Origin of the sequence: Nostoc sp. DedQUE12b, from assembly GCF_034530835.1 — a bacterium.
In the GTDB taxonomy this organism is placed as follows: domain Bacteria; phylum Cyanobacteriota; class Cyanobacteriia; order Cyanobacteriales; family Nostocaceae; genus Nostoc.
In genome coordinates this window covers 57,672-115,342 of record NZ_JAVRCI010000005.1, presented here as the reverse complement: position 1 = coordinate 115,342, position 57,671 = coordinate 57,672, and the positions used below count along the sequence as shown (strand labels likewise).

The window sequence follows — 57,671 nt, the reverse complement described above, 5'->3', positions numbered from 1 at the left end:
CAAAGAAACTGGTCATGCAGCTTGCGGCGGTCAAATCAGCGCCATGTTCGGCTTATTCTTTACCGCTGGCCCAGTTCATAACTACGAAGATGCGAAAAAGTCTGATACAGCCAAATTCGGACGCTTCCATCGCGGGATGTTAGAGCGCGGTGTTTACTTAGCACCCTCTCAATTTGAAGCTGGGTTTACGTCTTTTGCTCACACTGAAGAAGACATTGAGCAGACTTTAGCAGTTGCACGGGATGTAATGTCTAGTCTGTAATCCGAACCTAATCCAGGTAGTGGAGTTAGGAGCAGAAACTTCCTCCATTCAGAAACTGGCATTGTGTTAGCTGAAAGTACGGCATTATTAGATTAGACCTCTTGCAAAAATATATTTTTGCACTCTTAGGGAAAAGGAAAAAGGTTAAAGGGAAAGGATTTTGAGTTTCTTTACCCTTTTCCCCTGCCCCTTATCCCCAGAGGGGGCCCCACCTTCCCCTTTACCCCGACAAATGCCAAGAAGTCTATTGTTGATGGGCGGTACTTTCCGCGCTAACCCACCTGACATTTAAATTTCTAAAAAATTTAAAACATTGCTTATGACAAAAAAACCGTCCAAAATTATCATCTGAACGGGATTTTTCCTATTAATACTTGATACAAACCTGGCCTACTACAGGCTATACGGTATCTAAAAACTACAAGTCAGGAGGCAAAATTACCTGATCGATTGCATGGATTACACCGTTGCTACCTGTGATATCTGCCTGTGTCACTTTAGCATCATTGACAGTTACACCGGTAGCCGGATCAACTTTAACGTTGATTGCGCCACCTTCAAGGCTTTTAACTTCGCCAGACTTTAAATCAGTGGACAGTACCTTACCAGTCACTACATGGTAAGTTAAAATCTTGAGCAATACTTCTTTGTTATCTGGCTTTAACAATTCTTGCAAAGCATCTGCTGGCAACTTAGCAAAAGCTGCATCAGTGGGTGCGAAAATAGTTAAGTTATCTTTGCCTTGTAAAGCTCCGGTCAATCCTGCTGCTTTCAAAGCCTTGGTCAAGGTGGTAAAGGAAGCGTTTGACTCTGCCAAAGCTAACAAGTTTTTGCCTTGATTGCTGCTTGCCCCTGGTGCTGGTGGAGTTGTGGTCGGTGTCTCAGTGGGTGGAGTACCTGGGGTGACGGGTGTAGGTTCAGTAGGTGTAACACTACCACCACCACGGTTATAGGGAGGCTCGTTGAAAATACTTGGTTTGGGATTTAACGTTGCACCACTTCTCTGTGCTACTGGTTTGCGTTTGGCATTGCCCTTTTCTATTTGGGAAACGGCTTCAGCAGGTGTGTATTGATTGTTTGCTTGAAGGCGTTGACCTTGGTTATAAGGAGCTTCGTTGAAAATACTGGGGTTAGGATTTAGTACCTCTTTCGCATCAGATGGTAAAGTAATGAGGACGCTGAAACTAGTAAATCCTGCTATGCCTGCCAACGTGGTCAGCAATTTGCTGTAATTTGTCTTCATAAATTTTGTTTTTCTTTTTGTCCACACATTACATAAAGATTTATAACATTTTGCTATGCACAAAATCTAACTCAAGAGGGAAGTAAGATTTTTCTATAGAAGAGTTTGTGCTAGTAAGGTAAAATATTTAACCTCGATTCACGCTGTTAAGTATGCAATATATCTACCATATATTTCATGTAAATTGAGCAAATTTTCTCTATCACATGAAAATTTAAAAATCCCACTCGTGTAGCGAAAATTCTCAGAAAGTGTGAAAATCTTACCTCTACAAGTTATGAGTTACAATGAGCTTCAGAAAAAATTATACTTAAAAAGACAATTTAGATACAGAGTTGTACGGGAAATAATAGTTGATTCATAAATCCTGAATTACATAGAGAAGAAGGCTATATTTTAGAATTAACCATTAATTATTCAGCAAAAACACAGAAATTAATTACCGAAATATTTTAACGTAGGCTAACCCTGACAAAAATTGAAGTAAGTGTTGAAGGGCCACGAATGAGGAGTTAGCTTTATTTATTTATATATACTGAATTAAATTACTTAGTTATTTATATTTTAATCAATCAGAAAACAATATTTTTTTAATCAATAAATTTTGCCAAAAATCAGGCATCGGTTAAACCCTAATGTCAATTAAATAGACAGCTAACCAACTAATACCAATCAAAATTACTTAAACTAAAGATACAATTGTAAAGTTAATAAGTTGACCAGTTACAAGAGATAGAACACATGCTGGAATTATACCAATGGGAACTCTCTCAATACTCAGAGAAAGTGCGCCTAATTCTAGATTTTAAAGGACTAGATTACCGCAAAATAGAGGTTACGCCTGGAATTGGACAAGTGGAACTGTTCCGGCTGACTGGTCAAAGACAAGTGCCTGTATTAAAGGATCGTAATAAATATATTGCGGATTCTACGGAAATAGCTAAGTATTTAGACTTAGAGTATCCCGATCGCCCCATAATACCGCGAGATCCTAAACAACGGGGTTTAACTTTATTAATAGAAGAATGGGCGGATGAGTCCATAGGCATCAAAGGTCGCAAAGCACTATTTGCAGCCGTAAGTCAAGATCAAAATTTCCGTAAGTCATTATTACCCACCTCAACACCCGATATATTTAAAAGTCTGGTTCAAGGAGTACCTAGTGACTTACTGTCAGTGTTGGGTTTTGGCGTAGGTTACAGCCCAGATGTGATACAGTCAGCGATCGCATCCCTAAAACAAGACTTGGAAGCCTTGACGTTATTATTGGCAGATAGTCCTTATTTAACAGGAGATGAGCCGACTTTAGCTGACTTAGCGGTGGCTGGATTATCCATATTGCTCAAGTTCCCCTCTGGGCCTTATCTGGATTTACCAGCTTCTATCAGAGGTAAAGGATTGCCAATCTTTGCCGAGAATATAGATTATGAACCATTCTTCACTTGGCGCGATCGCCTTTACGCCCAATTCCGCAAACCGTTAATTAGTACCACTCCATCAACAGGAAGTGCGCCAACCTCGATTCAGATTGATTAGATAATTGGACATGGGGAATTGGGCATAGGGGATGGAGAAAAAACAAATGACCAATACTTCGACTCCTTTCGACTTCGCTGGGCACAAGTCAAGGCAAGTCGCTCAGTACAAGTGACCAATGACAAATGACAAATGACAAATGACTAATCAGATGAATTCGGCACAGCCATTAGGTTCGGTCATTCAAGGTTCTCTAACTGAAGGTTTAGAAGTACGATTGCATCCTGACATTTCTGTGGAAGATATGCGAGTGGGCAAGTTTCTTGTTGTGCAAGGGATGCGATCGCGTTTTTTTTGTATGCTGACAGATGTAGCATTAGGAGCTGCTAATGCCCGAATTATTGCTAATCCCCCGAGTTGGGAAGACACTTTTTTACGAGATGTTTTAGCCGGAAGTGGTACTTACGGTACTATCAACCTCGCGCCGATGTTGATGTTCACTCCCGAAACTGAAGAATCTTTCTCCCCAACAAATGGCAAATCAGCAAATCCTTTCCTCCCATCGGTGACGGGTTTGGCTTCATTTATGCCACAAACCAGCACGACGATAGAATTGTTGCCTGTTAAAACTATTCCTAGCCACTTTAGTCAAGTTTACGAAGCAAGTGTTGACGATTTTCGCCGGGTATTTGGTTGGGAAGATGACCCCCAAAGGCGCAACTTTTCCATTGGGAAACCTTTGGATATGGATGTGCCCGTTTGCATCGATTTAAACCGCTTTGTAGAACGGAGTAATGGGGTTTTTGGTAAATCTGGTACTGGGAAATCCTTTCTAACGCGGCTGCTTTTAGCTGGCGTTATCCGTAAAAATGCGGCAGTAAACTTGATTTTTGATATGCACTCTGAGTATGGGTGGGAAGCCGTTGCAGAAGGTAAGAACGTCAATACAGTTAAAGGTTTAAAGCAACTTTTTCCTAGTAAAGTGGAAGTTTATACCCTCGACCCGGAATCAACAAAGCGTCGTGGTGTGCGTGATGCTCAAGAACTTTATTTGAGTTACGAGCAAATAGAAGTTGAAGATATTAAGTTATGTAGCCGAGATTTAGGACTCTCTGACGCAGCCTTAGATAACGCCAATATTCTGTATAGCGAATTTGGCAAGTCTTGGATTGTCCAGTTGTTGAATATGACTAACGAAGAAATCGAGGTGTTTTGCGACGAGAAGCGCGGACACAAAGGCTCGATTATGGCATTGCAGCGCAAACTCTTGCGGATGGATAGCTTGAAGTATATGCGAGCAGTTTGCCCCCAGAATTACATTAGTAAAATTGTCCAGTGCCTGGAATCTGGGAAGAATGTTGTGATAGAATTTGGTTCCCAGTCTAATATGCTCTCTTATATGTTGGTGACAAATATGATCACCCGACGTATTCACGAGCATTACGTCAAGAAAGCAGATAAATTCCTGCAAAGCAAAAACCCTAGCGATCGCCCAACGCCATTGATGATTACCATTGAAGAGGCGCACCGTTTCCTTGACCCGGCTATCGTCCAAAGTACTATCTTTGGGACTATTGCCCGCGAACTGCGGAAGTATTTTGTCACACTTTTGGTAGTTGATCAACGTCCATCAGGCATAGATAATGAAGTTATGTCGCAAATTGGGACTCGCATTACCGCTTTGCTGAATGATGAAAAAGACATTGACGCGATTTTTACAGGTGTATCTGGTGGTAGCGGACTGCGATCGGTATTGGCAAAGCTAGACTCGAAACAACAAGCTTTAATATTGGGTCATGCTGTTCCTATGCCAGTAGTAGTACGTACCCGACCTTACGACGCAACTTTTTACGCAGAAATTGGTGAGCCTGCCTGGGAAGAAAAACCTGACGCAGAAGTATTCGCCGCTGCGGAACTAGCCAAAGCCGACCTGGGATTTTAGATTGTCATTTGTCAGTTGTCCCTTGTCCTTTGCAAATGACCAATACAACTTTTGGAGAGGCTGCGCCAGGGCTTACCTCGGCTCCGGCTCCATCGAGCGAAGTTGAGATGCTCGGTACAAGTGACTAATGACAAATACAACTCTTGGAGAGGCTGCGCCAACGACTACGCTCAGTACAAGTGACCGATGACCAATGACAAATGACGAATTCGTGACATCCCTCCATTGTGAGAGCAAATAAAGTTCGGTTATCCGGCTAGTTTTTGGCAACAGAAGAGGGGTTTTTGGCGTCACTATAGATATAGTCAGTAATTTCAAGGAAATTTAAAATTTTTTCTATAACGACTGCTTTTGAATTATAATGATAGGTTTTATCTTAAGATAGTTTACTATTTGCCTGATTTATCGTATCATAAGTTAAGTAGAACTCATACCGACTTCAGATTTACCAGTCGGTGTTACTAACTGTCCAAGAGAATAATTCTCAAAAATAACCAGCGTGCTTATAAAAGATTGAAAATTTAGGGAAGGTAGGGGAACCTATCATTGGGGGCTGACCGTCTTAACAACGGCTGTATCAATTAATTTCTTTTGGTAGCTCCCTACATCTCGTGATAAATGTACTACTTTTCCCCCTCCATTTTAGTAATAAAACATACATTATCTTTACGAAGTAGAGGACATCGCACCAATGCCTACTGTCAATACCCAAACGGAAAACCTCAACACCAAATTCACGGCTGATATGGTGCGAACCTATCTGCGAGAAATTGGTCGTGTACCACTGCTAACCCGCGAACAAGAAATTGTCTTTGGAAAGCAAGTGCAACAAATGATGACGCTGATCGACGCCAAGGAAGCTTTGGCGAAGAAGTTGCAACGCGAACCGGATATTTCAGAGTGGGCCGATCACGTTAAACAATCGGAAACCGATGTGCAACAAACGGTGGCACAAGGTAAGCGGGCAAAGCAAAAGATGATCGAAGCGAATTTGCGCTTGGTTGTTGCTATTGCTAAAAAGTATCAAAAGCGAAATATGGAGTTTCTGGATTTAATCCAGGAAGGAACACTAGGATTAGAGCGGGGCGTGGAGAAATTTGACCCGATGAGGGGTTATAAGTTCTCGACTTACGCTTACTGGTGGATTCGCCAAGCAATTACTCGGGCGATCGCTCAACAAGGTCGGACTATTCGCTTACCGATCCACATTACCGAGAAACTGAACAAAATCAAAAAAGTGCAGCGCGAGTTAGCTCAAAGCTTGGGGCGATCGCCGACTCCAGCCGAAATTGCCAAAGCACTGGAACTAGAACCTGCTCAGATTCGCGAGTACCTGAATATGGCTCGTCAACCAGTGTCTTTGGATGTGCGAGTTGGTGAGAACCAGGATACTGAGTTGCAAGAAATGCTCGAAGATGATGGCCCATCACCAGAGTATTACACCAATCAGGAATTCTTACGCCAAGACTTGAACAACCTGCTAGCAGAACTAACCCCGCAACAGCGAGAAGTTGTAGCTTTACGCTTTGGTTTAGAAGATGGTAATGAAATGTCATTGGCGAAAGTTGGTGAGAGATTGAATCTCAGCCGCGAACGCGTTCGTCAGTTAGAACATCAAGCTTTGGCTCATCTGCGTCGCCGTCGTGCCAATGTCAAAGAATACGTTGCTAGTTAAAACGAGAGACGCGGAATTTCGCGTCTCTACACCACCTTGGTGATCCGCCTCCTGAATTCAGGGGGCGATTTTTTTTGCTAAAAAATTGCGCTTACTTAATATTAATATATATATAATTACTGCGGTTGAATAAATAACATCCTAACAGTGGTTTCAAACTCAGTCGTTCCAGATGATGTACCTGCTGAGTAAGTTACTTCCATTCCTGTTGATTGAGTACTTTGCTCTGTTTGAGAATAATTATGCCGATGTTTTATTTTTGCTTTAAGTTGTAAGTTTGATAAAGAAAATTCCACATTTTCACTTTGACAATTCAGTTTGAATTTAAGTAGCTCCACAGGAATCTTCATTCCATATTCTCTAGATTTTTGAATATATCCTTGAGAATCTAATAATGAAAAATTTTTTAGTGCAGGTAAGTCACATGAAATATTCATGTGGTCATAATTGAAAGTTAAATTAAAATCAGATAGTTCTGAAATATCAATGACATCATCATGATTCTTTGGAATTGTAAAACTTCCTGATAGTAAGATTGGTGAACCTCCCAATATATCTGGAGCGTAACCATTAATCAAATAAGTTTCAGTTTTTGAGGATGGCGAGCTTGCAGGCGTTTCTGAGAAACGTTTTTGCAATTGCGCTTTGTATTCTTGTAGCTGTGGGGCTTCTGTTGGCGACTGTGCAATTAGTTTGTCTACGATTTCAATGGCGCGGCTCCAATCTTTGGCATTAAGAGCTTGTTGTAGGTCAGCACGAAGGTTTTGAGCAAGAATAGGGGAAGTTTGAAGTATCAGAAAACCAGTCGATAGAAAGGCAATGAGGCGATAACGCATAACCATAATTATTTAATTTTATGAAGGTTAATAGTATTGAATATTGGGAGAGGGAGTAACCTTATCCAGAATCAAGTTGATTTTCATTCCAGAGATATAGGTTGCTTTGGAACGGGTGATCCTATTTAATCTCAATGTCATGCTGAACAGGTTGCCTTGCTTGCAGCCAAGAATCGAAGTGATCGCCTAAAATTGAATTACTAAGTTATTAGTTTGAGAAAGCGATCGCTCTCACCTATTTCACCTCAACTCAAAATCATCGCGATCGCAACGAGAACACCGCAGGCATCGCACAAAATCATCGTGGCGTAGAAAGTTGGAGACTAGATCCCTGACCTCTTGAATAAGTCGGGAATCTCAATGACAAGGATCTAACTCTATGGCTTTACAACTAGCAATCAGGGCTTTTGGAATTTTACCTTCACGTCTAAGTAAGCTAGAAAGATTTCTGTAGGCCTAACTTGCTTTAGCTTTTAATTGATTGGACTTTGGACAAAAAAGCTTTGGCTTCGGAAAATTTGCTCTAAAGTGTTAGCAATTGTCCATTTATAATTGCAGGTTGCTACAACTAATAGGCGATTTTCAAGTTAGTGTCTTCGCTAGATCCGTGCCAGTTTGAGGGAATTCCTCATTTAGCAAAGGTAGCACGAATCTTCCTAACAAGATCGGCATAATCACTCCAAGAACCATCGGCATAATCACTCCAAGAACCATTGCCATACCGATACATGTCACACTCTCCTAATTCACCGTATCCTTGAGGACTTCTTTTAGCAACTTGGCTAACTGCCCCAGTAATCCAAGGGTCTCGGCATACTCCAGGTGCGTAGGATGCAAAAGCTTTCTTTACTTTATTGAGCAAATCTGGGAAGTTACTCCAGCGACCATTGCCATATAATCGAATGTTGCATTCACCTCTATTGCCTTGACCTAGAGGACTTCTTTTAGCAACTTGGCTAACTGCCCCAGTGACCCAAGGATCATTACATACACCATTAAATGGTTCGGCTTTAACCTCCTGAATATTAAAACCAGTAACCAGTAAATTTAATACTAGAAAATATGAAGCAGTTGTCAAAGGTTTCATCGCAGTTTTTATTCCTTTTAGCATAAAATAATTGCGTCAATGCTGTCACTAAATTTTCTCAAGAATCCATTGTTGACTGTGGCCTCTATGTTCATCAACCAAAAGCACAGGCTCACGATTATTATCGTTATTTCTAAAATCAAGAACACGCCCAGTAAGTTTAGATTTAATCAAATATCTGCCGTTTGATAATTGTTTAAGTTCCCATTGCTGATTATCTTTACCGTGTTCGTTTGCAATAACTAAAGGTTCTTTATTGTTCTGAGCATTTCTAAAATCTAACACTCTCTCATTAACTATCGATTTGATAATGTAATATCCATTTTCTAAACGAATTAATTGCCACTGTTGGCTTTCTCCACGATGCTTGTTAACCAAAAGTACTGGTTCTCCCTGCTTTGCGCTGTTACTAAAATCAAGAACCCGTCCATTTAGGTATGTCTTGAGCACGTAAGTTCCAAGAGCCTGAGTTTGTATCGTTTGTAATTTTGGAAAAGCATAAACAGCAGATGATGGTACTTCAACAATACTACTCAAAAAGCCAGTAGATATGGCAGAAATAGCTCCAATAGAGAAAAGAGTTTTTAACAATTTCATAGGGTTGTTTTTCCAAAAATACTGTGAATTACCAAGTTATTAGTTTGGCAAAGCGATCGCTTCTCTATGAGAGGCTACGGAATAGCACCAAACAATCATGTAATGGAAAGTGCGATCACCTAAAATTATCGTGTAAGGGAAAGTGCGATCGCACTTTCAATAACAGAATTATTTGGTGCGACCGCATTGATCTATGGTTGATGATTTTTTATAATCATCAATACTGGACTGTCCACTTTTGGTCTGTACGTGAACGGTTATCAGCATTACGTCCAGATAGTTCACAATCCCAAAGTTGTAATTGTGCGCCGTTCTCTCTACCTGGAGCGCCAGCTACATCAATACATTTTCCAGAAAGTCTATTCCTGATAAATCCATTGCTTGTAAATGTCCACCTTTGATCTGTACGTGGATTGCCAAACTCACAGTCATAAATAATCAACTTTGAACCGTTAGAACGTCCAGGATATCCAGCTACATCAAGACATTTTCCGGAAAGTTCATTTACGATAAATCCATCATTTCTTAGTATCCATCTATGGTCTGTAGGTGAACCGTTATCAGCATTAAGATTAGATAATTCGCAATCCCAAAGCACTAATGGTGCTCCATTATCTGTACCCGGAGCGCCACCTACATCAATGCATTTTCCGCTTAGTAAGTTATTGATAAAAACACCAGTTGCCTGCGCGTTACTAGGCTTAGAGTCAACAGAAAATGACAATAATAGGTTAGAGATAATAAACACTATACCAGGTAAAAATTTGGTTTTAAGTTTCATAGATAGTTCCTCATGTCTGCTTATCTAAATACTCTAATGCTTGGTATAAAGTTTGACGGTCGGAAAAAGTCGGAAAAAGTCGGATCTTTTTAGCATCAGGACTAAAGCTGTTTGTCACACTTAAATCACCTTATGGGGTGCGTGAGACGAAGTTATAAATAGGAGGAGTATGAGGAGTATTTATACTTTTTATGCACCCGATTCTATGTACCATCTGCATAGATTCTGCGTATATTCACTTAATATATTTGAAGAAATAAAGCTTATAGTGCGAATATCAGAGTTAATTTAGTATTCTCACGAAAAGAAATGACGGTTGAAGAAGCGATGTCTAACGACAAGCCGCTACGCGTCTACGCACTAGTTGACTAATTATTAGAAGGGGATGATCGCTCTCAGCTATTTCATCCCAAGTCGAAATTATGGCGATCGCACAAAATCAGCGTATATTTGCAAGTGCGATCGCATAAACTTATCGTGTAGTGAGAGAATTTACTGTTGGGTTTCGCTTTAATCCACCCAACCAGCAAATAACTTAACGCACAAATCAAAGCGCATAAAACTGTTTGAGTTGCTTTTTGGATCAGATAAAAAAGGTGCGTTATATTCCGTTAAAGCACACTAGAGGCTCGGCGATTATATTACAATATTCTTTCGCAAATATTGCTAGCTTCACGTCTCCTTAATTCTCGTCTTGATACACTCCTTAATTCTTGAACACAATCAGAGATCCTTTCATATCTTATTAAAGATTCACAAACATTATCAGCCTCTCTCCTACCAACAACTTCTTCACGCCGCAATATTCTTATACATCTAATTAAACGTTTACGTCCAGGTATTTGATCGTCACTAGCGCTAATCGGTTGTGGTGATTGTGGACAGCCAAAAGGCGTACAGGCTTGGCCTAATGGTCCATTAGGACAGCCGAAAGGATTACATTCAGCAACACTAGATGGTGAACAGCCAAAGGGATTACAATCGGCAAATGCAGGTTTGATATCAACACCAGTAAGAATTGCGCCAATTGGAACTGTTAAGAATAATGCAGCAGTCACAAGCTCTCGTCGGATGATTTTTAACATAGTATTAGATTCTCAAATTAAGCTGGATAACGGTAACAGAAATTCTCATTAAGGAATGGGTTCATTTGGACATGAGCATTTTTGTGTTTGCAAACAATTAATAAGCTATAATCATTCCAAAACTTCATGCAGCCAAAGTCAAACCAATTCCTTATTGTTTGTTCATTCCTATTGCTTACTTTGTTTGGCTTCTCCTATATCCCCTGTAAGAAGTTGGGGATATGAATACTGCTTATCCAAATACTCTACTGCCTGGTGTAAAATTCGATAGTCAGAAAAAGTCGGAAAAAAGTCGGATCTTCTTGGTAGATTTACGCAAACTTTTTTAATAAATAAAGCTTATGGTGCGAATATCGTAGTTAACTTAGTATTGTTACGAAAATAAATGACGGTTGAAGAGGCGATCGCACTAGTCGAGCAATTATTAGAACGGGGACGCTTAACAAAAGTTCAAGAGATTGTATTTCGTCAATCTTGGGCAGGACAGACGTACTTAGACATGGCTGTAGAGTCCGATTACGATTGTGGTTACATCAAAGATATTGGTTCGGAATTATGGCGATCGCTCTCCCAAGCTTTAGGAGAAAAAGTTGCCAAAAATAACCTACAAGGAGTACTGAAACGAACTGTACAGCGACAAAAGGGCATAAACATAAATGCCTCCTCAGCCTTAAACTTTCAACCCTTCACGAACTACACAAATTGGGGGGAAGCAATCGACGTTTCCCAATTCTATGGACGTACTACAGAATTAGAAACCCTCAGCCAATGGATTGTAAGAGATGCCTGCGGCGGTAAACAACGCGCTCGTGTAGTCACACTGTTAGGTATGGGTGGTATCGGTAAAACCGCGCTATCGGTGAAGTTAGCAGAACAATTGCAGGGAGAATTTGAATATGTGATTTGGCGATCGCTCAGGCACGCACCCTTTTTCTATAACAAGGTGACAGACTACATCAAAATCCTTTCTCATCAGCAAGTTACCACATTGCCTGCTTCCCCCCATGAGCAAATTACTTGTTTAATCGAGTATCTCCGCAAATCTCGATGCTTGCTGATTCTGGATAATTTCGACACATTATTGCAGCAAGGTACAGGGACTGGCTGTTACCGTGAGGGCTACGAATCCTACGGTGAACTCCTATGGCGATTGGGAGAGACTGGGCATCAAAGCTGTGTCCTGCTCACCAGCCGAGAAAAACCTAATGAAATCGCCGCCTTGGAAGGTGATGCTTTGCCAGTTCGTACCCTTGCTTTATTAGGATTAGAAGTTGCAGCCGGACAAACAATTTTGACACTCAAAGGTCTATCAGGTTCCGAAGAAGAAACCCGCCAACTAGTTGAGTGTTACCGTGGTAATCCCCTAGCTTTGAAAATTGCCGCTACCTCCATTCAGGACTTATATGAAGGCAATATCGCCAATTTCTTTTCTGAAGGCACAACTGTATTTAAGGGCATTGCCAATCTCTTAGAGCAGCAAGTCAAAAGACTCTCCGCCTTGGAGCAGCAAGTGATGTACTGGCTAGCAATTAATCGGGAGAAACTTTCCTCGACAGAATTGGAAACAGTCTTCACACCAACAATGCCTAAGTCTAAGTTAATGTCAGTCCTCGAATCTTTACGCTGGTGTAGCTTGATAGAAAGCAATACTGGAGGATTCACACAGCAACCTGTCGTTATGGAATACGTGACAGAGTGCTTGATTGAACAAGTCTGCCAGGAAATAGTCACAGAATCACCGCAATATCTGCTGACTCATGCTTTGATGCAAGCCCAGGCAAAAGACTACATCCGCGATAGTCAAATTCACCTGATTGTGCGGCCTATCCTAAATCAGCTACAAATAACCCTTGGCTCTGCTCATCAGCTTGAGCATAAACTTGGCAGACTAGTTAGAAAGCTCCAAAATGAAGCTATAGATCCAGTTGGGTATGGTGGCGGCAATCTGCTGAATTTACTGGCACAATTAGAAACTGATTTGACAGGGTATGATTTTTCGCATCTCACTATCCGTAACTGCGATTTGCGCTCGCTCAACTTACATCGGGTGAACTTTAGCCAAACCAACTTTCAAGATTGTGTTTTTGCTGCGACCTTTGGCGGCATTACTAGCGTTGCCTTTAGTTCAGATGGGCGCTGCCTTGCTACCAGTGATACAAATGGTGAAATTAATGTTTGGGATGTTACCAATAGTAAACAACTATTTAGCTGTAAAGAACACAACAGTTGGGTCTGGAATATTGCTTTTAGCCCTGTGCATTCAGTTTTAGCTAGTTGCGGTCAGGATCATACAATTAAACTTTGGGACATTACCACAGGAGAATGTTTTAAAACGCTATGTGGTCACACTAGCATTGTCACAGCGATCGCATGGAGTCCTGACGGTGAATTCCTTGCTAGTACTAGCTATGACTACACAGTTAAAGTCTGGCATCTAGCTACAAGCAAATGTGTGCAAACTCTAGAAGGACATCATGCTTGTGTGTGGAGTGTAGCTTTTCATCCCGCAGCTCAAATTTTAGCAACGGCTGGTGAAGATAACACAATCAAGCTGTGGGATTTAGTAACTGGATGCTGTGTGCAAAACTTAGAAGGGCATCAGCACTGGATAAAAGCGATCGCTTTCAGTCCAGAAGGGCAAATATTAGCAAGCGGCAGTTTCGATCAAACCGTGAAAGTGTGGGATTTACATAGCGGGATGTGTTTGCTGACCTTGCAGGGACACGCAGGGGTTGTAACCTCGGTAGCGTATAGCCCCAAGGGTGAACAGCTTTTAAGTGGCAGCTATGACCAAACTGTGAAGATTTGGGATATAAACACAGGGAAATGTCTGGATACACTGGAAAAGCATACAAATCGAATTTGGTCAGTTGCTTTTCACCCTCAAGGACACTTAATTGCTAGTGGTGGAGATGACCACGCAGCTAGAGTCTGGGAACTTCAGACAGGACAGTGTACTAAAACCTTCCAAGGACACAGTAATGCTGTTTATGGGATCGCATACAGTTGGCAGCAAAACTTACTTGCTAGTGGACACGAAGACCAGACAATCAAACTCTGGGATGTCAATGCCCCGCAACACTTAAAGCTTGACCTCCAGCCGTTTCGTGTATTACATGGACATAGCAATCGAATTTTCTCTGTCGCCTTCAGTCCCAATGGAGAGTTGCTGGCCAGCGCCAGTGCAGATCGGACTATTAAGCTTTGGAGTCCCCATACAGGGCAATGCTTTAAAACTTTGCATGGTCACGATAGTTGGGTCTGGGCAGTTGCTTTTAGTCCAGACAGTAATTTTCTTGCTAGTGCTAGCTACGACCATACAATCAAGATATGGGATGTGCGTTCTGGTGAATGTTGGCAAACATTGCAAGGTCATCCTGGTTCTGTGTTGGCGATCGCCTTTAGCCCTGATGGAAAAACTCTCTTCAGCAGTGGCTATGAAAAGATAGTTAAACGCTGGGATATGGAAACAAGAACCTGTCTTCATAGTTGGGAGGCAGACTCAAACCGTGTTTGGGCAGTTGCAGTGAGTCCAGATAGTCAATATGTTGCTACTGGTGGTGATGACTCCTTGGTACGACTGTGGGACATTGACACAGGGGTTTGTCTGCGTACATTTTCTGGGCATACCAGCCAGATACTTTGTATTCTGTTCGTCGATAATGGCGATCGCATGATTAGCAGTAGTGGCGATCGCACGATCAAAATTTGGAATACACTTACTGGAGACTGCCTTGCTACACTACAGAATCATTTCAATTGGGTGTGGTCGCTTAGTCTAGTCCCAGATGCTCAAACTCTTCTCAGTAGTAGTTGGGATGAAACAATCAACTGTTGGGATATTACTACGGGGCAATGTCGGCAAACGTTAAGACCAGCCCGCCCGTATGAAGGCATGATTATTACTGGGGTGAAAGGGTTGACTGAGGCAGAGGTAGCAACTTTAAAAGCTTTGGGTGCATTAGAAGTGAATTGATACAGCAGAATTCTGAATTCAGGAGTAAACGCTTTATATCTCAATACAGTTCAGAATGAGCAACAAAACCCTCATGTAGAGATGTGATTTATCGCGTTTTGAAAGACCAATTATCCTTAAATGAACCGTATTGCTTTGTATTCAAAAGCCTTTGAATTTGAAACCCCCATTCACTAGTAAGGAATGGGGGCTAGGGGGGTAGATTTTTGAGGTTCAGATGTAAGCAATAATGCTTTTCAAATAACCTCTTAAAAGACTGGGTTAGAGAATGAGAGTTATCAAATTTCCGCAATTTAAATGCTCCTCTCACAAGTGGAGTTTTAACTTCCTTGGTTGTAAATACAAGAGTGTAAATTCAGATAAATAAAGCTGAGGAGCGAGCTGAAATTGCGTTGCTCTAAAGTCATCAAAGATTTGAAACTGTAGAGTTATTTCCCAACTGTAGTAGGACTAAACAAAGCTGACATAATAGCTGGTTAACTGTATATCAGTCCGATCTTGAACTACTGCTAACAAGTCACCATCATTCTGATATATGAGTGTATCAAGGTCACTAGTTCCTTCATAATTTGCAGTACCAAGATAAAAAGAACTTGCACTTCCTTTCAGTTGGATATAGTCATTCGTAGGATTGTAGTCTTGTATCGTAGCGTAGCCACCTCCCTGATAATAGTTTCCATCATAGGATGTACCTAAAACAAACCTATCGTAGCCATCGCCACCATTTAAGACATCATATTCATAACCGTCGTAGGCAGTTGAGCTAGAACCGTATAAAGTATCGTTACCAGCTCCACCATATAAGTTGTCACTACCAGAGTCTCCGTATAAGACATCGTTACCTGTCCAACCATATAGGTAGTCATTGCCGCTATATCCATAGAGGTAATCGTCGTTAGTATTGCCATAGATAGTATCATTTCCCTCATAAGCATAGGCAAAAACACTGTCTGAACCAGTGTAGTTTAGATAATCATTTCCGCTTGTGCCGTAATAGTAATAAGCCATGTCTTTGACCTCAATAAATAATTTAGTTAGATTCTCGATCGCTTTGATCTTACATAGATTCTAAAGGGCTAGTATCAAGCTTGTCGGTCGGAAAAGGTCGGGAAAAGGTCGGGTTCTTTTTCGTAGATTTACGTAAACTTTTTACAAAAAATCAAGTTTATGGTGTGAATATTGTAGTGAGCCTGTATTACTACCGAAATAAATGACGGTTGAAGAAGCGATCGCGATAGTTGAGCAATTATTGGAACGAGGACGCTTAACGAGAGCGCAAGAGATTGTATTTCGCTACGCTTGGGAAGGAAAAACTTATCTCGAAATGGCGCGAGCAGTCACTTATGACCCCGGTCACATCAAAGATGTTGGCTCGGAATTATGGCGATCGCTCTCTCAAGCTTTGGGCGAAAAAGTTACCAAAAATAACCTGCAAGGAGTGCTGAAGCGAACTGCACAGCGACAACAGGACATAAACACCTCCTCAACCTTAAACTTTCAACCCTTTACGAACTATACAAATTGGGGAGAAGCAATCGACGTTTCCCAGTTCTATGGACGTACTACAGAATTAGAAACCCTCAGCCAATGGATTGTGAGAGATGCCTGCGGCGGTAAACAACGCGCTCGTGTAGTCACACTGTTAGGTATGGGTGGTATCGGTAAAACCGCGCTATCGGTGAAGTTAGCAGAACAATTGCAGGGAGAATTTGAATATGTGATTTGGCGATCGCTCAGGCACGCACCCTTTTTCTATAACAAGGTGACAGACTACATCAAAATCCTTTCTCATCAGCAAGTTACCACATTGCCTGCTTCCCCCCATGAGCAAATTACTTGTTTAATCGAGTATCTCCGCAAATCTCGATGCTTGCTGATTCTGGATAATTTCGACACATTATTGCAGCAAGGTACAGGGACTGGCTGTTACCGTGAGGGCTACGAATCCTACGGTGAACTCCTATGGCGATTGGGAGAGACTGGGCATCAAAGCTGTGTCCTGCTCACCAGCCGAGAAAAACCTAATGAAATCGCCGCCTTGGAAGGTGATGCTTTGCCAGTCCGTACCCTTGCTTTATCAGGATTAGAAGTCGCAGCTGGGCAAACAATTCTGAAACTCAAAGGGCTATCAGGCTCCGAGGACGAAACCCGCCAACTGGTTGAATGTTACGGTGGTAATCCCCTAGCTTTGAAAATTGCCGCCACTTCCATTCGGGACTTACATGAAGGTAACATCGCCTGCTTCTTTGCTGAAGGCACAACCGTATTTCAGGGCATTGGCAATCTTCTAGAACAACAATTCAAAAGACTCTCTACGTCTGAGCAGCAAGTGATGTACTGGCTGGCAATTAATCGGGGCAAGCTTTCCTCGACAGAATTGCAAACAGCTTTTACACCAATATTGCCTAAGCCTAAGTTAATCTCAGTCCTCGAATCTTTACGCTGGCGTAGCTTGATAGAAAGCAATACTGGAGGATTCACACAGCAACCTATGGTAATGGAATATGTGATAAAGTGCTTGATTGAGCAAGTCTGCGAGGAAATCGTCACAGAATCACCGCAATATCTGCTGACCTATGCTTCGATGCAAGCCCAGGCAAAAGACTACATCCACGATAGTCAAATTCATCTGATTGTAAGACCTATTCTAAATCAACTCCGAATAACCCTTGGCTCTGCTGATCGGCTTGAGGATAAACTTGGCAGACTAGTTAGAAAGCTCCAAAATGAAAAACCCTATCCACAAGAGGATGAAGTTTTTAGGCATAGGGAATGGGATAAGCAGATAAGAGGGCGCAGGAACAAGGCAGGCTCAAACAGTCAGAAGCAATCCCATCCCATTCTGGCTTCGCCCAGATAATATCATGTCCGGTTAAAGACTTATCATTAAGACCGCAGAGGGGCAGAGGGGCAGAGGTGCAGAGGGGAGGGGTTTTTGGGCTTTCTGCATAGAGAAAGGGAATTATAACTAATTAGCCGGACATCATAATTATTTAGTTGAAAAACGTTTTAAATCTTGTAAAACTGCGGTGGCTGATTGATAGCGATCGCTAAAATGATAGCAAACCATTTTATCTAAAATTGCCGCTAATTCTTCACTCACTTGCACGGTTTGCCGCCACATCACATTACCCGTTTCTGGATCTGGATGAAGTTCTTGCGGTGGTATCCCAGTGATGGCTTGAATAGCAATCATTCCTAAAGCATAAATATCACTGCATAAGCGGGGATGACCGGCAAATTGTTCTGGAGGTGCATAACCCCGTGTCCCAATGGCTACTGTCGCTAATTCTGTTTGCTCACTACTCGGCGGTTGCATCAATTTGACAGCACCAAAGTCAATCAATACCAAGCGATTATTTTGAGCGCATCTAATAATATTAGTCGGTTTAAGATCCCGATGAATCACTCGATGTTGATGAACAAATTCTAGAACTTCTAAAACTTGTTTGAGCATTTCCATCACAAATGATTCGTTTTGGACATTTTGTACGGGTGGTAATTCTTCGCTTAGGGTATGTCCCTCAATATATTGTTGGATTAAATAAAATTCTTGGTTATCTTCAAAATAAGCAAGTAGTTCAGGAATCTGATGATGTTTACCCAAAATTTCTAAAATTTCAGCTTCACTATGAAACAATCTGCGGGCGACTTGCAAAAATCGTGCATCTTGGCGAGCTGGCATTAACTTTTTAACTACACAAGTAGGATTACCCGGTCGTTGAGTATCCTGTGCTAAATAAGTGCGACCAAATCCACCTGCACCAAGAGTTTTAGAGATTTTGTAGCGTCCACTCAAAAGCAAATCACCTGATTTTGTTTCTGGTGAATCAATTGGGGGAAGAAAGTCAACAGACGAGTCGGGAATTGCTGTTTTATCTTCTAAGAGTACATTTAATTGAGCGATCGCTTCTTGTTGTTTTTCAACTTGCAGAACAATCACCTGAGTTTGCCGCTGATTTTGGTAGCTAGTATAAGCAATCACACAGATACTACTAATTACCAAAGCAAGAGCAGGAGGGATTAATGGCACCCATCCAGCTTGTAAAAATAAAGCAACGCAGATTACTACTAAGCCAAATAGAGTTATCGTTCCCACCACTAGCAAAAGCAGCGGATTTTGCCACCGCCATGCTAAAACACCACCTAATAGCGACCAGCCCCATACCCAAATAAATTCCGCCCAGTCGGGCCAATACCAAATCAAGGGTCGCCCATCCAACACTGTACTGATGAGTTGACTTGCCATCTGTGCATGAATAAACAGAGCAGGCATTCTAGCTGGTTGATCTGGCAAAGTGCTGTAGGGTGTATAAAAGCCACCTGGAGGGATATTAGCCGCTGTGGTACCAATAATTACCAGACGGTCTTTGAATAAACTGGGGTTAACTTGGTCACTAAGAACATCTGTAAGGGTTACTTGGTCGGCGAGGCTATTGGGGTGACGATAATTTAATAATATTTGATAGCCAGCAGCATCCAAATGTTGATAGCCAGCAGAATTAGGTTGTAAAGGCACAAATAAGGTTTTACCTAACAGAAAATCTCCTTTTTTAGTGAAATCGTATTTAATGCCTTGTTTTTCTAGATAATTAATTGCAATTAATGCACCAAATGCAAATGATGTTGTACATTTCTTGTCTGTAGAGTTGGCAAATAATAAGGTACGGCGGAGAATTTGGTCGTTTTCATGATCAGCAACTACATCGCTAAACCCAACATTATCTATAGGGACATTCGGCGGCGGGGGAATTTCATCTCTATCCAAGCTGCTGAACAAACAGGTAGTGACAATGTTATCTTGATTTTGGAGATTAGCCGCCAAATTATTGTCTTCTGGGCGGAAAAGATATAAACCAACAATTCGCGGTTGATAAGACTCTATTTTCTTTAATAGCTGATTGATTCTCCGATCTGATAGAGGCCATTTCTCACGTTTGATATCTTTATCAGTAATTTTAACTAGCAAAATCCGTCGATCGGGTGCTTCTGCCGGACGCGATCGCAACATCTGGTCATAAACTCTTAACTCCCAAGGCTGTAACCATTTGAGTTCCCGAACTCCCCAGATAAAGGCGGTCACTCCTACACTGGTAACAAAAATAATTTGCAGCCAGCTTTTGCTCTTAGAAGTTTCACGGGAATCCTGAACTTTCACAAAAGGTATACGGAGTTTTTCTAATAGTCCACTAATCACGGCGTTGAGGCGGTAGCCTGAATTGGGTAGATGTTGCAGGCGCAGAAGTCAATTTTTGGAATCTAGGTTAAAAGCTAGTTAACCTGAAGCTCCTATTAATGTAGCAATTGACTTGCTATTTAAATGCTTTGACGTATTCCTACTTTGAAAGCAAGCTTACGCCCAGCGTCAACCATAGAATCAGACAAGTACTAATCATCTGTTTGAGATGTTTGAACATCTTCAACAGAACTGGTAACTGGGAAAGAAATCGGATTAGTAGATGGAGTTAGTGAATCTAACTGAGGTTGTTCAAGTGATGCTTCAATGCTGGAATCGGCAAAATAGGAGCCGACAATCTTATCATAGTTAGAAGCAACAGCTAAAAAAGCGCCACCCAAAATATAGATAGGTAATGGCAGATTAAATTCTTGCAACCAATCAAACAGTTCCGCTAAGGCAAACAGCACTAAAAAACAGGCAAGCCAAACCTTCATATTCTTATCCCCTGAATTAAAACAATTCTATTACTAGCTTAAATAGCTTGCATGATAGTTGATGTAGTACATAATCACCAACTTACAAAGTCTATAGCCGTAGACAGATGGAGTCAAAGTTATAGCATCTGCTATATCTAATCAAACAGCCAAGGATTGCACAGTTGGTTCGTGAGACTCGGTAGTGCCTCAAACTATCACAAGTAAAACTGGTAACGATGTTAGGGGTTTCGTTCCAAACTATAAACCGATGGTAAAACGGACGGACACCACCTTCGGCACTGGTTATGAAACAAATTGAAAAGCTACTATACCAAATGAGAGAACCAGGTAAGGTGCTTTTAGCCAAATACTTTCAAAATGAGGAGCAGAAACTGTGACTGCTGAAGTTCCAGCAACTATCACCCAAGACGTTGAACAGGTCTTAGCTAAGATCAGCGATGCTTTTGTCATATTGGATCGTGAATGGCGCTACACCTACGTTAATGGCAAGCTAGCTGAATTAGCTAACATAAATAAGGAAGATTTTTTAGGCAAGAGTATTTGGGAGTTTCCTGACACAGTTAATAATTTACTTTACACTCAACTGCACCGGGCTGTTACTGAACAAGTTACAGTAAATTTTGAGTATTTCTATCCAAAATGGCATCGCTGGTTGGAAAACCGCGTTTATCCCTCAGAAAGTGGTGTATCAATCTTAATTACAGATATTACTGAGCGCAAACGCAGCCAACAGCTTCTAAGTGCACAGTATGCGATCGCTCACGTCCTCTCTGAGGCAACTACGCTTGTGAATGCGGTTCCAGCTATTCTACAATCCTTGTGCGAAAGTTTAGGATGGCAAGCTGGAATAATCTGGAGTGTAGACGATGAAGCTAATGTTCTACACCGCATGAGTACTTGGTATTCATCTGATTTGGAGAAAGAACCATTTAACCAGCAGACAATTGCTTTTAGTGAAGGTTTAGCCGATCGGATTTGGGCAAGTGGTCAACCTGTTTGGATTTCAGAACCCGCCCAAAACGAGAATTTTTTTGCCGCCGCCATCGGATTTCCGATTTGCCTGGGTAATAAAATCTTAGGCGCGATCGAATTTTTCAGCGCTCAACTTTTAGAACCTGACACCAATTTACTCCAAATGATGAGTGCGATCGCCACTCAAATTGGTCAGTTCATCGAGCAGCAGCGAAGTTCATCATTACTGCAAGAAAGTGAGAAAAAATATCGTCAGATTTTTGAAATTCCAGGTGTCTCGATTGGAGAGGAAAATTCTACCATTGTTAAAGATTTAATTGATAATCTTCAAGCTCGAGAGGTTACAGATTTGCGGCAATATTTAGATGGACAGCAGCAAGTAGAAGAAAATCTTCGTCATAGTGAAGCACGCTACCGCTCACTGGCAGAAGCAAGCGCATCCATCGTTTGGAGAGCGGGGCCTTGGGGCAACGTTGTTGACGAGATCCCGACTTGGAAGGCGTTCACTGGGCAAAGTCTTGAAGAATACAAAGGATGGGGTTGGGTTGAGGCACTACACCCAGATGACCGGACATCTGTAGCTGCTATTTGGAGACAAGCCTTTTTTGGACGTAGCGTTGCAGTTGCCGAATATCGCGTTCTGCGGCATGACGGGGAATACCGTGACATGGCTATACGCGGTGTGCCTATACTTGACGAAATAGGCGAAATTCAAGAATGGGTAGGAATGTGCATGGATATCAGCGAACGCAAGCAAGCTGAGGCGGAACGCGAACAATTGCTGGCGCTACTGAAAACAGAACAGACTCGCTTGGTTGAAGCTAACGTTCTGCTTGATACCCTCTTTAATAACGCCCCTGTAGGTATTGGTCTATGGGATGAGAAATTGAGATACGTTCGGTTGAATGATGCTTTAGCTGAGATTAACGGTCTTCCCCAAGCAGCGCATATCGGTAAGACCGTTGCTCAAGTGCTACCTGGGGTAGATCGTGCGGTGATGGAAGCTTTACACCATGCGATCGACACGGGAGAATCTATTGCCCAAGAGGCCAGTGGAGAGACACCCGCCGCACCTGGAAAGCAGCGGTACTGGTCAGTAAATTATTATCCGATTGAACTACCAAGTGATATTACTTGGGTGGGTGCAATCTGCCAAGAAATCACAGAGCGCAAGCAAGCAGAAGCCGAGCGCGAACAGTTATTTGAGCGGGAGCAAGCGGCTCGTGTTGAGGCTGAAACTGCCAAAGAGCAAGTTACCAAGATTTTAGAGAGCATAACTGACGGCTTTGTTGCCTTTGATAGTGAGTGGCGCTTTACCTATCTCAATCATGAGGGAAGCAGAACTTTGGGGCGTTCCTGCGAGGATCTGCTCGGAAAAAATTTGTGGTCAGAGTTTCCAGAACTGGCTAATACTAGCTTTGGTCAACTTTATAAAAGCGCAGTTGCTCTAGGAATGCCGCTGGAGCTTGAAGATTATTACCCACCCTTTGATGCATGGTTTGCAGTTCGCGCCTATCCTTTAGCCACAGGGTTATCACTTTATTTCCGTAACATTAATGTACGCAAGCAGGCAGAGGCAAAACTGCGCGAGAGTGAGGCGTGTTTTCGGCTGCTGGCTGAGAATTCAACTGATATCATTTCCCGCCACACAGTAGATGGAACTCTTCTGTACATTTCACCAGCTTGTTACACAGTACTGGGATATCAACCAGAGCAACTAGTAGGTCATCATAGCCAGGAGTTAGTTCACCCAGACGATTTGGCAGAAATTGCCAAGAATTACCCAGTCAATGCCGATTTACCAGATATTTATACCGTTACTCACCGTGCTCGTCACAAAGACGGACATTATATCTGGTTGGAAGCAACTATTCGAGCTATTCGCGATCGCCAAACTCAAGAAATTTTAGAGATGCAAGCGTCTTCGCGAGATATCACTAAGCGTAAACAAGTGGAAGAGGAGCAGCGTTTCTTGGCTGAAGCTAGTGGGATTTTGGCTGCATCATTAGACTACGAAATAACCCTAGCAGGTTTGGCGCGTTTGGCAGTGCCGGAAATCGCTGATTGGTGCTTAGTTGATATTATTTGTGACAATCAATTAGTCCGTCGGCTTGCAACAGCCCATGCCAATCCAGAGAAACAAGAATTGGTAGAACAGTTACAAAATTATCCGCCTGATTTGGCACAAACAGCAGGTGTTGCGAAGGTAATACGGACAGGCAAATCACAAATTACTCATTTTATTTCTGATGAACAGATGCAAGGGTTAACCCACAACGCCAGTCACTTCAAAGTCCTGCAAGAACTAAATCCAACATCTGCTATGAGCGTACCGCTAATCGTTCGGGGACGGGTGTTGGGAGCGATGACTTTGGTATCTTCTTCAGGTCGTTTCTACGATACCAAAAGCCTGATGTTAGCTGAAGAGTTAGCTAGCCGAGCGGCGATCGCAGTTGATAATGCCCGACTCTACAGAGAAGCACAGCAATCTCAACAGGCGGCTTTACACGCAGCATCTCGCACTACCCGTCTGCAAGCAATTACCGCTGCCCTTTCTGAATCTTTAACTGCGACACAAGTTGTTGAAGTAATTGTAGAGCAAGGTATAGCAGCTTTGGGAGCTAGTTCTGTTTTTGTCGCACTACTGACTCAAAGCGGCACTGAATTAGAACTTGTCCGAACTGTTGGCGGGCAACAAGAAATAGTAGATTCATGGCGTCGATTCTCGATTAATGCATCCGCGCCACTGGCAGAAGTTGTAAGAACTAAACAGCCTATTTGGCAAGAGCCAACCGAAACAAGGATTGCTCGTTACTCAAATCTTGCCAAGGAATATGCTCAGTCCAACTACGGCGCTTGGATTTCGATTCCATTGCTCATCGAGGGACGAGCTATAGGTGGAATGTCTCTAGCTTTTACCGAAATTCAGCAGTTTAATCAAGATGACCAAGCCTTTATGCTGGCGCTAGCACAGCAGTGCGCTCAAGCTATGGAACGTGCCCGTTTATATGAGGCAGAGCAAACCGCCCGGAAAGCAGCAGAAAACGCCAACCGGATTAAAGACGAGTTTCTGGCAGTACTTTCTCATGAATTGCGATCGCCACTCAACCCAATTTTAGGTTGGTCAAAGCTACTCCAAACCAAAAAGCTTGATGAAAAGACAATTCCTCAAGCGCTGAAGACTATTGAGCGAAATGCGAAATTACAGGCTCAACTGATTGAAGACTTACTGGATATTTCCCGAATTTTACAAGGTAAAATCAGCTTGAATATCTACCCAGTCGATCTGACATCTGTGATTTCCGCAGCAATGGAGACTGTGCGGCTATCAGCAGAAGCTAAATCAATAGAGATGCACATCAGCCTGGAACCAAATTTGGGACAAGTTTTGGGAGACTCCAACCGATTGCAGCAAATCGTTTGGAACCTGCTCTCAAATGCTGTTAAATTTACACCTGCGGGTGGACGGGTTGATATTCGACTATCATCATGTCCTAAATCAAATTCCAACTCAGCACTAATTCAAGTCAGCGACACAGGCAAAGGTATCGACCCCAATTTTCTGCCTTACGTGTTTGAATATTTTCGCCAAGAGAACAGTAGCACCACCAGAAAATTTGGTGGGTTGGGGTTAGGATTAGCGATCGTCCGTCACTTAGTCGAACTGCATGGTGGGACAGTGCAAGTAGAAAGTGAGGGCGAAGATCGGGGGGCAACTTTTACTGTAAGATTACCGTTAATTCAAAATCAATTAGAGATTAAACAAGATAGTAGCAATTCTGAGCCATCTTCAAATTTGAATGGGGTCAAAATTTTAGTAGTGGATGATGATACAGATACGCGAGAATTTATTGTCTTCTTACTAGAGCAGTATGGGGCAAATGTGACAGCAGTAACATCAGCCAATGAAGCCTTAGCCACTTTAGCCCAATCCTTGCCAGATATACTTTTAAGTGATATTGGAATGCCAGAAGTTGATGGATGTATGTTCATGCGACAGTTGAGAACACTGCCAGCAGAACAGGGAGGAAAAATTCGCGCGATCGCACTTACCGCCTATGCTGGAGAAATGAACGCCCAACAGGTACTAAGAGCCGGATTTAACAAGCATATTGCCAAACCAGTAGAGCCAAGCGAGTTAGTAGATGCGATCGCTAACTTAATCGCTGAATAAACCTGCCTCTATCTGTTCACCATTACTTGATACAGTTAAAACTAATTGTCAGTTTTAAATCATATCTGTAAGAATATTTGCGATCGCTTGTTTCTTCTTGGGTTTTTACTTAATCAGACAATAGGCTTAACAAGTTAGTTGAGCAACTTGTTAAGCCCCTTGTTGAAGTTAGGCAAACTTCCGCTACAGTGTAATAGCTAGCTAAGTTAATAGCTGAATAAACCTGCCTCTACCTGTTTACCGTTACTTGATATTATCAGGTATGCTCGCTTTATATTGTAGCTCAGAAAGAATCCCTTGTTTGATATCAATCTTACGCGAGATGACTTTTTCATCAAAATAAAAATCAGCAACGCGCTGCTGTTCGGCAATGATCGCAGGTGTAATTTTTCTCAATTTATAAGTACGACGCTTTGCCACCTTTAGTGCAACTGCTGGAGTTAATTTCTGTTCATCAACTAAAATTTTGGCGTAATCGCTTGGGTTTTTTTCAGCCTGTTCTCCTACTTTCTGTGCTTCTTCTAAAAATACTCGCACCAATTGTGGATTTTGGGTGACAAATGCACGCCTGCCAATATAAAATCCACCAAGAGTGTTAATTCCTGCTGCATTTCTCAGATTCCGAATCGGGGTAGTACTTTCCACAGTAGCTAAAAGGGGATCGCCACCCACCCATGCGTCAGCATTGCCTTGAATAAAGGCGTCTCGGGCTTCAGGTGGAGTCAAAGCAACGATTTGAATATCGCTAATTTTTAACCCTACCTCTTTCAAAGCTTTTGCTAGTAAATACTGTGCATTAGAACCTACTTGAAAAGCAATTTTCTTCCCTTTAAGATCCGCTACTTTCTTAATGGGAGAATTAGCTTTCACCACAATACCTTGGTTCGTACCATCGCTGGGCGTGCGTCCAGTAAGATAGACAACTTCAGGGATGATACCTGGGCGTGCAGCTTGGTCAAATATTGGAGGTGTCTCTCCCACATTACCGATATCCACCTTACCTTCATTCAACGCTTTTATCAATTGCGGCCCTGCTGCAAATGGCCCAACCCAATTCACAGTTACACCCAATGTTTTTAAACGTGGCTCAACAGCTTTTTTGGACTTGACAAGATCGCCAGAACTTTGATAAGCCAAGTTAATTACTTTAGCTGGCACCGCTTGAGTGGTTTGCATAAGGCTACCAGCCAAGGGAGATAATAAAGTAAACAGTCCCAATGCAGAATATTGGACAACACGCTTTAAGACTGTACGGCGTTGTGGTTGAAATGACTTGTTCATTAGTTGTGATTTTCCTTGTAAATTTTAACTTTTACGTTGTAGGTCAGGTGCATCCACTTTTGGTAAGAACATAATTGTTTGATAGCAGAAACCCTGCTATATAGGTTGTCTAAAAAAGTCTATTTGCCAAAACTGGATGCTCCCTGTAGGTCTTACTTTCAAAAGCAAGTAAGCTCATCGGAAGTTATAATTTAAACCTCCTAAAACACCAATTCATAATGAAAATTTGAGATTATGCTAATTTAACAAATCTCCTTTTTCATCTAATAAATTGGTATTTCAGTTTGTTTAAAAAAACAAACTTCATATCTGAATTATTCTCTACTTTTCACTTATCAGTGTTGGCGGAGTAATAGCTGCATATTCTTGAGGCGTGAGTAATGCTTCTTTAACATCAATTTTTTTTGGTAATATTTTTTCGTTATAGAACAAATCAGCAACACTTTGCTGTGCTTGCATTAGTTCGGGAGTAATTCCTCTTAAGCGATAAGTAGCACGGCTAGAAATTACTTCCTGAATGGGTAAATCGATTTTGAGTACAGGCGCTATGAGTTTAGCTACTTCTTTACGATTCGCTTCTGCCCATTGACCATTTTTATCAATTTCTTCTAAAATGATCCGAACTAATTCGGGATTTTCCTTAGCAAATTCTCGTGTTCCTACATAGTATCCGCCTGGAGTACCGATATTTGTTGCATCTCTCAACACACGCGCACCGTGGAGTTTTTCTACCAAAGCTAAATGAGGATCGCCAGTTACCCAAACTGGAATAGTGCCCTGAATAAATGCACCACGAGCTTCGACATTAGGCATACTTAAAACTTGAATATCACTATATTTTAAACCTACTTCTTTTAAGGCTTGGATGATAAAATAGTGAGAAGCAGAACCTTTTTGAAAGACTACTTTTTGACCTTTGATATCAGCTAACTTTTTCATTGGAGAATCTTTCGGAACTGCGATCGCACTACCTTTACCAGAATTAGGGCCAAGTCTTCTCCCAGCCAAATAGATAATTCTTGCACCCGCAGCTTGAGCAAAGATCGGAGGAGTTTCTCCAACTGAGCCAATGTCAATTTTGCCCACATTCATTGCTTCCATAAGTTGTGGCCCTTGAGCAAATTGTGACCACTCGACTTTCAAGCCCAAAGGCTCCAAACGTTTTTCTAAAACTCCTCTGACTCTAACTAAATCACCAGAACTTTGATACCCTATTCGCAGTACCCTTGTTTTAAAAGTTATAGTCTTAGCCCCTGCTGGCTCTGCTTTCGGATCACTTCCTGTATTTGTGTTAGATACAGTTGATGTACAACTTATTAAAGTAGTAGATAAAGCCACAAAACCAGGAATTACAAATAATGCTATCTTACTGATTACTGTTGTCTGAGTTTTCACGAAATTATTAAACATTTTTTTTGCACCTCAGTTTGTAGTTAACTACTGATATAAAAACATCAGCTAACAACTTAAATTTTCCAGTTTTTTAAAATTGATTCTAATTATCGAAATAGGAGCCAAGAGTAATTCTGAATCCTGTAATATTGGTGGATAGCCCAACATTAACAAGTATGCGTACTCGCAGGCAGAAGCAAACTACGCGCAGCCTCTCGTAGAGAGCATCTTGATTCTGACTCCTGACTTCTTCTTCAATTACTTATTAGATTTAATTGAATCAGGTGTGAATGCTGCATATTCTTCTGGAGTCAGTACTCCATCTTTGACATTAACCTTTTTTGGTAAAAGTCCTTGTGCATACCATAAATCAGCTATTTGTTGTTGTTTGTTAACAACTTTATCGGTGATAGGTAACAGACCATATACTGCTTTACTATGAATTGTTTTGAGAGTAGGTACATCAATACCAACTTCACCAGTCTCAAGTTCTGCTAACTTATCAATATTTTTCTGCGACCAATCTTCAGCTTTGATAAACTCCTCTAGAAAAACTTTGAGAATCTCAGGATGCTCTTTGGCAAATTTCCGTGAGGTAGTATAAAAGCTACCAATATCTTGAAGTCCTTGTCCATCTATTAATACACGACCAAGATTTGCTTGGACATTTCTAGTAATGTAAGGTTCCCAAATTACCCAAACATCAATTCCTCCCTGACTAAAAGCTACATTTGCATCTGGAGGTGGCAGAAACAGAGATTTTACATCACTCAGTTTTAGTCCCTCTTTCTGTAACGCTTTTAGTAAGACATAATGGGCAATAGAGGCTTTTTGAAAGGAGATTTTTTTGCCCTTAAAGTCAGCAACACTTTTAATTGGAGAGTTTTTTGGTACTAAAAAAGAAACTGCTCTACCATTAAATCGAGTTGTTGCAATATACACAAGAGGTGTACCTGCGGCTTGAGCAAATATAGGTGGTGATTCAGCTGTAGCTGCAATGTCAAGGGAACCAGCATTTAACGCTTCTAAAGCTTGTGGGCCAGCAGCAAACTCTAGCCACTTGACAGTAAAATTTTTTGCTGCCAAACTTTTTTCTAGAGTTCCTTGCTTTCTCATCACTGCAAGAGAACCAAGCTTAGAATAAACAACTCGTAGTTCTTGCTTTTGTGGAGTATTAGAAACTGTTTTATTTTGAGATTGTGTACTAATTGCGGATGCTTCGTTTTGAGTAGTTTTAGTTTCTTGGCTGCAACCAACTATGCTTATTGGTATTGTGAGGGAGCAAGCAGCTATCAGTAAAGATATAGGTTTATGCTCAATTTTATATTTTGCTTCTATAGATTTAGTATTTAAGCTATACTCACGCACCGTCTTTGTCTTGCTTGTTTTTGATTGTTGCGGCTTATTGATAGGCAAATTGAGACTTTGCAAAAGTTTGAAAAGTGCCATAATACTTTTTCTATTTAAATTTAATAATTGCCGTTTTAGCGGTTTTAACGAGTGCTAATAACTCTCAATTTCAGTTTAGATATTATCAAAGTTAGTTTTGAAATAAAGTATTCATAAACACTTGTTTTAAATAAAAAAGTAAGGTTTTTACGATTTATATGTATAAGCATATACTGTGATATTTAGACAAGTTTAATCAGTCAAAAATCTAGAATAACTCTTGACTCTTGACTGCCTTAAAAATATATAGAATCAAATGCCCATTAGCTTAATCTTCTGAGCTATAAATTCTAAAAGGGACGACTACCTGCAAGGCTAACCCGCTTTAATACTCGTCGCTCATTTGGATTGAATGCTTGACGGTAATGTAAGGTAGCTTGATTATCCCAGTAGACAATATCACCTACAGACCATTTGTGTTCGTAGTAGAACTTGGGTTGAGTTAGATGTTGTCTTAACTGTTCAATCAGTTTAGATCCTTCTTCCGGCTCTAACCCGACAATTTCCACTTCTGTGGCAGCATCTAAGTAAAGATGCTTTTTACCACTCTCTGGATGAGTTCTAACTAAAGGATGGGGAAAGATGGGACTGATTAAAGGAATAGTTTTGTCCAAACGATACAAAGAGCGGGGTGCATTCCGATCTCGCAAAAATGGGTTGTAGGTAATCAACTGTAAATCTGCAATCCGTTCTTTGGTGGCTTCATCTAATGCCTCATAGGCTAAATTGGTGTTTAACCAATAAGTATCTCCACCATGAGTTGGTATTTCCAAAGCATAAAGAAGCGAACCACTAGACGGGGTAGGAGTCCATTTGTGATCGGAATGGAAAGTGAGTTCTCCAGTACCGGTATAGCCACCATCGACATTGGAAATCGGAATCACTACCGGAGTTTCTCCTGGTTTAGAAGCCAATACTGGAGTTTCATCAGATGGTACAAAGAGTGCGCCAAAGTATAAAGAAAAGTTCAAAAGTTGTTCATCGGAGAGCTTTTGGTGTTTGAAGATCAAGATGTGGCGATCGCGCAGAGCTTCCTTAAGTTGTAATATGACTTCAGGTGCGATCGGTTGACTGGCATCCAGATCGGTAACTATAGCTCCCAAAGGGGCATCAATAGACCTAATTTTAACCTTTGTCAAAGTCGAGGTAGGCATAATATTCTCCTGGATTTTAGTTTCTTCTTGGGGATAACTACTTATTCGCTAGAACCTCTGAAGGAGTAATTTTGGCGTATTCTTCAGGTGTCAAAAAACCGTCTTTAACATTCACCTTCTTAGGAATAAGTCCTAAGCTGTACCACTTGTCTGCAACTTCCTGTTGCTTGGTAATAGTTTTATCAGTGATTGGTCGCAGTCCATAGTCATATTTCTTATGCATTATTTCTAGAGTTGGTGGATCTAACTGAGTTACAGGAGCAAGTAATTGTGCAACTTCTTTAGGATGATCCTTAGTCCAAATTTCCGCCTTTTCTAACTCCTCTAGAAACACTTTGATAACATCAGGATGAGCCTGATAAAATTGGCGTGAAGTTGAATAAAAGTTGCCAGTATCCCGCAACTTCCCACCATCTGCTAAAACACGAGCTATTTTCTTTTGTACATTTCTGGTAGCGAATGGCTCCCAAATATACCAAGCATCCACCTTGTTCTGACTAAATGCCGCATTTGCATCTGGTGGCGCTAGAAAAACTGATTGGACATCGCTCAGTTTTAGTCCGGCATCTTCTAACGCTTTAACTAATAAGTAGTGACCGATAGAAGCTTTCTGAAAAGCTACTTTTTTACCCTTCAAATCGGCAACACTCTTAACAGGAGAGTTTACAGGAACTAAAAGTGAAATAGCTTTACCACTAGGGCGTGTAGTAGCTAGATAAACAAGAGGCGCTCCGGCTGCTTGTGAAAAGATAGGAGGCGATTCGGCTGTGGATGCGATATCCAGTCCATTGGCATTTAGGGCTTCTAGCTGTTGTGGCCCAGCCGCAAACTCAGCCCACTGTACTTTAAAACCCAGAGGCTCTAATCGCTTTTCCAAGGAACCCTGTTTTTCTAAAACTGCTAAAGCTGAAAGTTGTTTTGAACGTACAATCCGTACTACTTGCTTCTCAGTTGACTTCTGTGTAGTGCTAGATGCACCTACAGACTCAGGGGAAGCTGATGACTGCTGAGTGTTATTTTTGGCTTCGCCACAACTCGATAAGACTGTCGATAGCATTAAGCAGTAGCCCAAAGCAAACAACAACGAACGACGCGTTGCTCTCTGGTTTTTCCTGAATTCAAACTTTCCTTTTGAAGCTGGCATGGGTTGTTTTATTTATTCCTTGATCGGTGGTCAGAACATTTATGATTAATTGCGGTCTAAATAACCAAAAAAACTCTTGTTTATTAATATAGTTGAAAATTAGACTAATTAAATATTTTTTCAGCTATAAAATCATGGTATTAATTTACGTCAAGCTATTATTATGATTGCCTTTAAATTGTGTAAAGTTATTATAAATAAATAAAATTTTGCACGACGCTGTTGATTGTAAACAGCTACAACAGCCTGTAAAATCCTTATCAAATACATCGAAAAAATAATCTAGTACTGGGTCTAAATTTACAACTGATTGCATTCTGAATTATGATTTCTCTTGTAATAAATTAACTCTTAGGTTTCCATACTGCATCTTTGATTTGAAAAGTTTTAGGAATCAGCTTTTGACTGTAGAAAAGTTCAACTACTTGCTGTTGTTCAGCGACAAATTCATCAGTTATATCAAACACCCCTAAGATAGGTCGCCTTTCTAAAGCCCATTTCCAGACTCCCGGTTCTTGTCTAGTTTGCGCTGCTAACAAATTAGCAACTTCATTGGGGTTAGCTTTAGCCCATTCTTCTACTTTTCTTTGTTCTTCTAAAATTATCTTTACTAAGTCGGGGTGATTTTCAGCAAAATTGCGTGTAGCGATATAGTAGGCCCTTTGGGGAGCGACATCAGAACCTTTGGCTAGAACTCGTATTTCATTTTCTCGCTCTTTTCGAGCATAAAACGGATCGCTAGTAGGTAAAACATCAACCCTGGCACTTTCAAAAGCAACCTGACTTTCTGGAATAGTCAAATAAACAGGTTGAATATCATTGAGAGTTAATCCAGCACTTGCTATAGCTTTTAAAAGTAAATATTGTAGAGCTGTTCCTTTTTGGATAGCAACTTTCTTACCCTTGAGTTCCGCAAGAGTTTTGATTGGTGAATCCTTACGGACAATAACTGCTTGAGCGCCTGCGTTGGAGCCAGTTGCAGCAACATAAACAATGGGGTTATCACCAGCTTGAGCAAAAATTGGTGGCAGATTTCCAACGTTGCCAATATCAACACTGTTTGCAGCCATTGCTTCCATCATTGGCGGGCCGCCTCGAAATTCTATCCACTTGATAGCAATGCCGTCAGCAGCAAAGCGCTTTTCCAAATAGCCCTGAGCTTTGAGTAGGTTCAGACCTGGTGTACCACTCTGATGGCCAATATTGATAACCTCTAGTTTTTTTGAGCTTGCAGTAGTTGGCTCAACTTGGGGAGTATTGCTTTGAGTGCTTGGAGAGCTACAGCCTGTAACTAACAGGAAGGTCGTAAACGCCAGCAAAAAATAACGAGCTATATTCGCAGGCAACCATGACTTTCTGTAGCTTATGAACATGATTCAATGTAATTTATCGAAGTAAGTGGATATTTTTATTTTTTATTTTGTTGGGCTGAATTTTATTGGTAATTCAGATTTAAAAATTAGACAATTGGGTTTTCAAAATGCGATAAATCTAAGACGTGATTTATCGCGTCTCTACAAGGGGATTGGGCTTGTATGAATGGATTTGGTTATAGATACTTTGACCACTTTTATAAAAATCATTTTTATCATGTTTACGTGTCATGGAGAAGATTTTTTTAATAAATAAAAATAATTTTTGGGAATTTATAAAATAGAAAAGAGAGTGGGTATTACCCACCCTATAACGACTCGAGGAACTGAGAATTTAAGAATTGAGAGGGAAAAATTTAGGAAGTGGAGTGAGAAGGCCCCACTCCAGGAGGGTGCTAGTGGAAGATTTAAATTTGTGGCGTTTTGATTCTGAATTATTTTTCAATCATGTTCAATTTTGCTAGTGCTTCCAAGCGACTAAAATTGTAGCTTTGAGTTCTTCTGTAAAATGTCCAGATGGCTCAACTGCTAGTAGCGCTTCTCTAAGATCCTTTTCAAATGCTGGGGCGTTATTGCCATAGAAAATTTTCAAAGAGAAGGCTGTTGTGTATAAGTAGCCGAGATAACTATCGACAGTCCAAGATTTTTCAAATAGCACTTCATAGTTTTCTTGACGAGCAAAAGCCGAATTGCCAATTACAACTTCATGAGGAGGATCGACTGGCTTACGAGTGCCTTGTCCTCGTTGTCCAGTCCGGCGTTCTTCACCTAACCATTTTTTCACTACTCCAACAGCAGCTTGTTTCCAAGGTAAATTGCTTTCCCAAGGGTTATCACCAGTCTGAAGCAGTGCTAGTCCACCATCATCAGTTAGCAATTCATAAAGGCGTTCAAGCACTAGTTCGCGTTCCATCCAGTGGAAGGCTCTACCAATAGTGGTTAACTTAAATTTCCCTAAACTAGAGTCGATTAACTCTGCTCCTTGTTCTAACCAAGTAATATTATTTGCTCCGACTGCTGCTGCTTGCCGTTTAGCTTCTGCAATCATTTCTGGATCGGGATCGATCGCCACAACTTCCTCAAATTTGGTTCGCAGAGGAATGGAAATTAACCCTGGGCCAGTACCCAAATCAAGGAGTCGTCCTTGACCATTGAGATTAAATATTTCGGCTAGTTTGTCGAATACAATCGGTGGGTATTTGGTTCTATATTGAGCGTAGCCTTCAGCAGCTCCTTCAAATAAACTTGGGTCGTAGGTAGGAAGTGTTTTGAGTTGAGTCATATCAATTTTGGATTTTAGATTTTGTAGAGACGCGATTCATCGCGTCTTTGGGGATAAAGGTGAAGAGAGAAATAACCAATGCCCTAAGAATATTGGGTGATAATCGGTAGCTGCTCGTTAAGTACCCAATCACCGATCGCACGCAATTTGTAATCCACAGGATCGTGCAGGGTAAAGGTTCGCAAATCCCGCCAGTAACGGTCAAATCCATATTTGGTTGCTGTGGCGCGTGTTCCTGTAACTTCAAAGATGCGGTTGGTAATATCTATACCTACACGGGTCGCTAATGCCTTAGATGCGGAAACTGCGATCGCAACTTCTCCCCTTTCTTGATGAGTCAGTTCTACATCTTTGTCCCATGCTGCTTGCACCTTCTCGGCTGCTTGGTCAGCTAGAGCGATCGCAGCTTGAATTTCAACCCAAAAGTCTCCGTAATGATGCAGAATATATGGGTCTTGAGTTGCACTATCTACTCCTGAGGTAATCCACGGTTGAGTAGTAGTTTTAGTATATTCACGAGCAGCTGCAAAGGCTCCTTTAGTAATTCCTAGATAAACGTTGGTTTTTGTTAGCTGGGCAATAATCCCAAGAAAAGTTGAGAAGGCACTATCATGGGGATTTGGTGGCCCCAAAATCTCATCTTTTTCTACTAAGACATTGTTAAATGTATAACTGCCGCTATCAGTGCGACGTTGCCCAATATTATCCCAATCTTGATTAGAAACTAACCCTTCTCTGTCTTTGGGAATTATGAATATGAAAGGCAATTCTACACCATCTTCTAAAGCAGAGAATACCCGATAATCTGCAACGGAAATACCTGTACCAAAACTTTTAACACCATTAACCCGAAAATTCTCGCCTTCTGGGTTAATTTTCAGCCTAGTATCCTTTGTATTAATTGCATTTGCCCAAAATAAGTTATTCTTAGCAGTTTCTCTATAGTATTTTTCCTTTTGGGCTGGTGTACCAGAAACGTGACCCAAAGCCGTTAAATTTAGGTGATTCCCATATAACTGACCAATTGAACCATCTGCTTTTGACAGTTTTCTGACAATTTTTAAAGCATCAATCCAAGTTGCACCAATTCCACCATATTGCTTAGGTACAATCAGTGACAACAAACCACTTTCACGCAGTTTATTAATTTCCTCTTCTGGAACTCCAGCTTTGGCATCGCGTTCAACTGCGGATTGAGCAAGTTCCTTGGATAGAGAAGCTGCTAGGTCAATGTAATCCTTCGGTTTTGTAATATCTAGCACCATAATCAAATCATCCTTGGTATTGTTTCGGCAGTAGGCAGCAATCAGACACAGAATTTAGAAGAGAAATGTAGAGTGGGCAAGGCCCACGCTACAAGTGAACAGAGGAAATGGAACATGGAACGTTGTAATTGTCCTTTGTCCTTTGTCACTAGTCCTTTGCAAATGACCAATGACTAATGACTAATGACCAATGACAGTTATTTTTTAGCAGCCAGATATTCGTTTGCGGCTTTCTCAACACCTGTACCTTTGAAGAAGTCTTGATTGAGACTGGTGTACAACTCTAAAGGATGGATTGAGAGGAAGTAGCGGAGGTCTTCTTCGGTAATGATTTCGCGTTCTGCCATTGAGTAAGCGTTGGCAGTAACGGCGGTGATATCTGGCACATCCCAGTGACCGGAATCTGAACCTAAGAAGGCTTTAACTCTGTCCCCAAAGGGATTAGCTGCACGATTAAAAGCTTGGCTTACACGGGTATCGTCTGATTCTGTACCGAAGTAGAAATGATTCAAGAAGCGATCGCGCACGTCTTCTGGCTTCTCTATTCCTGCTAGTTCAAATTCGTCGAGTTCGCCTGGATCTTCTGGAGCCAATAGTTGATGGTGGAATCCTAAACCATCACCAATTTTATCTAAGCGTCTATCTACAAGTTCGCCACCGTAACGAGTATACAACTCTACTAGTGCTTCCTTGTCGATAATCGCAGGATTATTATTTGACAACAAATGTTGTTTGTTACGGGTTTCCCAATGCCAAATAATATCAGCGTATAGACTAGCACCCCAAGCTGAACCACCTTCTAAGAAGGCAAACTTTAATTGCGGGAAGCGGCGGGTAACTCCACCAAAGAACAGCGATTTGCATAATGCTTCGGCTGCAAAGGCAAAGTGATTAATGTGATTGTACTGAGCGTTGGTGACAGAACGCTGAGTTGTCCAACCTTGGCTAGAAGCGTGAGTTGTGGGTACAACTTTTAGTTCTACACACTTAGCCCAGAATGGATCGTAATCATACTGGCTATCTAAGCCAAAGTTATCAATCCAAACCACTTCGTTAGCGACTTCTTTGCCATACTTCTCAAAGGCAGGAATTGGACGACGGACATAACCAGGAATTTGAATTGCTTTGAGTCCCAGAACATTTACCGCATATTCCAACTCTTCAATCCCTTCTTCGGGAGTGTGCAGTGGGATGGCGGCGATGGGTGTTAAGCGATCGCTATAAGGACGGAAAATATCTGCATGGTAGGTGTTAACTGCCCGACAAACAGCCCGTCGCATTTCTTCATTGCCGATATTCGGGGCCATTGTTGCCAAGTTGGGATACACAACGGCAAAGTCTGTACCTGCTTCTTGCAAGCGTTCGTGCAACAACTTGGGCAAGCTAATGGTAGCCAAATTCAAAGTATTTTTGGTCGGACGACCCCACCAGTTAGGGCGATTAGTGCGATAAGCAAAACGTTCTTCCCAACTTTGCTTGTACCACTTAAAGCGGGAAGCTCCTGGTAAATTTTCTTTGAAACGTTCGACAATTTCAGTTCCACCAACTTGCTCTAAATAATCCAAGACTGCTGGTTCAAATTCTTGAGTATGTACATCAGTGTCAATGATCGGATAACCAAGTTTTTCCCGAATTTGAGCAGACCTAGTTTTTTGTGGGCGGTCTAAAGCGATCGTCATGATAGTTTACCCTAATTATTCAAAAGATTTGTGTATCTTTGAGATCCCCCCTAGCCCCCATTTTTAAGGCTACGGTGTACACACAAGTCTGAAATAGCTGATTAATCAATGTTTTACCCCACCCTAACCCTCCCCTTATAAAGGGGAGGGAACTAGATTTTCCGGTTTCCCCCCAATATATCGGGGGGATTAAGGGGGGTAATTTGACTTGTGTATGCACGGTAGCTTTTTAAGGGGGGCTGGGGGATCATCAAGATTGAGGGACATAACGAGAAAATGGAATTACCGGCCGGCTTTAGCCAAAAACTCATCTGCTGTTTTCTCCACAGCCGTACCTTTAAAGAAGTCACGATTCAAGCTGGTGTACAATTCCAAGGGATGAATTGACAGGAAGTACTGCAAATCTTCTTCGGTGATAATCTTGCGTTCTACCATTGAATATGTATTAGCTGCGATCGCAGTAATATCAGGTACGTCCCAATGACCAGAATCAGAACCTAAAAATGCTTTAACGCGATCGCCATAAGGATTAGCTTTGCGGTTAAAAGCTTGAGCTACACGGGTATCATCTGATTCTGTACCGAAGTAGAAGTGATTCAAGAAGCGATCGCGGATATCCTCTGGCTTGGTAACTCCTGCAACGGCGAATTCATCCAAATCACCTGGTTCTAGGGGAGATAATAACTCAGCGTGGAAACCTAAACCGCTACCTAGTTGATCCAAACGACCATGTACTAATTCGCCACCGTAACGGGTATATAGTTCTAACAGTTCTTCGCGATCAATATTGGCGGGATTGTTATTTTCCACCAAATGGTCTTTATTGCGAGTATCCCAATGCCAAATCAAATCGGTGTACAAACTAGCACCCCAAGCTGCACCTCCTTCTAAAAAGGCAAACTTGAGTGTGGGGAAGCGGTGAGTGACACCACCAAAAAACAGAGATTTACATAGTGCTTCCGCAGCCGATGCAAAGTGACCAATATGGTTGTATTGGTAATTGCTAATCGAACGCCGATTGATCCAGCCCATACCGGAAGAGTGGGTGGTGGGAACAACTTTCAGTTCTACGCACTTCGCCCAGAAGGGATCGTAATCATACTTACTATCCAACCCAAAGGTATCAATCCAGATGGCTTCGTTGGCTACTTCTTCGCCATACTTCTCAAAGGCGGGAATCGGGCGGCGGATATGTCCGGGGATTTGAATTGCTTTGAGTCCCAGCACTTTCACCGCATATTCCAATTCTGCGATCGCCTCGTCGGGCGTATTCATGGGAATAGCAGCAATTGGTGTTAAGCGATCGCTATAAGGACGGAAAATATCAGCGTGGTAAGTATTAGCCGCACGGCAAACAGCCCGCCGCATTTCTTCATTCCCGATGTGTGGAGCCATCGTTGCCAAGTTGGGGTACACAACGGCAAAGTCTGTACCAGCTTCTTGTAAGCGTTCGTGCAGCAACTTCGGCAAACTAATGGTAGCTAAATTTAGGGGATCGTTAGTGGGACGAGTCCAGAAAGGAGGGCGGGCGGTGCGGTAAGTGCGGCGTTCATCCCAAGATTGCTTAAACCATTTAGAGCGAGATGCACCGGGTAAGTGTTCTTGAAAACGCTCTGCGATCGCAGTTCCAGCAACTTGCTCTAAATAGTCCAAGAATGCTGGGGGAAACTCTTGGGTATGTACATCGGTGTCGATGATCGGATAACCAAGTTTTTCCCGAATTTGAGCAGACTTGGTTTTTCTGGGACGTTCTAACGCAATAGTCATAGGTTCTACCTGATTTTTCAATTGGATTGGGTAGATAGTACTGATTAAGAAGGTTGTCTACTTTCTTCTTAACAGCATTTTTTTGAAGAGTTGGAATTTTTCTTTACATATAATGTGGCGAGATTAGTAAAGATAAAATTTTGCTGATCATCTTCCTCTTCACAAACTTGTAGACATTAGCTGCAACAGCAATAGTCATAAAACCTTCCTGCAAACCGAGGAGTATTATTGTGTAAAAAGCTAAAGTAGATGAAATTAACGAGGCTGTTCTTTAGCAACCCAATCTGTTAATTTAAAGTCTGACTTTGCTAAACCCTGCGAGACTAAAAATTTCTTTGTTCCCTCTAAAAGTTTTACACCCTCGGCTGGTAATGGTTCTTCTGATATTTGTTTGAGTGGGTAAGATATTTTAATGATATCGAGGGGATATTTAGTAGTTTGGGCGTGATATTGATAATATTCGTCAGAATTAGCTTTTAAATCCTTGGCTGCTTCTGTCAGAATTCCGTTAAATTTTTGGGGAAAATCAGGTTGTTTCGCCAAAAAGCTTTCGGTTGCCACAACTAATGATGTCCCTGATAAACCCTGATGATTTGCTGAAGAATCAATCACTGGAAATCCTTGTGATTTCAGAAAAGGCCCTAGATCGCTGGAAGTTGCATAAGCCGCTATATCACCACGTTCTAAAGCTGCTTTTGCCTCAGTAGTCATTAAGTGAACAACTTTTACATCTTTGGCAATTTTAGCTTCAGCTAATAGACCCAGCAGGTATCTATGCATATAGGAACCTTTTTGGGTAGCTATTTTTTGACCCTTAAGTTCAGCAAGCGATCGCGCACCATTCTTTTTCGCCACTAACCAGGCGGTTGTATTAAATTGAGTAATCCGCAGCAGTCGCGTTTCCTGACCTCTCGCTCTCAAAACTATGGCTGGTGTATCCCCTAAAGAACCAACATCTAATTGTCCGGCGACAAGCGCCTCATTTAGATCCGGCCCGTTAGGAAATCGTGCAAAAGTAATATTTTTAAATCCTGCTTTTTGCAACTCCCGATCTAAAATTCCTTTTTTCTTTGCCCAACCAAGTGGCCCTGTAGGTTCTAAACTACCTACATAACCTATACGTAGTGTAGAAATATTATTGGATGCAGCAACAGTGTTATTGACATTAACAGCCTCAATGGATTGAGCAGATTTATTTTCGCCTTGGCTACATCCTGTAGTTACTAACAGTAGGACACAAGCCACTGAGGTTGATAATCTGGAAGTAAATTTATTTTTACTGATATAACCTGTTCCTACTGAAAATAACAGCATGACTATTTTCTCCGCCGCACTATTTCATCTGCTTCAAAATTTGGAATGTTTGATCCGTTTTGGCTGTTGAAGTGCGTTTATGTCCCCAACCAACGTTTTCACGATAACTACCTAGTAGCCCAACTTCTACTAATTCTGCTTCGTTGACTAAAGTCTTCATATCGCTTTCTGGTGCAACATAAAGAGCATCAACTGGACAATACAACTCGCACATATAACAGGTTTGGCAGTCGCTCTGTCGAGCAATAGTTGGCGGTGCATCAGGTACGCGGTCAAATACGTTGGTTGGGCAAATATTCACGCAGATATTACATTCTATGCACCGCGACTCGCTGACCAACTCAATCACACTGCTGCTCCTATTTTGGATAAAGACTTTTCTGTACTCTGTAAAGGCTGACTTTTTACCCAGACTCGATCTAATCCGCCACTAATCAGGTGATGTTGCTGGTTAGCATCAAGTTCTGGATAGTCTTGATGTTTGTGCATACCACGAGTTTCTTTACGTTCAATGGCACTGCTGTACATCCATCGTGCTGTGGCTACCATTGCCGTAGCTTCTCGCGCCCGGATTAGTTCTTTATCTGATGTTATCTGGCTACTGCGGAGTTCTTGCCAAAGATGATTTAGCTTACTCAAAGACTCGGTTAAACCTTGTTCTGTACGGAAATAGTTCTTTTCGTAAGGGAATACTTCAGCTTGGACTGCTTGAATAATTTCATCAGTTGCTAAGGAGCGATCGCTCCCACTTTGTAATCCTACCTCTCCAACACCCTTAACTTGTCGTTGAGTTTTCTGTTCTCCCAAACTGCGGCTATATTCAGCAGCCGATTTCCCTGACCAATAGCCAGAAGATATTGCCCAAGCCGCATTATGACTACCACCGCCAGTAAATCCGCCACAAATCAATTCCCGTGTAGCTGCATCTCCAGCAGCGTAGAGTCCCCGTACAGAACTGGCACAACTTTCATCTACAATCCGAATTCCCCCCGTACCGCGCACAGTTCCTTCTAAGCGTAGGGTAACAGGAAAACGTTGGGTAAAGGGATCGATACCTGCACGGTCAAAGGGTAAAAAGAAGTTGGGCTGTGCTAAACGCATAGATGGTCGCATTGATTCCGCCGCTTTGTCTATGATGGCGTAAACTGGCTGTTGCAGTAATGTCTGGGCTATTACTGAACGTCTATGAGAACTTGCCCCTGGAATTACAGTACCGTCTTCGTAGGTGAAAGTTGCCCAATTATAAAACAGGGTTTTGGTGACTGAAGAAAAGGCGGGAGAGATGCCATAAGCATTAGAAAATTCCATACCCGACATCTCGGCTCCTGCTTCTGCCGCCATTAGATAACCATCCCCCGTCAGGACGTTGCATCCTAACGCTTTACTGAGAAACGCACAGCCACCAGTTGCGATAATTGTGGACTGCGATCGCACTATCCATTTCTCACCAGTCTGACGGTTCACACCTGTTGCACCAGCAACAGCACCATCGTTATCAACCAGTAATTCTAAGGCGGGGCTGTTGTCTAAAATCTTGACTCCAGCGCGTTGAATTTGCCGCCGCATCAGCCGCATATACTCCGGCCCTTGCAGCGATCGCCGGTAGGGTTTACCTTCATCATCGGTAGGGAAGGGATAACCCCACTCTGCTAACTGATTGACGTTTTCATAAGTCTGATTCAGTACTCGATCCATCCAATTGCGATCGGCTAAAAACCCACCCAACGATTCTCGGCTCGCCTTTGCTGTTTCCCGTGCTTCTGGATCTGGTGGCACATACCACACACCATTCCCAGATGCAGCAGCGCATCCAGTTGTGCCGCAATATCCTTTATCCACGAGGACAACTTTAGCTCCACTTGATGCAGCACTCCATGCCGCCCAAGTTCCAGCCGGACCACCTCCGATCACAAGCACATCTGCTTGGAGAGCGAGTTCAAAATCGGTTGTTAACGTCTTCAGCATCTACCATTTCCCCCCATCTATAAAGTCTTAAGCATTAAGTCTTTACCCCATCCATGCTGCAAAATAAATATTTAAAAATCTAGAAATTGTAATTCCTTAATACAGGTTCTCACTAACTTGATATCGTCTAAATACATTAACTTGATCGATAAACCGTAGTTTTTAACATAATAAAGTTTTTCACAGTTTTCGACAAAAAGCAAGTATTTGACCAAACAACTTCAAACGTAAATTTATGTAAAATCAACTGAGTTATCTTTCTCAATAACTTGCTTTGTACCGTCTTTTGTGCAACTTCTTCTCAGAAAATACTTAAATTCGATAAATTTGCCGTAGTTTAATAAATTTTTCTAAACAGTTTTGTCTAGATAGTAAAGACGCGAAATTGGATTGGGCTTTGTCTTGTGGCGCTAACATTGCCTCCCTTAAGACTCAAGAATCCCCAGACTTTTGATTACAGCTATTTTCAGGTAAATAGACCACGCAGCAGGGGTGCAAGGCCTTGCGCCCCTACGACAGGTGTGGTTCAAATACATGAAAACTGCTGTAAACGTCAGCAAATTTTTATTCAGTCCGGGGAGTGCCAAAGGTTAAAAACAGGGTGTAGGGGGTAGGGTGTAGGGAAGACGGCATTGGTAGGGGCTTGTAACCCCAGCAATGCAAACTAGAGTGAAAAACGGGGCTTGAATGAAGAAGGTTGTTGGGGCTGTCTATGCAGCCTACACCCCACACCCCGCTCCAACGGGGCTTGGTTAAAACCTAAAGACAGTACGAACCCAAGCATATATACTATCCGGATTGTTGGAATCAGAGTCTGGTGCAGTAATCCAGATCAAACCTGGCGTCACCTCAATATTATCTCCGATTTTATATTGGTAAAATGCCTCAACGTGCAGGGAAGTATCTTTGTCTGCCTGTCCTGCACCTGCTCCCAAATCTACATTTTGACTAAGCCTGGTGAGTTTCGGCTCCATACCAACTAAAACCCCACCTAGAGCACCTTCACTAAAAAGATCCGGGAATGCTAGCCCTACTGCCCAATCCATAGCATTACCATCTCCGCGTCCCAAATAGCGGTGTGATGCATAACTTATCCACCCATTAATTGCGAACTTGGGACTAACTTGATAAAACGCCTGTAGACCATAAAGATTACCCACAGTTCCTGTTCCAGCTACGGTGCTATTTACCAGGTTACTCCCGACTGCTGGGCCGAAGTTTGTTCCACTTAGTCCTCGGGTATTCGCTGGGCTATAAGTATTGACATAAGTTGCAGCCACCCGAAAATTTCGATTAGAGGAGTAGTAAATTAACTGTGCTAGAGCTAAATACCTGCCTGAAAAAAAGCCATTATTGGGTGTGGGATTACCGCCGTTTGGTGCGCTGTACGCTATCCCGAATTGAACCTGTTTGCCTAATCGCTGGAGTATGGCAATTCCAGGGCCGCTATCTCCATAGTTATAGACCAAAGACCGCCGTGAAAATCGTGAAATCCCATTAGCACCAGTTGCAGAAGAGGATTCAAAATATGGGTTAACGGGGCCAGAAAGACCTATCTCACTAGCTCCATCAGACAGGGCATAAATGTTGACTTGGGTATCTGGATTAGGTAGAAACCGATAGCGAACACCACCGAGGGTAATAGTGTTACGTGCAAAAGTAATACTGGAGTTATCAGCAGTCCTCCCCTCATAAGTTCCTAATAATGTGGATTCAGCTCTTGTTTGTCCCAACGACTCAATATTTCCACCTGATAGTGACAAGCTTAGTGAATCTTTACCGTTAAAACTGGTGTTTAGTCGTAAAGAAGTTGAGCCTTGAAGTGTGGGATTGCGAGGTGCTTGTCTCTTGGTAAAGACGTTATTGCCAGCCAGAAGTGAACCAAGAACAATCTGGGCACGACCTATAAGTTTGGTTGTGGTGGAAAATTGAGTTGCTTCTAACTGCGCATTTCGTGCTTCTAGGGTATCTACGCGTCCCCGAAGTTGGGCGAGTTCTGGAGAAAATTGTTCTTGTAATTTTTTGATGGTATCCAAGTCTTCGCGTTTGACTAAATCTGTTGTCGAAGTCGCTATTAGTTCATTGAGGCGATCTAAGGCTGCATTTAACCCAGCTGCAAATTCATAGCGCGTTAGGGAGCGATCGCCTTTAAATGTACCATCTGTATATCCGGCAATTACACCGTAGCGCTCAACTAGAGACTGTAATGCTTGAAATGCCCAATCTGTCGGCTTAATATCTGATAGTTGCGAGACGGATGTCACTTGCCCTGCTGCATTATTTGGAGCCTTTTGCTTAGTTGGCGGTGCAACTTGCAACAATTGTGATACAGGTATCACTCGATCTTGGATCTCGTTTGGAGCTTTTTTAACAGTGACTGGTGCAATTGAAGTGTCTACTGTTTGATTGACAACTACTTCTGGTTCTTTGTTCTTTTCTATTTCAATAGTAGATACATCAGATTTAGGTAATTCAGCCTGACTTTTGGCTGGATGAAAAACCAGGATAGCTAGAATATCTAGCACTAAAAGTACCAACGCTATGGATCTATAATTCCAGCCCAATTTCGACATTACTCCTTAACTCCTCAACCTTAAAGATGAATAAATTAGCCCTTGATTTGGTATAAAAGACAAGATCAATCATTGCTCTAATATTTCTAGCAAACAGTTAGAACATAGATTTAGCAAACCTTTAGCCGCTGAAAAAATCACAAAAGTATGATCGGGATTGAAATCGATACTAATATTGGAATTTTCAATCCAAAATTCGCAATTAATAAAGAACTTTGACGTTATAAATAATCCTAAAAACGTCTAAATTCAGACAATAACTGCTTTAGCAAAGATTTCTCTATTTTCAACAAGGGAAACTCAACCACACACTATATGAACTAACACTTCCGAGACATCCTAAAATACGTTTTTTGGGTTATGCTGTACAAAGTTCATCAATGGCTACTGACATCGACTCAAGCTTGATTTAGATTCAACTGATTATTTATCAATTAACATTAATTGAAAACACTATTTTCTAATCAGCTATATTTTGACAGCATTAATCACCATCTAAACACGATAATTCTATCGACTTACCGTACTTTAGTAAAATTATCTTTGCATAGAGCTTGTTACAATGCAAGACCTAGTACTTTTTCTTTGTAGATGCGCCCTATATATTCGTCTAAGATGCCAATACTGACTAATTGCACAAATCGGAAGCAGAAAATTGCCATCACAATAATCGTCAACCCGGTTAAAGGCGAATGGGAGGCAAAAAGATGCCGATCAAGACTAAGCTGTTAAGTACTTAATTTACACGTTGAGATCGCAGGGGAGCAGGAAAGCAGGCGGGAATGGCACTAAGATTCATGTAAAACCTCATGAGGGCAGGGTGTTGGAGGTAGGGTGTTCCAGACAATTGAATGCGAGTGCGTCAAGGAGTTCAACATCTTCTTAATTCCCCACACCCGAACCTGCAACCCTACACCCCACACCCTTTCATCCAGGAATACCAGGGATTTACGCTTAACAAGCGTGCCATTCAAAGCAGGGGGAGAGGGTTTGAAGTTCTTACCCTTAATAAAGCCACGAAACCAGAAGTGAACACTTCAAATTCGCAAAAATGTGGGTAATTGACATAAAACTTGTATTCGTCACGACAGCCATTGTTGCAAAAAAAGTGTCATGATTATCGGGATTGTGCGTGAAAACGTCAATTTTGTAGGCAATTTTCTTTATGAATCGTTAATCTATCACTGGCGTTTTAAATAATTTCCTGTAAAATGCTGACTATAAACTACGGCAATTCGATCGGTCTACCGTAGGAAATCTACTTGTACCCTGCCTGACACAAATGCAAATTCTTTGGTTTATTCCTACTGGCTCTCATGACGGACGCTATTTAGGCACAGATATTGGCTCTCGTGTTGTCACACCTGATTATTTGCAACAAATTGCCCAAGCTGTAGATAGTTTAGGCTACACGGGCGCATTGTTACCCACAGGGAGTTCTTGTGAAGATGCTTGGATAACCGCCGCCGCTTTCATCTCTGTCACCAAGCAGATGAAATTTCTGGTGGCAATTCGTCCAGGAATTACTTCCCCAAGTGTTGCTGCACGGATGGCAGCAACATTTGACCGAATTTCTAAAGGAAGATTGTTAATTAATGTAGTGACAGGTGGAGATCCGGTGCAGCTGGCTGGGGATGGCTTGCATCTTAGTCATGACGATCGCTATGATTTAACCGATGAATTTCTCAGAGTTTGGCGGGGTATCGTTAGTGGGGAAACAGTCGATTTTAAAGGAAATTACCTGGATATTAAAGGTGGTAAACTCTTATTTCCACCAGTTCAAAAACCCTATCCACCTTTGTGGTTTGGTGGTTCATCTGCTGCTGCCAAGCGGGTTGCTGCTAAACATATAGATGTTTACCTGACTTGGGGCGAACCTCCACAACAAGTGGCCCAAAAGATTGCCGAAGTTAGGAAATTGGCGGCTGAACAAGGTAGAACAGTCCGTTTTGGGATTCGCTTGCATGTAATTGTGCGAGAAACCGAGTCAGCTGCTTGGGATGCAGCCAATGAGCTAATTAAGTATGTCGATGACGATGCGATCGCTAAAGCTCAGAAAGACTTAGCTCATTCTGATTCTGAAGGACAGCGGCGTATGAGTCAACTACATAGTGGTAGTCGAGAAGTCTTAGAGATTAGCCCCAACCTGTGGACAGGGATTGGATTGGTGCGGGGTGGTGCAGGTACGGCCTTAGTTGGAGATCCTGACACCGTTGCCGCTAGGATGCTGGAATATCGCAATTTGGGGATAGAAACATTCGTTTTCTCTGGATATCCCCATTTAGAAGAAGCGTATCGCACCGCTGAATTATTATTTCCACGTTTACCTTTGCAGAATGAACCTGCACCATTAACGCCAGCAGTTTTGAGCCCCATTGGCGGCAATTTCGCCAATGAAAAATTTGCGAAACAATTAACAAGTGCTTCATGACTTAATAATTCGTAATTTGCTATTTAATTACGAATTATGCGACCGATGCTTCTAGATTTATCCTTGTGGACAATCTAAAATCTCAAATCCCATGACTATTTCTCTTAAACAGACTAAAAGCAAAAACAATACAATATTTCTGAACGGATTGTGGGAAAACCAACAATTCCAGAAATTAGTTCCTTGGATTGTCCCTGTTACCGTATTAGTTCTTTGGGAATTTGCTTCCAGAACTGGTCTACTTTCCAGCAGGATTTTGCCAGCACCAAGTGGTGTAATCACTACAGCGATTAAACTAGGATCAACTGGAGAATTGTTCCAACATATAGGAATTAGTGCTGGGCGGGCGATATCTGGTTTTATCGTTGGTGGCAGTATTGGCTTCAGTTTGGGATTGCTCAATGGCTTTTCCCGTGTAGCAGAAAAGTTATTGGATAGTTCCTTGCAAATGCTCCGTACTATCCCTAATTTGGCATTAATTCCGCTAGTGATTCTCTGGTTTGGTATTGGCGATCAAGCTAGATTATTTCTAGTGTCTATGGGGGTATTTTTCCCGTTATATCTCAATACATTTCATGGCATCCGCAGCGTTGACCCTGGACTGATTGAAATGGGAAAAGTCTACGGATTAAAAACACCACAACTTCTGTGGCAAATAATTTTCCCAGGAGCTTTGTCTTCGATTCTCGTTGGTGTCCGCTTTTCCCTGGGGATTATGTGGTTGACACTAATTGTCGCAGAAACGATCGCAGCAGATTCTGGTCTTGGTTATATGGCAATGAATGCCCGTGAGTTTATGCAAACCGATGTTGTGGTTTTGAGTATTGTAATCTATGCACTGCTGGGTAAATTAGCAGATGCTGTCGCCAGAGGATTAGAAACAAAATTCTTGGCTTGGAACCCCAATTATCAAAAGTCATAAATACTAAACTCGCCATAATCAAAGGTTGAAAAATCTTGATTTTAACTTTTGCCTAACAATTTTAGATTGCCGATTTTATCTTTTTTTGCTTCACACATAAATACCACTTGCTTTATGCTGAGGAACCCATCTACCTAAGTGGCTGACCTTTATGGGTGAAAGAAATCCAAGGTTCAAAATCTAAAATCGGTGACTTCTATTAATTTTGAGTGTGGTTTGCGTTCTTCAAGGTTTCATCAAATAATTACATTCCAATTGTTCTCAAAAGGGGGTTTTGCAAGTGAGTTCAAATGTACAGGGTACACAACTAAGTATTTTGGATTTGACGAAATCTTTTGACAAGAAAACTGTTTTAAACTCGCTGAATTTAGAAGTTGAAGCAGGTGAATTTGTCGCCATTGTTGGACGAAGTGGTTGTGGTAAGAGTACTTTATTGCGTCTGGTGTCAGGATTAGATAGAGCAACTTCAGGTGGAATACTACTGGATGGAGAACCATTACATAGACTCAGCCGCTCTGTAACAGTGATGTTTCAAGATCCCCGCTTGCTGCCGTGGAAGCGCGTTATTCAGAACGTGGGGTTGGGCTTAGAAGGTAATTGGCGTGAAAAAGCTTTATGGGTACTCAATAAAGTCGGACTCAAAGATAGAGCTGATGAGTGGCCTTATGTTTTGTCTGGAGGACAACGACAACGGGTATCATTAGCCAGAGCGTTAGCCAGTCAGCCCCGTTTGTTGTTGCTAGATGAACCTTTGGGAGCATTGGATGCTCTAACTCGTCAAGAAATGCAGCATTTAATTGAAAACTTGTGGCAAGAGCGAAGATTTACTGCGTTTTTGGTTACTCACGATGTGGAAGAAGCTGTGGCGTTGGCAGACCGAGTGATCGTGATTGATCAAGGAAAGATTTCTATGGATTTACCTGTGAGACTTTCACGCCCACGGGATAGAAGTAGCGAAGTATTTATCAATATCAGAGAAGCAGTTTTAGAGCGAGTAATGAGCAATGAAAGTACTCAGGTAAACAACCAATTATTACAGCTGAGTAGTTGAAATTAAGCTTTTTGTAGTCAATCAATGCTAAACTTGAGGTAGCTGCGGTAAATAGGCTACTTCGAGATTCAAACTTGCTCTTTAAAAGTAGATATTTATAGCAATAAAAAATTATTGATGAACAATCAAAATACCTCTTAAATCTCCTCTTTGCTATTCTAGGTGATTTTTTCTATATTCACAATCTAGATAAACTAAAATATAATAATCTAGATTGCTTGATTGAAACAAATAAAAAATATCTTAATGATTGTCAAAAAATTAACCAAGTATGATGCAGAAGATTATAGACGGATCAGATTAGAAGCTTTAGATAAAAATCCAGATTCATTTGGCACAACATATCAAGAAGAAGTAATTAAGACGATAGAAGAATTTCGGGCTAGAATTCCAATAGATAATAATAACTTTATTTTGGGATGTTTTGAGGATAAACATTTAATTGCAATAGTTGCATTTCACCAAGAATTAAGAATAAAACTCCGACATAAAGCATATATCAGTGGCATGTATGTTCAACAAGAGTATAGGAGAGAAGGCATAGGTAAATTATTACTAAATGAATTAATTGAAAGGGCAAAAGCTATTAACAATGTAGAAATATTATTACTTGATATTGTTAAAAGTAACTTTTTAGCAAAACCACTTTATTTATCATTGGGCTTTCAAATATATGCAACAGAGAAAATGGCGTATAAAGATAATAACAAATATTTTGATCTAGAGTTGATGTATTTACAGATTAAATAATCATCCCTGAAATATTGGTAAATATCATCATAATTTGTGCCAAGAAAAATGGCACTCATTTTTTTGTCACATATAGATAATTTTCAGAGATAGCCTTGTAAATAAAGAAGAGATAATCTACAATGAAGCTCATTTTGCCCCTCGATCTGGTTGCTGACATTGAACCACATCTACCACCCAATACAGAGATTGTAAGAGTAGATGTTGAAGGAAATTTAGATGGGGATACCAGTGATGCTGAAGTTTATTTCAGTTGGTTTTTATCGAGAAGTCCTATACTGCATAAAATATTAGAAGCAGCACCTGCACTACGTTGGCATCATGCACCTAATGCAGGGGTGAATCACATCCTGACACCAACTTATTTGCAAAGAGATATTATTCTCACTAATGGGGCGGGAGTGCATGGAATTCCGATCGCAGAATTTGTAATTACTTACATACTGGCTCATGCCAAACACCTGCCAGAATTATATGCTTTACAGGCTGAACGTCACTGGAAAAGAGGGTTTGCCATCCAAGAGTTGACAGATGCAACCTTGCTAATTATTGGCGCTGGTGGTATTGGTCAAGAAATTGCCGCCCGTGCTAAACCCTTCGGCTTAAGAATTATTGGCAGTCGCCGTCATCCCCAAGAGCTACTAAATTTTGATAAAGTAGTGGGTGCTGATGAATGGCGATCACTCCTGCCAGAGGTAGATTATGTAGTTATTGCAACACCCCTAACTCCCGAAACCAAAGAATTTATTGATGAATCTGTATTGCGTTCGCTCCCAAATCATGCCTACCTAATTAATATTGCTCGCGGTGGCGTAATCGATGAATCAGCATTAATAAAAGCGCTCACAGAAGGTTGGATTGCAGGTGCAGCATTAGACACAGTTAACTCAGAACCGTTAGCACCAGAAAGTCCTTTGTGGTCACTTCCTAATATTTTTATCACCCCTCATACTTCCGGTCATTCACCCAAGAGTAAACAGCGTTCAATAGCTTTATTTATCGACAATCTAAAGCGTTACCAAGCTGGTCAGCCGTTACGAAATGTAGTAGATAAAAAAGCAGGATACTAAACAATCAAAAATTAAAAACTAAAAATGAAGAGGTGCTGCCGATTGGGTTGCACAATCTAAAATCCAAATCCAAAATGGAATTAGGGAGTAGCAAATTGTGAAATTAATTTTACCCGATCATCTCATTGCAGATATAGAGCCACACCTACCATCATAGATGTAGTAGAGGTGGATAGTGAAGGTAATCTCGATGGTGATGCTAGTGATGCAGAGATTTATATCAATGGATTTTACCTGAGAACCTCTACCCTTGACAAAAGGCCTCTTGCAAAAGTGCTTTTTGCAAGAGGGGGAAAAAGGGTAAAGGTTAAAGGGGAAGGGGACAATACAGAACCTTTCCCCCTTACCCTTTTCCCGACAAATGCCCAGAAGTCTAAAGTACTGACAGCAGCACCCGTGCTGCGTTGGCAACAGTCACCGAGTGCTGGTGTGAATCACATCCTCACGCCAACTTTTTTGCAAAAGGATATTATCCTCACGAATGGTACAGGGGTTCATGCAATTCCAATTTCGGAATTTGTACTGGCATTTATGCTCTATCACGCCAAGAATCTACGGAAATTGCAAACTTTGCAGAATGAACAGACTTGGGTAAGAGGAGTGTTCTCGAAGAGTTGGCAGACGCGACTTTATTAATTCTCGGCACAGGAAATATCGGTCAAGCGATGCCTTCGGCGGGCTACGCCAACGCATCTCGTGCCAAAGCCTTTGGAGTCACAGTTTGGGGTAGTCGCCGCCATCCCGAACCCCTAGCGAATTTTGACCAAGTTGTAGGTGCTGATGAGTGGCGTAGTTTACCGCCGTAGGCATCGCTCCTCCCCTGCTCCCCTGCTCCCCCTGCCGTCCCCAATCACTTGACTTTCAGCACCGACTTACCCAGTGACTGGCAAATAACATCATTCTGTGGTGTATGGATACGGCTGCACAGAACATCACGGTAGTGTCGCTCTAAAGGATTTCTTTTTAATAGACCAGGATTACCAGTTAGTTCTAAGGCAATCTCCACAGCACGAATTGAGTTGGTTGTAGTAAGGTATTTCACAGCCTGTGCCTGTAATCCTACGCTAGGCTCATATTCGCCCTTGTCAATATCTTGAGCCAAACTATAAATTAATCTATTATTAGCAAACAGCAGTGCTTCTATCTCACCTACAGCAGTTTGGAAGCGTGGCAAAGTTGCCAGTGGCTCTTTGAGATTAGAAGGTGATCGCTCCCAAAGATATTTAACAAGCCAGTCTCGCGCACTACTAGCAACACCGAGATATAAAGCACTCACTGTCAAACTGCCCCAAGTGGAAATCAGTGGATCAAAAAATGGCAAAGCAGATACGGGGTTGATATCTAGAGCATACTTTGAAGGAATTAATACATTCTCTAAAATGAGGTCATGGCTGCCCGTAGCTCTCATCCCCAAGTGATCCCAGGTTTCGACAATTCGCAAACCAGGCAGATCGCGTGGAACTAGAAAATTCCCAACTTGTGGTTCATCTTCAGTTGTCCGTGCCCAAACAACAAAATAGCTGAGGATAGGACTGCCCGTGGTGTATTGCTTATGCCCTGTTAAACGCCAGCCCTCTGCTGTTCGTTCGGCAATTGTCGCTGGCAATCCGCCTCTCGCTGGCGTTCCTAACTCTGGTTCAACACGGGCAGCATTCAGTAGGGCAATGCCTTCAGTTGATTCACGACACAGCTGCTTATATACTTCTGGATGCCAGCGACGGCTACGCGCTGCATGAGCATGTTGAAGATAGTGCATTGTCAGTACTAATGCGGTCGAAGCATCGCCATGTGCTATCCCTTCAATCACCCGGCAGATAGTTCTCAACCCCAAATCCTGGCCACCGAATTCAGCCGGAATGGTGAGGTTGAGTAATCCTGTCTCATGCAAAGCTGTAAAATTCTCGAAAGGAAAGGAAGCATCTCTATCGTGTGCCCCTGCGCGGGTGGCAAAATCTTTGGCCAGAGCCTCAACTCGGTCGAAAAGATTGGGGAGAGTTTCTAAGCCTTGGGCTACAAAGGTGTCTGGCACTGCTTGCTCCAACTGTGACATAAGTACTCCTTCGTAATTCACTGTAATACTAAATCAGAGATGTTTTTCAATATGGAAGCATCTCAAGTTTGCAGGAACATCAATTTTTCGCACGATGCCAGTCTCCCCTCAATCCCCAATCCTCATTGCCCTAACTGTCTTACTTCTAAGCTCCTAAAAATACTACTTAAAATCGATTGAGATTTAGTAATTAATTATTTCTCTAAGTATGACACAAACTCCTTTCATAGAGCAAGCTAACCAGAGAATTCAGCGATCGCTCTACAACTTAAGAACTGAATTCTCTACTGGTCTTTTAAGCTAATCATCATTAGAATTAAATCTCCGCATTTGTAACCAAGCACGGAGAAGCAAGCGTTTAAATATTCTCTGTTGAGAGTAATATAAAGATCCCTATATAACAGAGGGATCATTTTCTCATCAAGTAGATTTTCCGATGGATAAATATACAGCAACAGCATTGGCGAGGGCAACCAAGCTGATATTGGTTGCTTTTATAGCGGTTCCTCTGCTAATGAGGTATAACTGGACTTCGTATATAAATTTTTTCAACTTTGAAGATGTACCTTATTTGATTGAGAACTGCTATGGGTGATTTCCGATATTTAACCAAATCTATGGTGTCACACTTTCGTCAGGGCACTGGCTCTATAACCACCATTAAATTTATCCATTTATTACTTAACTGGATCGGATCGCAATCTTAGGTTTTAAAAGAAGAATTTGCGGCTTATTGTCATTTTTTGAACTATAAGCTCATTTAAACATGATGGTTATTTCTCAACTTCTATCAAGCTGTAATATGTATTGCTGCTACATCCTTGATGAGAAAAATGCTAAGATTAAGGTAGTTAACTAGTGTGTGTGCCGGATCACAATATTAATGTGTTTTACCTCACAGCTAATTCAAACAACTTAAATATCACCTTTAAGCAAACAATAGTCGCCGTTATGACTACCATCATGTTATGCCACCTAGCTATTTAAAGATTTAATGTATAAATGGTTGTAAAATATATTTTTTTTGTTAAAAATCATCTATTAGGTGACTTGTGAGAAAATTTACATTAAGAAACTAGTAAAATATCTAAATTTAAGAGCTAAGGAGTGTAAGCTAATTATGTAAATATCATGTTTATATGTAAATATGATGATGTTCGCAAGTCTGTTTTGGTCACTTGCATTTGTTACACTAGAGGAGGTATAATACAAACGTTAAATAACTTGCTAGATGCTACCTTCAAAATACTAAGCAGTGCTGGAAAAAGATCCATTCTGGAATCTCCAAGCAAACTCAAGCAACATTTGTTTAAGTGTAGTTTTGCTTAATTGGTAAAATACTACTTGAACAAAAATTACGATGTGCTTTTATAGTTTTTCTCGTATTCTGTTTCCTGTAGCCAACTCAAAATTTTCTTTTGTTGCAGTTGCATGATAACGATGAAGCTATCCCGGAGACTATCCCCTAGACTCGCCAAAGCACTAGGGAATATGCCGGGCGCTAATTGCACATTGTGTAAATTTCTGATTAACACTACAAGGTTAGTCAGATTTGTAGTTGTGGTTTTTTTGCTGTCAGGCTTTTATCACACAACTGCAATGAATTACGTTTTCACATAATTTACGACTCAATGCAATTTCTAAATACAATTATGTCACACCATTTAAGTCAAGACAAGGCTGTTAATAAGTTAGGAATGTCTGAAAACATTCTTTTAAGAATTATTCCAAGTCAGGTGTTGTTCAAAAGTATGAAAGCTAACTTTCAACTAGAACATTGCCCCTAAATAGAAAAAAGTTCGAGAGTTTGTGACTGAGAAATGAAATACTTTGCGTAGCTATTGCAGCATATAGCAAATGATGCTCCAAAAATAATTCCTCTTACAACTGCCGCTGATTGCCAAAATGAGCTATCCATATTTGTGTGGAGTATCTGAATGCAGTTAGTTGCTCTTGAAGCTAAATGTAAGTAAACAAAGCTATAGCTCGATATTTTGGCATTTCCACTAGTTATTGCTACATCAATAACTGGCTGCAACAAGTGGGTTTTCCACATAGTAAAGATACCTTGTATGTAAAATATAGATGCTTTGGTACCATGCTATTTGTCTCTAATTTTACTCTAATAAAGCTTAGAGTCTCCTCAGTGAAAATACTGGATTAAATAATATTTTTAATGAAGTTTTGAATTGGATTCTGACTGATAACTAAATTTTTTTGTGGAGATTAGAAAATGCCACCAGTGCTTTCTGAGCAACATGTGGGTGAAAGACTTTTGTATACCTTGGGTACAAAACTTTCAGAAAAAGAATTAGAGAATTTCTTGGCAGAAATGGAGATTGTGGAGCCACCATCAGCAAAGCAATTCTGGCAATCTGCACAGACAAATCCTGGTATATACATTATTCTTACAGGTAAAGTCCGACTATTAGATAGCTCTGAGAATTTAATTACTACCTTTGGTGCATGGTCTGTTTTTGGTGAATTGAGTTTATTTCCCGAAGCTAACTTTAGTCCTTATGTAGTTAGAGCTTCGACAAGCTTAAAACTTGGCTATTTTAGGCAAGAAGCATTGCAAAGGTTGATAGACAAGTATCCTAACATTCGCGATCGCCTATTTGCCCGTGCAGAACTTTGGGATTTGTTGTTGTTATGTCGCCAAGTATCACAGTTCCCACGCCATACTTCACAAGTTTCAGGAATGCTCAAAGCCTTATCTTTGTTTGAGCGACACCAGTTAGACACTGGCTCTGTAAGTCCAGAAATATCTCAAGATTCACAGTTGTGGCTATTATACAAAGGTCAATTGCGGCATTCAGAAGGCGATTCTTTGGCACCAGGTACAATCTTTGCTCAACCAAAACAAGGAGATTGGGAAACAACGCAACCAACGATTGCTTACATTCTGAAAAACGACCAGATGCAAACAGCACTAGAATACTTCCCGGAGTTGGGGGAGTGGGCTTTTGCCATGAGCGTCAGCGAAACGGAATCGGAGACTGAGGACACAAGGACAGGCTCAGTGCATCGCAGGGGACTGGGTACTAGAGAAAAAACTTCCCAATCTCCAAAATCTAAAATTATTCCTTTTCCTCAAAAAGAGAAGCAGTCAGAACAACAGCCAACAAAAAAATCACGTTTTTACTTTCCCAGTCCGAAAGTACAAATGGGGCATTGGTGGAAGCGGATTACCAAAAGCTATCCCTTCTATGCCCAACAAAGTGCAGCTGATTGTGGCTCTGCTTGCTTGGTGATGATTGGTAACTATTGGGGCAAACATTTTAGTATCAATCGCCTACGGGATATGACCAATGTCACTCGCAACGGTGCATCCCTAAAGGCTATGGCAGCAACAGCAGAATACCTGGGTTTTGCCACCCGTCCAGTGAAAGCTACCCTTGATAAATTAGCAGAACAACCTTTACCTGCAATTGCTCACTGGGAAGGCAAACACTTTATTGTCGTCTATGAAATCACCAAAAAGCGGGTGATTGTATGTGATCCGGCTCTTGGTCAACGGAGTCTGACAAAAGCTGAATTTCAAGAGGGTTGGACTGGTTATGCATTGTTACTGCAACCGACAGCTCTACTAAAAAGTGCTAAGGACGAAAGTAGAAGCTTCTGGAAATTTTTTGAATTAGTCAAACCTCACTATCGAACACTGCTAGAAATTTTCATAGCTTCGATAGTCATTCAATTATTTGGGTTAGTAACGCCAGTATTTACTCAGTTGTTGCTCGATAGAGTACTTGTGCAACGCAGTGTTCCAACCTTAAACGCCATTGGTTTGGGAATGATTGTTTTTGGGTTGTTTGGTGTTGCTGTCAACGGTGTACGGCAATATCTCTTATTTCACACTGCTAACCGCATTAGTATTGCCTTACTCGTAGGCTTCATCAAACATACCTTCCGTTTACCCCTTGCTTATTTTGAGTCGCGTTTCGTTGGGGATATAATTTCGCGCATCCAAGAAAACC

37 protein-coding genes and 1 pseudogene (2 of these 38 cut by a window edge) are annotated in these 57,671 nt (G+C 41.5%); 14 read left to right on the top strand and 24 right to left on the bottom strand.

What is annotated here, in order from left to right; genetic code table 11:
* A protein-coding gene (gene hemL / locus RMY16_RS04280; RefSeq protein ID WP_322735318.1) for a glutamate-1-semialdehyde 2,1-aminomutase crosses the window boundary here: on the top strand, window positions 1-262 show its 3' portion. The gene continues 1,037 nt to the left of window position 1, outside the view; 262 of the gene's 1,299 nt are visible here — the last part of the coding sequence; the start codon falls outside the window, past its left edge; its stop codon occupies window positions 260-262.
* A gap of 418 nt (window positions 263-680) precedes the next feature.
* On the opposite strand, the gene RMY16_RS04275 is transcribed toward hemL, so the two are convergent.
* Window positions 681-1,505, bottom strand: a complete 825-nt coding sequence (locus RMY16_RS04275; RefSeq protein WP_322735317.1) for a fasciclin domain-containing protein — start codon at window positions 1,503-1,505, stop codon at window positions 681-683.
* A gap of 741 nt (window positions 1,506-2,246) precedes the next feature.
* On the opposite strand from RMY16_RS04275, the gene RMY16_RS04270 reads away from it, so the two are divergent.
* From RMY16_RS04270 to RMY16_RS04260, 3 genes are all read left to right on the top strand, one after another.
* Complete coding sequence (locus RMY16_RS04270) at window positions 2,247-3,041, top strand: glutathione S-transferase family protein (protein WP_322735316.1); 795 nt, start codon at window positions 2,247-2,249, stop codon at window positions 3,039-3,041.
* Window positions 3,042-3,192: 151 nt separating this feature from the next.
* On the top strand, window positions 3,193-4,923 hold the full coding sequence (locus RMY16_RS04265) for an ATP-binding protein (protein ID WP_322735358.1): 1,731 nt from the start codon (window positions 3,193-3,195) through the stop codon (window positions 4,921-4,923).
* A 691-nt stretch (window positions 4,924-5,614) separates the two neighbouring features.
* Window positions 5,615-6,598: an RNA polymerase sigma factor, RpoD/SigA family gene (locus RMY16_RS04260; RefSeq protein WP_322639107.1), complete on the top strand. Its 984-nt coding sequence runs from the start codon at window positions 5,615-5,617 to the stop codon at window positions 6,596-6,598.
* Between the two features lie 116 nt (window positions 6,599-6,714).
* Here the strand turns inward: RMY16_RS04260 and RMY16_RS04255 are convergent, their stop codons facing one another.
* The 5 genes from RMY16_RS04255 to RMY16_RS04235 form a co-directional block, all read right to left on the bottom strand.
* Window positions 6,715-7,440 carry a hypothetical protein gene (locus RMY16_RS04255; RefSeq protein ID WP_322735315.1) on the bottom strand — a complete coding sequence of 242 codons (726 nt, stop codon included), beginning with the start codon at window positions 7,438-7,440 and terminating at the stop codon, window positions 6,715-6,717.
* A 622-nt stretch (window positions 7,441-8,062) separates the two neighbouring features.
* Window positions 8,063-8,521, bottom strand: coding sequence for a hypothetical protein (locus tag RMY16_RS04250; protein WP_322735314.1), 459 nt, complete (start codon window positions 8,519-8,521; stop codon window positions 8,063-8,065).
* 48 nt (window positions 8,522-8,569) lie between these two features.
* The gene (locus RMY16_RS04245) at window positions 8,570-9,118 is read right to left on the bottom strand and encodes an RICIN domain-containing protein (RefSeq protein ID WP_322735313.1); all 549 of its coding nucleotides are present in this window, start codon (window positions 9,116-9,118) and stop codon (window positions 8,570-8,572) included.
* A 217-nt stretch (window positions 9,119-9,335) separates the two neighbouring features.
* Window positions 9,336-9,899 carry an RICIN domain-containing protein gene (locus RMY16_RS04240; RefSeq protein WP_292856719.1) on the bottom strand — a complete coding sequence of 188 codons (564 nt, stop codon included), beginning with the start codon at window positions 9,897-9,899 and terminating at the stop codon, window positions 9,336-9,338.
* Between the two features lie 641 nt (window positions 9,900-10,540).
* Window positions 10,541-10,984, bottom strand: a complete 444-nt coding sequence (locus RMY16_RS04235) for a hypothetical protein (RefSeq protein WP_322735312.1) — start codon at window positions 10,982-10,984, stop codon at window positions 10,541-10,543.
* A gap of 385 nt (window positions 10,985-11,369) precedes the next feature.
* Between RMY16_RS04235 and RMY16_RS04230 the strand changes: the two genes are divergently transcribed.
* Window positions 11,370-14,960 (top strand): NB-ARC domain-containing protein, encoded by a 3,591-nt coding sequence (locus tag RMY16_RS04230; protein WP_322735311.1) that lies wholly within the window; start codon window positions 11,370-11,372, stop codon window positions 14,958-14,960.
* Window positions 14,961-15,410: 450 nt separating this feature from the next.
* On the opposite strand, the gene RMY16_RS04225 is transcribed toward RMY16_RS04230, so the two are convergent.
* Complete coding sequence (locus RMY16_RS04225; protein WP_322735310.1) at window positions 15,411-15,968, bottom strand: hypothetical protein; 558 nt, start codon at window positions 15,966-15,968, stop codon at window positions 15,411-15,413.
* A gap of 202 nt (window positions 15,969-16,170) precedes the next feature.
* Here RMY16_RS04225 and RMY16_RS04220 point away from each other — a divergent pair, with 202 nt between their 5' ends.
* Window positions 16,171-17,820: an NB-ARC domain-containing protein gene (locus RMY16_RS04220; RefSeq protein WP_322735309.1), complete on the top strand. Its 1,650-nt coding sequence runs from the start codon at window positions 16,171-16,173 to the stop codon at window positions 17,818-17,820.
* 129 nt (window positions 17,821-17,949) lie between these two features.
* Here RMY16_RS04220 and RMY16_RS04215 read toward each other — a convergent pair whose 3' ends face one another.
* Window positions 17,950-20,157 carry a CHASE2 domain-containing serine/threonine-protein kinase gene (locus RMY16_RS04215; RefSeq protein WP_322735308.1) on the bottom strand — a complete coding sequence of 736 codons (2,208 nt, stop codon included), beginning with the start codon at window positions 20,155-20,157 and terminating at the stop codon, window positions 17,950-17,952.
* A gap of 191 nt (window positions 20,158-20,348) precedes the next feature.
* Window positions 20,349-20,633: a hypothetical protein gene (locus RMY16_RS04210; protein WP_322662382.1), complete on the bottom strand. Its 285-nt coding sequence runs from the start codon at window positions 20,631-20,633 to the stop codon at window positions 20,349-20,351.
* Between the two features lie 376 nt (window positions 20,634-21,009).
* Between RMY16_RS04210 and RMY16_RS04205 the strand changes: the two genes are divergently transcribed.
* Window positions 21,010-25,782: a PAS domain S-box protein gene (locus RMY16_RS04205; protein WP_322735307.1), complete on the top strand. Its 4,773-nt coding sequence runs from the start codon at window positions 21,010-21,012 to the stop codon at window positions 25,780-25,782.
* Between the two features lie 243 nt (window positions 25,783-26,025).
* On the opposite strand, the gene RMY16_RS04200 is transcribed toward RMY16_RS04205, so the two are convergent.
* The 14 genes from RMY16_RS04200 to RMY16_RS04135 form a co-directional block, all read right to left on the bottom strand.
* Window positions 26,026-27,063 (bottom strand): aliphatic sulfonate ABC transporter substrate-binding protein, encoded by a 1,038-nt coding sequence (locus RMY16_RS04200; RefSeq protein WP_322735306.1) that lies wholly within the window; start codon window positions 27,061-27,063, stop codon window positions 26,026-26,028.
* A gap of 321 nt (window positions 27,064-27,384) precedes the next feature.
* Window positions 27,385-28,473: a sulfonate ABC transporter substrate-binding protein gene (locus RMY16_RS04195; RefSeq protein WP_322735305.1), complete on the bottom strand. Its 1,089-nt coding sequence runs from the start codon at window positions 28,471-28,473 to the stop codon at window positions 27,385-27,387.
* Between the two features lie 240 nt (window positions 28,474-28,713).
* On the bottom strand, window positions 28,714-29,904 hold the full coding sequence (locus RMY16_RS04190; RefSeq protein ID WP_322735304.1) for an aliphatic sulfonate ABC transporter substrate-binding protein: 1,191 nt from the start codon (window positions 29,902-29,904) through the stop codon (window positions 28,714-28,716).
* A 290-nt stretch (window positions 29,905-30,194) separates the two neighbouring features.
* Complete coding sequence (locus RMY16_RS04185; protein ID WP_322735303.1) at window positions 30,195-31,058, bottom strand: TauD/TfdA family dioxygenase; 864 nt, start codon at window positions 31,056-31,058, stop codon at window positions 30,195-30,197.
* Window positions 31,059-31,095: 37 nt separating this feature from the next.
* Window positions 31,096-32,202, bottom strand: coding sequence for an aliphatic sulfonate ABC transporter substrate-binding protein (locus tag RMY16_RS04180; RefSeq protein ID WP_322735302.1), 1,107 nt, complete (start codon window positions 32,200-32,202; stop codon window positions 31,096-31,098).
* 344 nt (window positions 32,203-32,546) lie between these two features.
* The gene (locus tag RMY16_RS04175; protein ID WP_322735301.1) at window positions 32,547-33,575 is read right to left on the bottom strand and encodes an aliphatic sulfonate ABC transporter substrate-binding protein; all 1,029 of its coding nucleotides are present in this window, start codon (window positions 33,573-33,575) and stop codon (window positions 32,547-32,549) included.
* 460 nt (window positions 33,576-34,035) lie between these two features.
* A complete protein-coding gene (locus RMY16_RS04170; protein ID WP_322662398.1) occupies window positions 34,036-34,857 on the bottom strand; it encodes a class I SAM-dependent methyltransferase in 822 nt (273 codons plus the stop codon).
* An 83-nt stretch (window positions 34,858-34,940) separates the two neighbouring features.
* Window positions 34,941-36,122: an acyl-CoA dehydrogenase family protein gene (locus RMY16_RS04165; protein ID WP_322735300.1), complete on the bottom strand. Its 1,182-nt coding sequence runs from the start codon at window positions 36,120-36,122 to the stop codon at window positions 34,941-34,943.
* Between the two features lie 197 nt (window positions 36,123-36,319).
* On the bottom strand, window positions 36,320-37,801 hold the full coding sequence (locus RMY16_RS04160; protein ID WP_322735299.1) for an amidohydrolase family protein: 1,482 nt from the start codon (window positions 37,799-37,801) through the stop codon (window positions 36,320-36,322).
* A gap of 282 nt (window positions 37,802-38,083) precedes the next feature.
* Window positions 38,084-39,568, bottom strand: coding sequence for an amidohydrolase family protein (locus tag RMY16_RS04155; protein ID WP_322735298.1), 1,485 nt, complete (start codon window positions 39,566-39,568; stop codon window positions 38,084-38,086).
* A 255-nt stretch (window positions 39,569-39,823) separates the two neighbouring features.
* Entirely contained in the window at window positions 39,824-40,882 is a 1,059-nt protein-coding gene (locus tag RMY16_RS04150; RefSeq protein WP_322735297.1) for an ABC transporter substrate-binding protein, read from the bottom strand.
* A gap of 19 nt (window positions 40,883-40,901) precedes the next feature.
* Window positions 40,902-41,231 (bottom strand): 4Fe-4S binding protein, encoded by a 330-nt coding sequence (locus RMY16_RS04145; RefSeq protein WP_322662407.1) that lies wholly within the window; start codon window positions 41,229-41,231, stop codon window positions 40,902-40,904.
* Complete coding sequence (locus tag RMY16_RS04140; protein WP_322735296.1) at window positions 41,228-42,847, bottom strand: FAD-binding protein; 1,620 nt, start codon at window positions 42,845-42,847, stop codon at window positions 41,228-41,230. Before RMY16_RS04140 ends, RMY16_RS04145 begins: the two co-directional genes overlap by 4 nt.
* A gap of 752 nt (window positions 42,848-43,599) precedes the next feature.
* A complete protein-coding gene (locus RMY16_RS04135) occupies window positions 43,600-45,420 on the bottom strand; it encodes an iron uptake porin (RefSeq protein ID WP_322735295.1) in 1,821 nt (606 codons plus the stop codon).
* A gap of 1,282 nt (window positions 45,421-46,702) precedes the next feature.
* Here RMY16_RS04135 and ssuD point away from each other — a divergent pair.
* The 6 genes and pseudogenes from ssuD to RMY16_RS04105 form a co-directional block, all read left to right on the top strand.
* Window positions 46,703-47,851 (top strand): FMNH2-dependent alkanesulfonate monooxygenase, encoded by a 1,149-nt coding sequence (ssuD, locus tag RMY16_RS04130; RefSeq protein WP_322662413.1) that lies wholly within the window; start codon window positions 46,703-46,705, stop codon window positions 47,849-47,851.
* Window positions 47,852-47,942: 91 nt separating this feature from the next.
* Complete coding sequence (gene ssuC / locus RMY16_RS04125) at window positions 47,943-48,773, top strand: aliphatic sulfonate ABC transporter permease SsuC (RefSeq protein ID WP_322662415.1); 831 nt, start codon at window positions 47,943-47,945, stop codon at window positions 48,771-48,773.
* Window positions 48,774-49,053: 280 nt separating this feature from the next.
* Window positions 49,054-49,824: an ATP-binding cassette domain-containing protein gene (locus tag RMY16_RS04120; protein ID WP_322662417.1), complete on the top strand. Its 771-nt coding sequence runs from the start codon at window positions 49,054-49,056 to the stop codon at window positions 49,822-49,824.
* Window positions 49,825-50,070: 246 nt separating this feature from the next.
* On the top strand, window positions 50,071-50,574 hold the full coding sequence (locus RMY16_RS04115) for a GNAT family N-acetyltransferase (protein WP_322735294.1): 504 nt from the start codon (window positions 50,071-50,073) through the stop codon (window positions 50,572-50,574).
* Window positions 50,575-50,696: 122 nt separating this feature from the next.
* Window positions 50,697-51,644, top strand: coding sequence for a D-2-hydroxyacid dehydrogenase (locus RMY16_RS04110; protein WP_322662421.1), 948 nt, complete (start codon window positions 50,697-50,699; stop codon window positions 51,642-51,644).
* Window positions 51,645-52,016: 372 nt separating this feature from the next.
* A pseudogene (locus tag RMY16_RS04105) lies at window positions 52,017-52,447 on the top strand (NAD(P)-dependent oxidoreductase); the annotation flags it as partial.
* A 47-nt stretch (window positions 52,448-52,494) separates the two neighbouring features.
* Here the strand turns inward: RMY16_RS04105 and RMY16_RS04100 are convergent.
* Complete coding sequence (locus RMY16_RS04100; protein WP_322735293.1) at window positions 52,495-53,694, bottom strand: acyl-CoA dehydrogenase family protein; 1,200 nt, start codon at window positions 53,692-53,694, stop codon at window positions 52,495-52,497.
* Window positions 53,695-55,927: 2,233 nt separating this feature from the next.
* On the opposite strand from RMY16_RS04100, the gene RMY16_RS04095 reads away from it, so the two are divergent.
* Window positions 55,928-57,671: the 5' portion of a peptidase domain-containing ABC transporter gene (locus tag RMY16_RS04095; protein ID WP_322735292.1), read on the top strand. It continues 1,367 nt past the right edge of the window; the window shows 1,744 of its 3,111 coding nt (coding positions 1-1,744); it begins with the start codon at window positions 55,928-55,930; its stop codon lies off the right edge, out of view.

Excerpts from the sequence above, each read along its gene's own strand:
- RMY16_RS04275 (WP_322735317.1), bottom strand. The coding sequence starts at position 1,505 with ATGAAGACAAATTACAGCAAATTGCTGACCACGTTGGCAGGCATAGCA.
- RMY16_RS04270 (WP_322735316.1), top strand. The coding sequence starts at position 2,247 with ATGCTGGAATTATACCAATGGGAACTCTCTCAATACTCAGAGAAAGTG.
- RMY16_RS04265 (WP_322735358.1), top strand. The coding sequence starts at position 3,193 with ATGAATTCGGCACAGCCATTAGGTTCGGTCATTCAAGGTTCTCTAACT.
- RMY16_RS04260 (WP_322639107.1), top strand. The coding sequence starts at position 5,615 with ATGCCTACTGTCAATACCCAAACGGAAAACCTCAACACCAAATTCACG.
- RMY16_RS04255 (WP_322735315.1), bottom strand. The coding sequence starts at position 7,440 with ATGGTTATGCGTTATCGCCTCATTGCCTTTCTATCGACTGGTTTTCTG.
- RMY16_RS04250 (WP_322735314.1), bottom strand. The coding sequence starts at position 8,521 with ATGAAACCTTTGACAACTGCTTCATATTTTCTAGTATTAAATTTACTG.
- RMY16_RS04245 (WP_322735313.1), bottom strand. The coding sequence starts at position 9,118 with ATGAAATTGTTAAAAACTCTTTTCTCTATTGGAGCTATTTCTGCCATA.
- RMY16_RS04240 (WP_292856719.1), bottom strand. The coding sequence starts at position 9,899 with ATGAAACTTAAAACCAAATTTTTACCTGGTATAGTGTTTATTATCTCT.
- RMY16_RS04235 (WP_322735312.1), bottom strand. The coding sequence starts at position 10,984 with ATGTTAAAAATCATCCGACGAGAGCTTGTGACTGCTGCATTATTCTTA.
- RMY16_RS04230 (WP_322735311.1), top strand. The coding sequence starts at position 11,370 with ATGACGGTTGAAGAGGCGATCGCACTAGTCGAGCAATTATTAGAACGG.
- RMY16_RS04225 (WP_322735310.1), bottom strand. The coding sequence starts at position 15,968 with ATGGCTTATTACTATTACGGCACAAGCGGAAATGATTATCTAAACTAC.
- RMY16_RS04220 (WP_322735309.1), top strand. The coding sequence starts at position 16,171 with ATGACGGTTGAAGAAGCGATCGCGATAGTTGAGCAATTATTGGAACGA.
- RMY16_RS04210 (WP_322662382.1), bottom strand. The coding sequence starts at position 20,633 with ATGAAGGTTTGGCTTGCCTGTTTTTTAGTGCTGTTTGCCTTAGCGGAA.
- RMY16_RS04200 (WP_322735306.1), bottom strand. The coding sequence starts at position 27,063 with ATGAACAAGTCATTTCAACCACAACGCCGTACAGTCTTAAAGCGTGTT.
- RMY16_RS04195 (WP_322735305.1), bottom strand. The coding sequence starts at position 28,473 with ATGTTTAATAATTTCGTGAAAACTCAGACAACAGTAATCAGTAAGATA.
- RMY16_RS04190 (WP_322735304.1), bottom strand. The coding sequence starts at position 29,904 with ATGGCACTTTTCAAACTTTTGCAAAGTCTCAATTTGCCTATCAATAAG.
- RMY16_RS04185 (WP_322735303.1), bottom strand. The coding sequence starts at position 31,058 with ATGCCTACCTCGACTTTGACAAAGGTTAAAATTAGGTCTATTGATGCC.
- RMY16_RS04180 (WP_322735302.1), bottom strand. The coding sequence starts at position 32,202 with ATGCCAGCTTCAAAAGGAAAGTTTGAATTCAGGAAAAACCAGAGAGCA.
- RMY16_RS04175 (WP_322735301.1), bottom strand. The coding sequence starts at position 33,575 with ATGTTCATAAGCTACAGAAAGTCATGGTTGCCTGCGAATATAGCTCGT.
- RMY16_RS04170 (WP_322662398.1), bottom strand. The coding sequence starts at position 34,857 with ATGACTCAACTCAAAACACTTCCTACCTACGACCCAAGTTTATTTGAA.
- RMY16_RS04165 (WP_322735300.1), bottom strand. The coding sequence starts at position 36,122 with ATGGTGCTAGATATTACAAAACCGAAGGATTACATTGACCTAGCAGCT.
- RMY16_RS04160 (WP_322735299.1), bottom strand. The coding sequence starts at position 37,801 with ATGACGATCGCTTTAGACCGCCCACAAAAAACTAGGTCTGCTCAAATT.
- RMY16_RS04155 (WP_322735298.1), bottom strand. The coding sequence starts at position 39,568 with ATGACTATTGCGTTAGAACGTCCCAGAAAAACCAAGTCTGCTCAAATT.
- RMY16_RS04150 (WP_322735297.1), bottom strand. The coding sequence starts at position 40,882 with ATGCTGTTATTTTCAGTAGGAACAGGTTATATCAGTAAAAATAAATTT.
- RMY16_RS04140 (WP_322735296.1), bottom strand. The coding sequence starts at position 42,847 with ATGCTGAAGACGTTAACAACCGATTTTGAACTCGCTCTCCAAGCAGAT.
- RMY16_RS04135 (WP_322735295.1), bottom strand. The coding sequence starts at position 45,420 with ATGTCGAAATTGGGCTGGAATTATAGATCCATAGCGTTGGTACTTTTA.
- ssuD (WP_322662413.1), top strand. The coding sequence starts at position 46,703 with ATGCAAATTCTTTGGTTTATTCCTACTGGCTCTCATGACGGACGCTAT.
- ssuC (WP_322662415.1), top strand. The coding sequence starts at position 47,943 with ATGACTATTTCTCTTAAACAGACTAAAAGCAAAAACAATACAATATTT.
- RMY16_RS04115 (WP_322735294.1), top strand. The coding sequence starts at position 50,071 with ATGATTGTCAAAAAATTAACCAAGTATGATGCAGAAGATTATAGACGG.
- RMY16_RS04110 (WP_322662421.1), top strand. The coding sequence starts at position 50,697 with ATGAAGCTCATTTTGCCCCTCGATCTGGTTGCTGACATTGAACCACAT.
- RMY16_RS04100 (WP_322735293.1), bottom strand. The coding sequence starts at position 53,694 with ATGTCACAGTTGGAGCAAGCAGTGCCAGACACCTTTGTAGCCCAAGGC.